At 58.9% G+C, this 56,672-nt stretch carries 57 protein-coding genes (1 of these 57 only partly in view); 21 read left to right on the top strand and 36 right to left on the bottom strand.

Features of this window, described 5'->3' with window-relative positions:
- Positions 1–375 precede the first annotated feature (375 nt).
- From F8N44_RS19620 to F8N44_RS19610, 3 genes are all read left to right on the top strand, one after another.
- On the top strand, positions 376–1,602 hold the full coding sequence (locus tag F8N44_RS19620) for a dTDP-4-dehydrorhamnose 3,5-epimerase family protein (RefSeq protein ID WP_150651456.1): 1,227 nt from the start codon (positions 376–378) through the stop codon (positions 1,600–1,602).
- Between the two features lie 48 nt (positions 1,603–1,650).
- Positions 1,651–1,923 (top strand): hypothetical protein, encoded by a 273-nt coding sequence (locus F8N44_RS19615; RefSeq protein WP_034153121.1) that lies wholly within the window; start codon positions 1,651–1,653, stop codon positions 1,921–1,923.
- A 64-nt stretch (positions 1,924–1,987) separates the two neighbouring features.
- Positions 1,988–3,208, top strand: coding sequence for an MFS transporter (locus F8N44_RS19610; protein WP_150651491.1), 1,221 nt, complete (start codon positions 1,988–1,990; stop codon positions 3,206–3,208).
- Between the two features lie 227 nt (positions 3,209–3,435).
- On the opposite strand, the gene F8N44_RS19605 is transcribed toward F8N44_RS19610, so the two are convergent.
- Complete coding sequence (locus F8N44_RS19605) at positions 3,436–3,798, bottom strand: DUF6124 family protein (protein ID WP_150651455.1); 363 nt, start codon at positions 3,796–3,798, stop codon at positions 3,436–3,438.
- 572 nt (positions 3,799–4,370) lie between these two features.
- On the opposite strand from F8N44_RS19605, the gene F8N44_RS19600 reads away from it, so the two are divergent.
- On the top strand, positions 4,371–5,099 hold the full coding sequence (locus tag F8N44_RS19600) for a class I SAM-dependent methyltransferase (protein ID WP_150651454.1): 729 nt from the start codon (positions 4,371–4,373) through the stop codon (positions 5,097–5,099).
- Positions 5,100–5,335: 236 nt separating this feature from the next.
- Here F8N44_RS19600 and tam read toward each other — a convergent pair whose 3' ends face one another.
- A complete protein-coding gene (gene tam / locus F8N44_RS19595; RefSeq protein WP_150651453.1) occupies positions 5,336–6,106 on the bottom strand; it encodes a trans-aconitate 2-methyltransferase in 771 nt (256 codons plus the stop codon).
- A 165-nt stretch (positions 6,107–6,271) separates the two neighbouring features.
- On the opposite strand from tam, the gene F8N44_RS19590 reads away from it, so the two are divergent.
- Entirely contained in the window at positions 6,272–6,682 is a 411-nt protein-coding gene (locus F8N44_RS19590; protein ID WP_150651452.1) for a low affinity iron permease family protein, read from the top strand.
- An 87-nt stretch (positions 6,683–6,769) separates the two neighbouring features.
- Here the strand turns inward: F8N44_RS19590 and F8N44_RS19585 are convergent, their stop codons facing one another.
- The 11 genes from F8N44_RS19585 to F8N44_RS19535 form a co-directional block, all read right to left on the bottom strand.
- A complete protein-coding gene (locus tag F8N44_RS19585) occupies positions 6,770–7,273 on the bottom strand; it encodes a DUF4142 domain-containing protein (protein ID WP_150651451.1) in 504 nt (167 codons plus the stop codon).
- Between the two features lie 76 nt (positions 7,274–7,349).
- Entirely contained in the window at positions 7,350–7,505 is a 156-nt protein-coding gene (locus tag F8N44_RS19580; protein WP_007911485.1) for a KGG domain-containing protein, read from the bottom strand.
- Positions 7,506–7,665: 160 nt separating this feature from the next.
- Positions 7,666–8,304: a LysE family translocator gene (locus tag F8N44_RS19575; RefSeq protein WP_150651450.1), complete on the bottom strand. Its 639-nt coding sequence runs from the start codon at positions 8,302–8,304 to the stop codon at positions 7,666–7,668.
- Between the two features lie 60 nt (positions 8,305–8,364).
- Entirely contained in the window at positions 8,365–8,781 is a 417-nt protein-coding gene (gene fos / locus F8N44_RS19570; RefSeq protein ID WP_150651449.1) for a fosfomycin resistance glutathione transferase, read from the bottom strand.
- A gap of 4 nt (positions 8,782–8,785) precedes the next feature.
- Positions 8,786–9,514, bottom strand: a complete 729-nt coding sequence (locus F8N44_RS19565; protein ID WP_150651448.1) for a hypothetical protein — start codon at positions 9,512–9,514, stop codon at positions 8,786–8,788.
- Positions 9,515–9,543: 29 nt separating this feature from the next.
- Positions 9,544–10,278, bottom strand: a complete 735-nt coding sequence (locus F8N44_RS19560; protein ID WP_150651447.1) for a hypothetical protein — start codon at positions 10,276–10,278, stop codon at positions 9,544–9,546.
- 351 nt (positions 10,279–10,629) lie between these two features.
- Positions 10,630–11,961: an MFS transporter gene (locus F8N44_RS19555; RefSeq protein ID WP_150651446.1), complete on the bottom strand. Its 1,332-nt coding sequence runs from the start codon at positions 11,959–11,961 to the stop codon at positions 10,630–10,632.
- Positions 11,962–12,147: 186 nt separating this feature from the next.
- On the bottom strand, positions 12,148–13,074 hold the full coding sequence (locus F8N44_RS19550; protein WP_150651445.1) for a hydroxymethylglutaryl-CoA lyase: 927 nt from the start codon (positions 13,072–13,074) through the stop codon (positions 12,148–12,150).
- Entirely contained in the window at positions 13,071–14,264 is a 1,194-nt protein-coding gene (locus tag F8N44_RS19545; protein ID WP_150651444.1) for a CaiB/BaiF CoA transferase family protein, read from the bottom strand. The genes F8N44_RS19550 and F8N44_RS19545 overlap by 4 nt, the downstream gene beginning before the upstream one ends.
- Positions 14,265–14,514: 250 nt before the next feature.
- Entirely contained in the window at positions 14,515–15,426 is a 912-nt protein-coding gene (locus F8N44_RS19540) for a LysR family transcriptional regulator (protein ID WP_150651443.1), read from the bottom strand.
- Positions 15,427–15,509: 83 nt separating this feature from the next.
- On the bottom strand, positions 15,510–16,811 hold the full coding sequence (locus F8N44_RS19535) for a hypothetical protein (protein WP_150651442.1): 1,302 nt from the start codon (positions 16,809–16,811) through the stop codon (positions 15,510–15,512).
- A gap of 220 nt (positions 16,812–17,031) precedes the next feature.
- On the opposite strand from F8N44_RS19535, the gene F8N44_RS19530 reads away from it, so the two are divergent.
- Entirely contained in the window at positions 17,032–17,634 is a 603-nt protein-coding gene (locus F8N44_RS19530; protein ID WP_150651441.1) for a hypothetical protein, read from the top strand.
- A 28-nt stretch (positions 17,635–17,662) separates the two neighbouring features.
- Here F8N44_RS19530 and yiaY read toward each other — a convergent pair whose 3' ends face one another.
- Positions 17,663–18,811: an L-threonine dehydrogenase gene (gene yiaY / locus F8N44_RS19525; protein WP_150651440.1), complete on the bottom strand. Its 1,149-nt coding sequence runs from the start codon at positions 18,809–18,811 to the stop codon at positions 17,663–17,665.
- Between the two features lie 156 nt (positions 18,812–18,967).
- Here yiaY and F8N44_RS19520 point away from each other — a divergent pair, with 156 nt between their 5' ends.
- Positions 18,968–19,987, top strand: a complete 1,020-nt coding sequence (locus F8N44_RS19520; protein ID WP_150651490.1) for a DUF4917 family protein — start codon at positions 18,968–18,970, stop codon at positions 19,985–19,987.
- A gap of 99 nt (positions 19,988–20,086) precedes the next feature.
- Here F8N44_RS19520 and F8N44_RS19515 read toward each other — a convergent pair whose 3' ends face one another.
- The gene (locus F8N44_RS19515) at positions 20,087–20,629 is read right to left on the bottom strand and encodes a helix-turn-helix domain-containing protein (RefSeq protein WP_122600717.1); all 543 of its coding nucleotides are present in this window, start codon (positions 20,627–20,629) and stop codon (positions 20,087–20,089) included.
- Between the two features lie 106 nt (positions 20,630–20,735).
- Between F8N44_RS19515 and F8N44_RS19510 the strand changes: the two genes are divergently transcribed.
- Positions 20,736–21,518 carry an aldolase gene (locus F8N44_RS19510; protein ID WP_141128039.1) on the top strand — a complete coding sequence of 261 codons (783 nt, stop codon included), beginning with the start codon at positions 20,736–20,738 and terminating at the stop codon, positions 21,516–21,518.
- A gap of 22 nt (positions 21,519–21,540) precedes the next feature.
- Entirely contained in the window at positions 21,541–22,422 is an 882-nt protein-coding gene (locus tag F8N44_RS19505) for a dihydrodipicolinate synthase family protein (RefSeq protein WP_150651439.1), read from the top strand.
- Between the two features lie 143 nt (positions 22,423–22,565).
- Here F8N44_RS19505 and F8N44_RS19495 read toward each other — a convergent pair whose 3' ends face one another.
- From F8N44_RS19495 to F8N44_RS19485, 3 genes are all read right to left on the bottom strand, one after another.
- Positions 22,566–22,910: a YegP family protein gene (locus tag F8N44_RS19495; protein ID WP_150651437.1), complete on the bottom strand. Its 345-nt coding sequence runs from the start codon at positions 22,908–22,910 to the stop codon at positions 22,566–22,568.
- Between the two features lie 183 nt (positions 22,911–23,093).
- Positions 23,094–23,399, bottom strand: a complete 306-nt coding sequence (locus F8N44_RS19490; protein WP_150651436.1) for a ribbon-helix-helix domain-containing protein — start codon at positions 23,397–23,399, stop codon at positions 23,094–23,096.
- 13 nt (positions 23,400–23,412) lie between these two features.
- Entirely contained in the window at positions 23,413–23,994 is a 582-nt protein-coding gene (locus F8N44_RS19485) for a DJ-1/PfpI family protein (RefSeq protein ID WP_134178082.1), read from the bottom strand.
- Positions 23,995–24,271: 277 nt separating this feature from the next.
- Between F8N44_RS19485 and F8N44_RS19480 the strand changes: the two genes are divergently transcribed.
- Entirely contained in the window at positions 24,272–25,162 is an 891-nt protein-coding gene (locus tag F8N44_RS19480) for a DMT family transporter (protein WP_150651435.1), read from the top strand.
- Between the two features lie 124 nt (positions 25,163–25,286).
- Here the strand turns inward: F8N44_RS19480 and F8N44_RS19475 are convergent, their stop codons facing one another.
- The 4 genes from F8N44_RS19475 to F8N44_RS19460 all read right to left on the bottom strand — a co-directional run bounded on the left by F8N44_RS19475 (position 25,287) and on the right by F8N44_RS19460 (position 28,871).
- Positions 25,287–26,504, bottom strand: a complete 1,218-nt coding sequence (locus F8N44_RS19475; RefSeq protein ID WP_150651434.1) for a class I SAM-dependent methyltransferase — start codon at positions 26,502–26,504, stop codon at positions 25,287–25,289.
- 338 nt (positions 26,505–26,842) lie between these two features.
- Entirely contained in the window at positions 26,843–27,460 is a 618-nt protein-coding gene (locus F8N44_RS19470) for a TPM domain-containing protein (protein WP_150651433.1), read from the bottom strand.
- 33 nt (positions 27,461–27,493) lie between these two features.
- Positions 27,494–28,249, bottom strand: coding sequence for a TPM domain-containing protein (locus tag F8N44_RS19465; protein WP_150651432.1), 756 nt, complete (start codon positions 28,247–28,249; stop codon positions 27,494–27,496).
- A 13-nt stretch (positions 28,250–28,262) separates the two neighbouring features.
- Entirely contained in the window at positions 28,263–28,871 is a 609-nt protein-coding gene (locus F8N44_RS19460; protein WP_095119162.1) for a LemA family protein, read from the bottom strand.
- 261 nt (positions 28,872–29,132) lie between these two features.
- Here F8N44_RS19460 and bglX point away from each other — a divergent pair, with 261 nt between their 5' ends.
- A complete protein-coding gene (gene bglX / locus F8N44_RS19455; protein ID WP_150651431.1) occupies positions 29,133–31,424 on the top strand; it encodes a beta-glucosidase BglX in 2,292 nt (763 codons plus the stop codon).
- A gap of 140 nt (positions 31,425–31,564) precedes the next feature.
- Here bglX and F8N44_RS19450 read toward each other — a convergent pair whose 3' ends face one another.
- From F8N44_RS19450 to F8N44_RS19430, 5 genes are all read right to left on the bottom strand, one after another.
- Positions 31,565–32,722 (bottom strand): phospholipase D-like domain-containing protein, encoded by a 1,158-nt coding sequence (locus tag F8N44_RS19450; RefSeq protein ID WP_150651430.1) that lies wholly within the window; start codon positions 32,720–32,722, stop codon positions 31,565–31,567.
- Between the two features lies 1 nt (position 32,723).
- Positions 32,724–33,314, bottom strand: a complete 591-nt coding sequence (locus tag F8N44_RS19445) for a YceI family protein (protein WP_150651429.1) — start codon at positions 33,312–33,314, stop codon at positions 32,724–32,726.
- Positions 33,315–33,457: 143 nt separating this feature from the next.
- Positions 33,458–33,754, bottom strand: a complete 297-nt coding sequence (locus tag F8N44_RS19440; RefSeq protein ID WP_150651428.1) for an amidase — start codon at positions 33,752–33,754, stop codon at positions 33,458–33,460.
- Entirely contained in the window at positions 33,751–34,824 is a 1,074-nt protein-coding gene (locus F8N44_RS19435; RefSeq protein ID WP_150651427.1) for a serine hydrolase domain-containing protein, read from the bottom strand. The genes F8N44_RS19440 and F8N44_RS19435 overlap by 4 nt, the downstream gene beginning before the upstream one ends.
- A 167-nt stretch (positions 34,825–34,991) precedes the next feature.
- Positions 34,992–35,870, bottom strand: coding sequence for an acyl-CoA dehydrogenase family protein (locus F8N44_RS19430; RefSeq protein ID WP_150651426.1), 879 nt, complete (start codon positions 35,868–35,870; stop codon positions 34,992–34,994).
- Between the two features lie 153 nt (positions 35,871–36,023).
- Here F8N44_RS19430 and olsB point away from each other — a divergent pair, with 153 nt between their 5' ends.
- Both olsB and F8N44_RS19420 read left to right on the top strand, forming a co-directional pair.
- Entirely contained in the window at positions 36,024–36,779 is a 756-nt protein-coding gene (gene olsB / locus F8N44_RS19425; protein ID WP_122608795.1) for an L-ornithine N(alpha)-acyltransferase, read from the top strand.
- Positions 36,779–37,573: a lysophospholipid acyltransferase family protein gene (locus tag F8N44_RS19420; protein ID WP_150651425.1), complete on the top strand. Its 795-nt coding sequence runs from the start codon at positions 36,779–36,781 to the stop codon at positions 37,571–37,573. Before olsB ends, F8N44_RS19420 begins: the two co-directional genes overlap by 1 nt.
- Positions 37,574–37,680: 107 nt before the next feature.
- Here F8N44_RS19420 and F8N44_RS19415 read toward each other — a convergent pair whose 3' ends face one another.
- A complete protein-coding gene (locus F8N44_RS19415) occupies positions 37,681–38,265 on the bottom strand; it encodes an ACP phosphodiesterase (RefSeq protein ID WP_150651424.1) in 585 nt (194 codons plus the stop codon).
- A 169-nt stretch (positions 38,266–38,434) separates the two neighbouring features.
- Here F8N44_RS19415 and F8N44_RS19410 point away from each other — a divergent pair, with 169 nt between their 5' ends.
- The 3 genes from F8N44_RS19410 to F8N44_RS19400 are packed head-to-tail and all read left to right on the top strand — an operon-like array spanning position 38,435 to position 41,016.
- A complete protein-coding gene (locus F8N44_RS19410; RefSeq protein WP_007917068.1) occupies positions 38,435–38,737 on the top strand; it encodes an ArsR/SmtB family transcription factor in 303 nt (100 codons plus the stop codon).
- A 34-nt stretch (positions 38,738–38,771) separates the two neighbouring features.
- On the top strand, positions 38,772–39,938 hold the full coding sequence (locus tag F8N44_RS19405; RefSeq protein WP_034153084.1) for an MFS transporter: 1,167 nt from the start codon (positions 38,772–38,774) through the stop codon (positions 39,936–39,938).
- Positions 39,939–39,966: 28 nt separating this feature from the next.
- Positions 39,967–41,016, top strand: coding sequence for an alkene reductase (locus F8N44_RS19400; RefSeq protein WP_150651423.1), 1,050 nt, complete (start codon positions 39,967–39,969; stop codon positions 41,014–41,016).
- A 394-nt stretch (positions 41,017–41,410) separates the two neighbouring features.
- Here F8N44_RS19400 and emhR read toward each other — a convergent pair whose 3' ends face one another.
- Positions 41,411–42,043, bottom strand: a complete 633-nt coding sequence (emhR, locus tag F8N44_RS19395) for an efflux system transcriptional repressor EmhR (RefSeq protein WP_150651422.1) — start codon at positions 42,041–42,043, stop codon at positions 41,411–41,413.
- Between the two features lie 266 nt (positions 42,044–42,309).
- On the opposite strand from emhR, the gene F8N44_RS19390 reads away from it, so the two are divergent.
- The 5 genes from F8N44_RS19390 to F8N44_RS19370 all read left to right on the top strand — a co-directional run bounded on the left by F8N44_RS19390 (position 42,310) and on the right by F8N44_RS19370 (position 50,855).
- Complete coding sequence (locus F8N44_RS19390) at positions 42,310–43,467, top strand: efflux RND transporter periplasmic adaptor subunit (protein WP_150651421.1); 1,158 nt, start codon at positions 42,310–42,312, stop codon at positions 43,465–43,467.
- A gap of 3 nt (positions 43,468–43,470) precedes the next feature.
- Positions 43,471–46,620: an efflux RND transporter permease subunit EmhB gene (gene emhB / locus F8N44_RS19385; protein ID WP_150651420.1), complete on the top strand. Its 3,150-nt coding sequence runs from the start codon at positions 43,471–43,473 to the stop codon at positions 46,618–46,620.
- A complete protein-coding gene (gene emhC, locus F8N44_RS19380; protein ID WP_150651419.1) occupies positions 46,617–48,077 on the top strand; it encodes an efflux RND transporter outer membrane subunit EmhC in 1,461 nt (486 codons plus the stop codon). Before emhB ends, emhC begins: the two co-directional genes overlap by 4 nt.
- A 421-nt stretch (positions 48,078–48,498) precedes the next feature.
- Positions 48,499–49,758, top strand: coding sequence for an OprD family porin (locus F8N44_RS19375; RefSeq protein WP_150651418.1), 1,260 nt, complete (start codon positions 48,499–48,501; stop codon positions 49,756–49,758).
- Positions 49,759–50,051: 293 nt separating this feature from the next.
- The gene (locus tag F8N44_RS19370; protein ID WP_150651417.1) at positions 50,052–50,855 is read left to right on the top strand and encodes a methyltransferase domain-containing protein; all 804 of its coding nucleotides are present in this window, start codon (positions 50,052–50,054) and stop codon (positions 50,853–50,855) included.
- A 122-nt stretch (positions 50,856–50,977) separates the two neighbouring features.
- Here F8N44_RS19370 and pcaC read toward each other — a convergent pair whose 3' ends face one another.
- The 7 genes from pcaC to pcaF all read right to left on the bottom strand — a co-directional run.
- On the bottom strand, positions 50,978–51,370 hold the full coding sequence (pcaC, locus tag F8N44_RS19365; RefSeq protein ID WP_007917093.1) for a 4-carboxymuconolactone decarboxylase: 393 nt from the start codon (positions 51,368–51,370) through the stop codon (positions 50,978–50,980).
- A 13-nt stretch (positions 51,371–51,383) separates the two neighbouring features.
- On the bottom strand, positions 51,384–52,172 hold the full coding sequence (gene pcaD / locus F8N44_RS19360; RefSeq protein ID WP_150651416.1) for a 3-oxoadipate enol-lactonase: 789 nt from the start codon (positions 52,170–52,172) through the stop codon (positions 51,384–51,386).
- 12 nt (positions 52,173–52,184) lie between these two features.
- Positions 52,185–53,549 carry a 3-carboxy-cis,cis-muconate cycloisomerase gene (locus tag F8N44_RS19355; RefSeq protein WP_150651415.1) on the bottom strand — a complete coding sequence of 455 codons (1,365 nt, stop codon included), beginning with the start codon at positions 53,547–53,549 and terminating at the stop codon, positions 52,185–52,187.
- Positions 53,550–53,595: 46 nt separating this feature from the next.
- Positions 53,596–54,891 carry an MFS family transporter gene (locus tag F8N44_RS19350; protein ID WP_007917096.1) on the bottom strand — a complete coding sequence of 432 codons (1,296 nt, stop codon included), beginning with the start codon at positions 54,889–54,891 and terminating at the stop codon, positions 53,596–53,598.
- A gap of 196 nt (positions 54,892–55,087) precedes the next feature.
- A complete protein-coding gene (gene pcaG / locus F8N44_RS19345) occupies positions 55,088–55,654 on the bottom strand; it encodes a protocatechuate 3,4-dioxygenase subunit alpha (protein ID WP_034153074.1) in 567 nt (188 codons plus the stop codon).
- Position 55,655: 1 nt separating this feature from the next.
- A complete protein-coding gene (gene pcaH, locus F8N44_RS19340; RefSeq protein ID WP_008080089.1) occupies positions 55,656–56,360 on the bottom strand; it encodes a protocatechuate 3,4-dioxygenase subunit beta in 705 nt (234 codons plus the stop codon).
- 36 nt (positions 56,361–56,396) lie between these two features.
- On the bottom strand, positions 56,397–56,672 hold the 3' end of the coding sequence (gene pcaF / locus F8N44_RS19335; protein WP_191630924.1) for a 3-oxoadipyl-CoA thiolase. The gene runs 930 nt beyond the window's last position; the window shows 276 of its 1,206 coding nt (coding positions 931–1,206); its start codon lies beyond the right edge, outside the window; it ends in the stop codon at positions 56,397–56,399.

Here is a 56,672-nt window from a genome sequence, read left to right as displayed (position 1 = left end):
CAGCGCACCATTAGAGAGCACTGACAAGCATATAACTTTACGGCTTCGATCTCACAGCGCAACGGATAAAGAAATAGTCATCCAGTTCAGCCATATTCGCCTGAACGCATAGGGGACCGTATGTCCGCACTATTTTTGCATCCATGCACAAAAAGAGCGCAAATAAAAAATTGTCAAATTTTTCCTGTTTTTTTATTGACATCAGTTTTTTGATTGCCCTACCTTTGTTTTAACAGCAATGCAATTCAACGGCGCCGTGAGTGCCAGAGCAACGCTGATGTTTTTGTTTCATATGCCAAGGACAATCAGGTCACCCATTGATGGCTGACCTAGGCAATTTGCTTTCTCTAAAAGCAAGCATTGAAAGAGGGATCTATGTTCAAAAACATTGAAGACACTGACTACACATCTGAATTTTCAATCAGCGGGCTAAAGTTCGAGGCCAATCAATCGCTGAGTATTCCCTGCGGGGCCAGCTTGTTTAATCACAAACTGATTTCAAGTGCAGGCCCCATGATTTCCGACTTCGTTACGCATGAAGCCAACTTTAATTACTCGACCTATGGCATACATGTCGGACAAGACGATCGATTGACATTCATGGGTGGTGACAGGCGCAGAATTGAAGGTTATTTTGTTGATTGCAGGGAAGATAGCCCAACATTGCATCAAATAGTTCGACTCCGTTTCAACACTAGCCTCAAACGGCATCTTGTCATTCCACGTGGTGTAGCACATACGTTCGATAATCTGGAACGTGTAGTGACAAGGGATGAGCCCGTCTGGTATTCAGACACAAACAACTCCGCTTGGAGTATTGATAATGACTTGGTGTCAGTATCAAGAGACACTCGCCTGGAAGACTTCCCTGTCGTCAGACCCAACAAGTTACGTCTTCCAAACGAAGCTCATACGTTCCTTTCAAAAATGTCTCAATCTTTGCTGGAAAACCCTAAGGCTTACCTTGCAAGATTTGCTGTAAGCATTGCGGGCACTGAGACCTATGTGATGCTCGAACCCAAACAATGGTCAGATGACGAAGGCTATTTAGCTGAACTGGTTTCTAATGTAACCAGCCCTGGCGTTACTGCCAAAAGAAATCGATATGCACTGACGGGGCAGCAATCGTTCACACTTGTACCCAATACCGATTCATGCGTGGCAGATGTACTGATACTGGAAGAGAACGCATCCAGCATTGCACGCCGCTACTGGCATGCACGAACCAGAAAAATCTACACCTTTCTGAATAACGAAGGGTCAGTGATTGAGATAGATTGTATTGACCTGCGCAAGACCTCACCGACCTATGGTAAAGAATATACCTCACAGGTTATTTGTGATCCGCGAATCAGCCTTTGGATTGAACAGGGTATCGCTTACTTTTTCCGCTGTGCGAAAGATATGATTATTCGTTGTGAGCATGAAGTTTTTGTAGACATCAACGAACCTCGAGATGATTTGCCCATGTTTGGACAGGACATGATTCCTTTGCCAAACAACGAGGCCTACCCGGACGTTAGCTTGCCCGTTCTCAAATGCCCCGGTGAAGTGGTTTATAAGATGGCGCAGTTTGAACAGCAACAATTTAATAGAATTTAATTTTGGGTGCGCACGCAATTGCTTTTCAATGCATGAAGGAGATTCAATATGGAAGAAGTTCTCGTAGCAAAAGCAGTTTCCTGGAAAACCGAACTGACCTCAATGATGAGCTCAGCAACCTCTGAGACAGATAAACAGGCCTTGGCTGCATTTCAAAGCGCATTAATGCCTTACCTGGATACCCCCGACTCGCTGCGAACCCTATTAGGAAAAATCCAAATGGCGTCAACGCTTGAAACTCTCACCGCGAGAGCTGAATTTTCAAGTTTGGCGGAGTTTCAATCCACTTTACCAGACACCGTAAAAGTGATCGCCGCGTAACAAAAATATTTACGTGACCGGATAAACAGTCGTGCGCACCTACCTAAACCCCAGCAACTCAAAAATGTATATCTTCGCTTCGGTGGGCGTATTTATTGCGCTCTCCGAAGCAGTTTACGATCTGGTATTCGCGAATCTCGCCTATTCGATAACAGGCACTACCTCAGCTGCTACAACCACCTATGCGGTTGGGTATATTGCAGAACTATTGGTAACACTACTGGGTGCAGGATTCATTGACCGCTTCAACAAGTGGAAATTATTCATCGTCACTCAGACTATCAACATCATTGTATTTGCAGCAGCAACAATCATTTTGTCTTTCCATACCAACACTGTCGCTTGGGTATGGACCTTCGCATTTCTGGTAGATCTGATACACCAGTATTCCAGGCTGATAATGTTTGCCCTGGTGCCTTTTTTATTCGAGCGCGAAGAGATACCCCGCATCAATGGTTTTTTGGCGACAATGAATGGCGTTGCACGGTCTGTTGGGCCGGCAATCGGTGCAATTGCTATTCTACAGATCGGCCTGTCTAGATCACTTACAGTATCGGTCGCGTTCATGTTGGTCGCCCTGCTGTTGGCATTAAGCTTAGTCTCTAAATACCAATCTCGACCGCTAGAAGGCGCTGAACCCGAGCATTCATCCTTCAAGCAGCGCTTTCAAGAAAGTATTACCGGCGCGTCCCGTACTACAGTAGCGCTACTCCGGGCACGGCAATGGCGCGCGTTTCTTGGATCCTACTCGGCGTGCGTGTTAGTTATAAGTGTCCTGGCGCTTCTGTGGATTCCGCTCCTACGCGACTTCCACGAATTTACGCCTGATCAGACTGGCTATCTTTACAGCATTGGCGCAGCAGGGGCAGTCTTGGGAGGCTTTACCACAAAAAGATATGGCGGGGGAAATTTCCTCCAGATGATTATATTTATCGCGCATTTCGTGATGCTAGCCGGGGTAATAACAACACTACTCATCAGAGGCAACGCAATTCTGGTAGGGGCTGGTATGTTCGCTTTTCAATTTGGAGCAACGATGTATTTTCGTACCACCGCCAGCGCTATACAGCTGTCAGTCCCTAAAAACATTATCGGAAGTTGGTATGGGGCTATTGATTTCACAAGCCGTTTTACCGGTTTGACGGGAATATTACTTGCTGGCTGGGCGTACGATCAGATCGGGGTTTACTGGGTTTACTCAGGCTTGCTTCTGCTACTTATAGTCAGCGCCTTGAACTGGACTCCCAGTCGAAAATTTATCGGGTTATTAAACTCGACTGCCTAACCTGGATGCGGGGATTCGTAAATATCGAATCATTCCTGCGATCGATTAAAAGCCGAAGCTTTGCTTCATCTGGTTCGATGGCACCCATGCCCAATTGATGGCTGCGAGCGCCTTAAGAAATTTTGCGCCCGTTAATTAACTGGTAGAAAAACGCCTGTAAATTGGGCAACAAAAAAACCGGTCTTCGACCGGTTTTTTGTGACCGCCAATTATGAGAGAACTCGTGATTAGCCCGCCGGCACCACGTTATCCAGCGCCTTATTCACCGCCAACTCACTCAACATGACAATCTGCGCAATGCCAAGCGCGGTCTTGCGGTGCGAGGTGTCGAGTTGTGCGGCGAAGTTGTTGAGCAGGGTGGTGGCCGAGCCGAGGGTTTCGCTGGCGTTGGCCAACAGGGATTCGGTGTCGTATTTCGGGTTGGCGAGGTACATCGGTTCGGGTTCGTGGGTGGAACCCATGATTCTGGCCGTGGGGCTGAGATAGTGGTCGAGGGCGCGTTCGGCGGCTTCGTGGAATTTCTTTGAGTTGGGTGATTCGTAGGGGGATGCCGGATCGGTTTCCGGCGGATTTGGCGTTACTTTGAACATTGGACTGAGACCTTTTAGTAAGGCCGCAACCGATCTCGCTACTAAACGGATGGGTGGCAGCTGTGCGCAAGTTAGTAGACCGGACCCCAATCCAAATCCGGCGCACCCGAGGGCGCCATGCGCACAGCCACCATCAGGTGCAAGCATTTGCCTGACTGAGTGGTACTCATGCAGCTATTCAGATTGAGGATGCCGGGCTACTAAACCCGATCACTGGAAATCAGTGACGCGAACCAAGTTACCGACCGCCCCTAAAGCGCACAAGCCGGCGGATTCTGGCGTAGCGGTAGGCAACGGCGCAAGGATTTGTAGGCTTCAGGACGTAACACTGCACGTCTTTAAACACTTCACTCGCAAGACGTTTACGTGGCGATAAAACATAGCGATTTCCCCGACATTACAGATCCACAACACTCCACCGGTTTTCACCTCCCGCCCGACCGACTAGCATTTCCCCATCGACCACCACCCTCCCCCTGCGCGGCCATCGACGAATACGCGCCATCACTTTCGAGGGATTTCAATCGCGGCCACTTCGCCGCTGACGATCGAACTCAATAGAGCACCTCACCATGACGCAAAACATTTACGACGATCCCGAGTTTTTCCAGGGCTACAGCCAGATGAACCGCTCCATCGGCGGCCTCGACGCGGCGCCGGAGTGGCCGGCGCTCAAGGCGCTGTTGCCATCCATGCACGGCCTGAACGTGGTGGATCTGGGCTGCGGTTATGGCTGGTTCAGCCGTTGGGCCATTGAAAATGGCGCGGCCAGTGTCTTGGGGCTGGATGTCTCGGAGAAGATGCTGGAGCGGGCGCGAGTAACCACGACGGCGGCGAACATTCGTTATGAGCGCGCCGATCTGGAACAGCTCGACTTGCCCGCTTGCAGTTTCGATCTGGCTTACAGCTCGTTGGCACTGCATTACATCAAGGATCTGCCGGGGCTGTTTGCGCACCTGTACGCGGCACTGAAACCGGGTTCGCACTTTGTGTTTTCCATTGAGCATCCAATCTTTATGGCGCCGCGTAATCCGGGCTGGTTGGTAGATAGCGAAGGTAACAAGCGTTGGCCGCTGGATAGCTATCAGTTGGAGGGTGAGCGGGTTACGAACTGGTTGGCCGAGGGCGTGATCAAGCAGCATCGTACGGTCGGGACATTGCTCAATTCGCTGATCGATGCGGGGTTCACGATTCGACATGTCAATGAATGGGGGCCGAGCGATGCTGAAGTGGCGGCGCAACCGGCGCTGGCGGAAGAGCGGGAGCGGCCAATGATGATGTTGGTGGCGGTGCAGCGTTGAGCGGGTTTGCAGCTTGATAAGCCCTCACCCTAACCCTCTCCCAGAGGTAGAGGGGACTGACCGAGTTGTTCTCCAGGGTTACGCCGACCTGAAATATCGAGCCGAACTCCGGGTCCGGATACAACACCGGTCGGCTCCCTCTCCCTCGGGAGAGGGCTGGGCGGGCGGCGTTCCGATGAGGGGTCCGTCCGAAAGCGCACCAAAAATCTCCAGCCGAAAAACAGGCCCAATTTATTTCAGCGCGTCGCGACGATCAATAACCGTGGAAATGGCAACAGCACCGAGCCATCCGCCAATGCCGGATAAGCCTTCTCAACCTCCGCCAGATACTGCTCCAGGTACTGCGCCTTTTCCGCCTCGGTCAGCGGACTCAAAAACGGAATCAACCCGCTCCCCTTGAACCACTCCACCACCCCCGCCGCCCCGCCTGACAGCTGATGGTGATAGGTCGTGCGCCACACATCGACCCGCGCACAGTGTGGCCGCAGCATCGAGAAATAATCACTGGCGCTCGCCATGTCGGTACGTTGCCCCGCAGCGCTTGAAAGCTTGCTCGCCCACGGACCCTCCGCGGCGACTTCACGCATCAAGCGGTGTGAGGGTTCATTGAGGTTGTCCGGCATCTGGATCGCCAGGCTGCCACCGGCCGACAACTTGCTGGCCAACGCCGGCAACAACATCGCGTGATCCGGCACCCACTGCAACACGGCATTAGCGAAGATCACATCAAACGGCCCGGCATCGACCCATTTATCAATCTCGGCTACATCGAAGCGCAAATCCGGCAAGCGCTTGCGAGCCGCGTCGATCATGTCTGCCGAGCTATCCAGCCCGCTGACCTTCGCCCCCGGAAAACGCTGCACCAGCAACTCAGTCGAGTTGCCGGGACCACAACCGAGATCGACCACTGTCCGCGCTTCTGGCGTGGGAATCGCCGCCAGCAGATCGCGGGCCGGGCGGGTGCGTTCATCTTCGAAAGTGACGTATTGTTTGGCGGACCAACTCATTGCGTTCTCCTGTCGGGGGCATTCCAGCGGTTCGACACGATACCGCGATCTAGCGCGCCTGCCTGCCCTACCAACGTCCGGTGACGTGGGTGGATTTGTAATTAGAATTTTCCACCAGCCGCAGCTGTCTGAATTTCAAGACTCTTCCCATTAAGGAACACCGCTATGAAATTCGCAAAAATCTCCCAGAAGCTCGCGCTGTGGGCCGGTAGTCCGAAGACCTTCATGGGCGCGTTGATCCTGATCGGGTTGTGGGGGTTGAGCGGGCCGATCTTTGATTACAACGACACTTGGCAACTGATCATCAACACCTCGACCACCATCATCACCTTCCTGATGGTGTTCCTGATTCAGAACACACAGAACCGCGACACCGACATTCTCCACTTGAAGATCGATGAATTGCTGTTGGTGACCAAAGAGGCGCAGAACGCGATGCTTGGGCTGGAGGCGCTTGATTTGGAGCAGTTGGAGGCGTTGCGCAGGCACTACCGTTCGTTGGGCGAGGGTGAGGTTTTTAATCTTGAGGGGTTGGGCGAGAAGAGCAAGTCGAAGCAGGATTTGAATGAGTGCTGAGGGTTTAAATCAAAAGATCGCAGCCTTCGGCAGCTCCTACATAAACAGGTGTAGGAGCTGCCGAAGGCTGCGATCTTTTGATCCTGATTAGCGGCTAGCCTGCAGCGCGCGAGCCTTCTCCAGATGGCTTTGCAGTTTCGGCAATGTCTCGTCGGCAAACGCTTTAATCTCCGGCACGTCGGTGGTCTGCGCTTGCTGCTGAATCTGCTCGATGGCCTCTTCAGTGGCTTTGACTTGACTGGCGGCGTAGGCCTGATCGAAGGAGGCGCCATCGCTCACTGGCGGCATCAACTCTTTGGCCTTGTCGGCCAGCTCCTCACGGGGCGCGACCGGCAGGTCGAGTTTCTTGGCGATCTTCGCCAGGTGCTGGTTCGCCGTGGTGCGGTCATTGATGACGACGATGGTGTAGTCCTTGACCTCTTTCGATTCGGCTTTGCTGTGGGCCAGACGACTGGCTTCGATGTCGGCCATTCCTTTGGCGGAGGCATCGTTGATGAAATCGGCGGGCGACTGGGCAAAAGCACTGCTGGCACACAGGCCCAACAGCGATGCAAAACTCATGGTGCGTATACGGGTGGCCATCCGGCTCATGGTCGCGCCCTCCTTACTTGCGAAATTCAAGCGGGAGCTTACGCCCCCGCCTCTCAATCAAAACTACCTTCACCGACTACTTCGATTTCTGAGCGGGCTTGCGGCCCATGTCTGGTTTTGGCTCTTTGTCGACGGTCGTTGTGGTGGTTTTCCCACCTTTGCGACCTGCTTCAGAGGCCTTGGTTCGATCGTTGGCGAAGTTTCCCGAGTTCGAGTTTCTTGAATTAGGCATGATTCTCTACCTCTTGGTAATGATCGTGGCGAGCAGGTGCCCGCCTAGATTGAGAATTTCCTGGCCGGCAAAGGTTTAGAAAAGTTGCAGTCGCTGCGACGAACGGCGGCCCTTAATCAAACATTTCTAGCCTCTTGATTGCGCATCCCTGCACACACCTTCAAGCCTTGTTCGGCATCAGCCCCGGCAGCGCATGCATCAGCGCGTTGATGGCAAAACCTATAAACATCACGCCGCACAAGCGGGTGATAAGCAACTCATGACGCTGATACAGCATGCGTACCCGCTGCGCGCCAACCACGCCAATCAGAATAGCGTAGGCCAACAAGCCGCCGAGGAAACTCAGGGCAATCAACGCCGGCAGCATCGACCAGTTGAGCAGTTCGGCGCGGCTCGACAACAGCGCGGTGAAGGTCGCGACCGCCACCGGATAGGCCTTGGGATTGGTCAAACCAAACAGAATGCCGTGCCAGAACGGCTTGCGCGCCGCACCTTGCGGTTCGTCGCCGTTGCGACGCTGGGCCCGCACCGCGCGCCAGCCGAGCCAGAACAGGTACAAACCGCTGAGCACACCGAGCACATCAAACGCGGTGCTGCCGATTTCCCGGGCGCCGACAATCGCAATCAGCGCTGTGCTGCACCAGACCACATCACCGAGCAGGTGCCCGCAAAGAAACCCCGCCCCGGCCCGTCGCCCGTGGGCTGCACCGATGCCGAACACCGCCAGCACACCCGGCCCGGGCGTAATGCCATAAATGAAACCCGAGGCCAGCACGGCCATTAGCAACGATGGAGTCATGGAAAACCTGCAAGCGCCAGAACACGTGGCGGCCAGTCTATAACAGACAAATGTGTCTGATCATGACTCGTCGTAAAAACGCATGCCGGCGTACGGTTTTTGCCGACACGCTGCCAGTCGTGATGCGAGATCGCCGACGTGAATTTCCAGCTTGTGGCCGTCTGGATCGAGAAAATAGAACGACGCACCTTCGCTGCGGTTGTCGCGCCACTCCTGCACGTTCACCGCTTTTAGCTTTGCTACGAATGTTGAGAAATCGGCTGCATTGAGACTGAAAGCGTAATGGGTGTAATCGGCGCACGGTTCGCTTGAGCGCGTTGAATCAAGCGACAAACACAACCACAGCCCGGGCAGCGACAGATAGGCACCGGCGTCCCACGTGGCTTCGACGCGCAGCTGCAACACATCGCGATAGAACGCCAGGCTGCGGTGCAAATCGCTGACCGCGAGGGTCAGGTGGTTGAGGCCGGTAAGCATCGGGTCAGTAACCTCTGAGATCTTCGGGGACGATGTATTGCTGGCCGTCGTAGGTCAGGACGACGCGAGTTTTCTTCATGTCGATCGTTTTCGAGATGCACTCCTTACCCGACAGGAAGGATTTGTAAACTGAACCGCTCGAGCTGATGATCAAATCGGCAAAACCATGGTGGCTCGTCGGGCCGATATCTACAGTCCTGCGGATTTGCGTGTCTTCGGTGCCACACTCATCCGTCCCTTCACCAAATTCCTTGCGAATCACTAAGCCTTCCAGCACTGGGCGCAATTTGTTGCCTTCCCGCACATACAACGCCAAATCGGTTTTTGCGTAAGGATTGGCTCTGGAGCCGTGACTGGCGAATTTTGAACGCAAACCGAATGCACGGACATCAGCAGCCAATCGGTAACGGGCCGTATCGATTGTCAGATCGTCGAAACTAATGGCATCGGAATTGTAGGCACCCGGCTTTGCATAGGTAGCGAGGCTCTTGCCGCTTGTCGAACTGACGAGCGCCAGTTCCAGATCGAACACGCCCATCTCATCGTCGCCCGAATCCGAGAGAAATGAAGACTTCGCCGCAATCGACTGATCGTTGAACGCCGGCCACGCTTTGCAGCGCGAAAGGGAGTGGCCATCGAATTTTTTCACTTCGCAAGCGGCCTGGGCTTGAGCGGTGATCGTCAAAAGACCCATCGCGATAAAAGAGCCCAGCACTGTGGAACGCGAAATCATTGTTCTTCCTTGAGTAAAAGACATCGGTCTTAGAGGCCTTTGAAATCTTCAGGCACTACGTAGTTTTTGCCGTCATAGCGAAGTGTCGTCAATACCGGTTTTTGCGTGACGGTATTGGATACACACGCCTCGCCTTCGCCCTCGCCAACAGTCGAGCTACGGATCGTTTTGATAATCAGGTCGGCATAGCCATGGCTGCTGGTCTTGGCCAGAGCCACGGTTCGCGTAGTCTCGTAGCGCTCTCCCGCACAATTGCCATCCCACTCCCCGCCATATTCATAAACCACCAGCCGATCCATGACAGGACGCAATACGTTGCCGTCTTTCACATAGAGCGACAACCAGGTTTGATCCAGAGGATTCACGCGCGAAGAGCCTTTGAACCGTACTCGCACGCCAAAGGCCTGCAATTGCGGCGCGAGCTTATAGCGGGCGGTATCGAATTTCAGTTCGTCCAGCGCGATGGCATCAACAGAGAATGCGGAGGGCTGATAAATGCTCGCTAACGGCTGCAAGTCTGCGCTCGCCACCAAGGACAAACGCAGATCGTAGAGACCCACCGTCCCCTCCGCGCCATAGACCGGATCGGGCGAGAAATTGGCGACCGCGGTGAGCGCCAGCCCGGGATACGCCGGCCAGTCCTTACAGAGGGAAAAATCCACCTCATGCGCCGTTGGCGCCGGTGTGCAATCGGCAAATGCCTGCCCCGCCAGTAACCACCCGCACAATGCCGCACACCCGACCCAGCCAGACTTCACTGTCACTTCCCGCTCCTTGAGCACTTTTTCAGCCGCGCACTATCCCCTGCTGTATCGGCCCTTTCAACCGAATCATCAGTAAACCAAAGTGCATTTCCCGCTTGGTAGCGAGAAGTCGTTGACAGCGTTGCGGGCGTTGGGGCGATGTTGGCGATTGCCGGGGTGGTGTTGATTCGTGTGTTTGAGAAAAATGGGGTGGCTGTTAACTGATGGAACCAATCCGTGATTTATCAGTGTCTGGAAGTCAGTCTTCGCGAGCAAGCTCGCTCCCACAGGTGCCGAATTCCAACTGGAGGAATGCGATCAACTGTGGGAGCGAGCTTGCTCGCGAAGGCGTCATTGCAGACACCACAGATCTCAGAACTTATCGAGCGTGCGCAATTTCTGCGGCAACCCCCACAGCAACAGTGCTGCAGCGATAAACGCAGCCACGCCTATGACATACAGCGCCGGCGTGGTACTCCCGGTCAAATCCTTGATCCGCCCAACCATCACCGGGCTGACGATTCCGCCGAATTGCCCCAGTGTGTTGATCACCGCAATCCCGCCCGCCGCACCAGCGCCTGCCCCGGCCAACAACTTCGGTGGCAAGGTCCAGAAGCTCGGGATCGAGGCGATGATGCCAGCGCCAAGCAAACCAAGTGCAACGATCAGGAACGTGGTGTGGCTGGCGAAAATCCCCGCACTGAAAAAGCCGATCGCCCCGACAATCACCAACCCGGCGACAAACTTGCGCCGCTCACCGGTCGCGTCCGACAAACGCCCGATCACCACCATGCTGATCGCCCCGCAAATGTACGGGATAGCCGTCAGCAGACCGATCATCACCGGGCTCTCGGTGCCGGCGCTGCGGATCAATTGCGGCGCCCAGAAGTTCAAGCCGTAGGACGCCACCTGGATCAGAAAGTAGATCAACCCCAACGTCAGAAAACCGGGAATCTTCAACGCCGCGAGCAACGACCCGCCGCTCTTGTGCGGCTCATGCTGGGCGATGCGGCTGGACAACAATTTTTTCTCGTCGGCAGTCAGCCAGTGCGCATCCTCGATGCGATCCTTGAGCAGCATTAGCACCAGAAAACCAAGGCCGATGCACGGCACACCGCCGAGCAGGAACAGCCAGTGCCAGCCGCGCATTTGCAGCACGCCGTCGAGGTGTTCCAGTACCAGACCGGAGAACGGCGCGCCGACCAGTCCGGCGAATGCCGAAGCGAGAAACAGCATCGAGGTAATGCGGCCACGGAAGTGCTGCGGAAACCACAGCGTCAGGTAATACAGCACGCCCGGGGCAAAACCGGCCTCCATCGCACCGATCACAAAGCGCAGCGCATAGAACTGCCATTCGCTGTTGACGAACACCATCGCTGCCGTCGCCACGCCCCAGGACATCATGATCCGCGCGATCCAGCGCCGTGCGCCGACCTTGTACAGCATCATGTTGCTCGGCACTTCGAACAGCACGTAACCGACGACGAACAGCCCGGCGCCGAGGCCGTACGCGGTGTCGCTCAGGCTCAGATCGGTCTGCAACTGGAACTTGGCGAAGCTGATGTTGATGCGGTCGAAAAAAGCGAACAGGTAGCAGACCATGATCAGCGGCATCAGACGCCAGGCGACTTTGCTGACCAGGGCTTTTTCGGCGTCGTGATCGACGGACGGACGGGCGCCCGCCTCCATTACATTGAGGCTCATAGTTGTTCTCCAGGCGGACTGCCGATGGGCGTCCGATTGTTTTTGTTGTCTGGTTATGACGCTCACTGTGGAGCGTTTTTTTGTGGGAGTGAGCTTGCTCGCGAAGGCGTCGAGTCAGTCGAAATCAAATGTGAATGACATACCGCCTTCGCGAGCAAGCTCGCTCCCACAGGGGGATTTGTATATTCAGATGGGGATCGGGTGCAGGTCGCAGTTGCGTCCGGCCTTGGTCAGTTGGCCGGGGACTTCGTGGCCCAGCAGGTCCGGCAATCCTCGGGAGAGTTTCAGCAGCAGCGTCAAGTCGATGCCAGTGTGAATACCGATCTCATCGCACAGGTTTACCAGGTCTTCAGTGCAGATATTGCCCGACGCGCCCGGCGCAAACGGACAGCCACCGAGACCGCCAAGCGCCGCATCGAATCGCCGCGCGCCCGCCTCGTAAGCCGCCAGCACATTGCACAGACCCAGACCACGGGTGTTGTGGAAATGAAGGGTCAGATCGGCCGGCGAAACCCGCTGCAACACGCGCCGCACCAAGCGATCTACCTGACGCGGATTGGCCATGCCGGTGGTGTCGGCGAGGGTGATACCGGCAATGCCCAGTTCCTGATAAGCGTCGACGATTTGCAGCACGCGATCCTCGTCGATATGACCTTCGAACGGGCAACCGAAAGTCGTGGCGACGCTGCCGTTGAGGCGCACGCCGGAGCCGCTCGCAAACGCCACAATCTCTGCAAACGCCGCCAGCGAATCCTCGCAGCGCATGCGCATGTTGGCCAAGTTGTGCGTCTGGCTAGCGGACATCACCAGATTCAACTCGTCGGCACCCGCCGCCAATGCACGCTGCGCGCCTTTGAGGTTGGGAATCAGCGCGACATAAATCACCCCCGGCTGGCGTTGAATGCCGGTGAAGACTTGCTCGCCATCGCGCAGTGCCGGAATGGCTTTCGGTGAGACGAACGAGCCGGCTTCGATGCGGTTGAAACCGGCCAGCGCCAGTTGATCGATCAGCGCGATCTTGTCAGCGGTTTCCACCCACGTCGGCTCGATCTGCAAGCCGTCGCGGGGCGAGACTTCCTGGACGATCAGGGTTTGCGAATAGTCGGTGATCATTGCACCACCCCCTGGTTTTTCAGGCGTTCGATATCCAGCTCTGTCAGGCCGAGGCCGGCGAGGATGCCGTCGGTGTGCTGGCCGAGTTTCGGCCCCGACCAGTTCACGCCGCCGGGGGTTTCCGAGAGTTTTGGCACGATGCCAGGCATTTTCACTGTTGCGCCGCCGGGCAGTTGCGCATTGAGCAACATGCCCCGCGCCTGATAGTGCGGATCGGCAACGATGTCGGCCACCGAATAGATTCGCCCCGCGGGCACTTCAGCGGCTTCGAGCGCGGCGAGCACATCGTTGATCGGCTGGCTGCTGGTCCAGTGGGTGATGGCGGCGTCGAGCACACCGCTTTTGGCGGCGCGCCCATCGTTATGGGCAAATTCTTCGGCATCAGCCAGGTCTTCGCGGCCAATGGTGTGCATCAGACGCTTGTAAATCGGGTCACTGTTGCCGGCGATCACCACGTAAGCGCCATCAGCCGTGAGGTAAGTATTGGATGGTGCGATACCCGGCAAGGCGCCGCCGCTACGTTCGCGAACATGGCCGAGCATGTCGTATTCCGGCACCAGGCTCTCCATGACGTTGAACACGCTTTCAGCCAGCGATACGTCGACCACTTGCCCGCCGCCCTGCCCGGTCTTGACCCGCAGCAGCGACATCAGCGCGCCGATCACCGCATGTAATGAAGCCAGCGAATCGCCGAGGCTGACACCGACCCGCGCCGGTGGCGAACCGGGGCTGCCGGTGGTGTAACGAATGCCGCCCATGGCCTCGCCGATCGCGCCGAAACCCGGACGATCGCGGTACGGGCCGGTCTGGCCGTAGCCGGAAATACGCACGAGGGTGAGATTGGGGTTCAGCGCGTGGAGTACGTCCCAGCCCAGACCCAGCTTTTCCAGCGCACCGGGGCGCAGGTTTTCGATGATCACGTCAGCATCACTGGCCAGTTGCTTTACCAGTTCGATGCCTTCGGCGGATTTCAGGTTGAGCGCCAGGGATTTCTTGTTGCGTGATTGCAGGTACCACCACAGCGACGTGCCTTCGTGCAGCTTGCGCCATTTGCGCAGCGGGTCGCCCTGACCCATGGCTTCGATCTTGATCACTTCGGCGCCGAACTCGGCGAGCATGCGCGCGGCAAACGGCGCGGCGATCAGGGTGCCGATCTCGATCACTTTGATCGCACTCAAGGGGGCAGTCATCGCGGGGTACCTCTTGTTCTTGGAATATGCGCCAAGGCTAGAGGAACGATGATCGGGCAATCCAGCCGTCTCTCGGCAATGGGCGTTCGCGAAATGCGAACGCTCGGGAGTGATGTGGTGAATTCAAATCAGTCTTCGCGAGCAGGCTCGCTCCCACAGGGTTTCGTGGCGGCTGCAGATTCTGTGTTCAACACACATCCACTGTGGGAGCGAGCTTGCTCGCGAAGAGGCCGGAACATTCACTGGAGATCTACTCGCCCTGCCCCCGCAAATGCTCAAACAACAACCGACTCACCGGCGATAACCCCGCCTCATCGCGCACCACCACAATCAACGCGCGATCCGACCAGTCATCCGTCAACGGCACCGCGTGCAACCCCAGCGCCTGACCAAACAGTTCATAAGCGCGCTGCGGCAAAATGCCGATGCCCATGTTGGCCTGAACCATCCGGCACACCGCATCGAACCCCGGTACATGAATGCGAATGCGCAGCACCTTGCCAGCCTGACGCGCCGCCGCATGGGTGCGCATATTGATCGAGCTGGCGGCGTGCAAACCGACATAATCGCTGTCCAGCGTCTCATCGAACGCCACCGATTCACGCGCGGCCAAGGGATGCTCTGGCAGCATCACCACCACCAGTTTGTCCTCGCGGTACAACACGCTGCGCAGACCTTTGGTGTCGCTGTCGTTGGAGCAGATGCCGAGATCCGCCACGCCATCGAGCACCCCCTGAATCACCCCGGCACTGGGTCGCTCTTCAAGGTCGGTCTTGACCTGCGGGTGCTGCGCGGAGAAGTCGCGCAAGTCTTCGGGAAGAAACTGAATGATCGCCGACAGGTTCGCCAGCATGCGCACATAACCGCGCACGCCGTGGCTGTGTTCACCCAGTTCCAGGCCCATTTTCTCGACGTTGAACAACATCTGCCGGGCATGGTGCAGCAGCGTTTCGCCGGCAGGCGTCAGGGTCATGCCCTTGGCCTGACGCACGAACAGGCTGATCCCGAGCGCCTCTTCCAGCTCCATCAGGCGCTTGCTCGCCGCCGACACCGCGATGGCTTCGCGCGAGGCCGCACGGGTCAACGTGCCTTCTTCATGAACGGCGACGAACAGTTGCAGGGTGATCAGGTCGAGGCGGCGGATCAGGCTCTTTTGCAGCATGGAGGGCTCGCTGACTGGGGTTCGTCCGAGTCGGCAGGATAGCCCGGATTTCAATCACACCGAAAATGTGATGAACCTGCCCGTCAGCTCGCCGCTGTCAACAATCGCACCAGATGAGTCGCTTCATTGCTCTGCCCCAACACCAGCATTGACGAGCCCTGCAGACAGGCGTCCTGCGCAATCCACTCGATAGCGGCCGCGCCTTTTACATCAAATGCCGGATCCACGGCGCCGTCGTCCAAAAAGCCTCCCGTGAGTAACCGTCGTTCGCCGTCCGATGTCTGTCCGACCGTGACGATCCGTTTGCCTGCGATGTCATCCAGCGCAAGCCCTGCTTTCCAGCCTCTGAGATCGAGTACTCCTGTCGCAGCGGTGATAACAGGGTTGTCACCGTTGAACGTTTCATCCATCTGGCCGGCATAGGTGATCGCGCTGATGAAGGCATGCTGGAATTTGTCCCCTGCCGACGCTTCGACCGCCGATCCGATCAACAGCAAGCGCTCTGACGTTTGCACAATGATCTGCGCCACCGAGCTCTCGAGCGGCTTGTTATCCTTTTGAAGGTTCAACAGCAATCTCCCCTCGTTGCCAAACGCTTCTGCGACTTTTCCGGTGTGGTCGAACGCCATGACCAATCCCTGGTTGGTTACTTGTGTTTTGCCATGCACGAGAATCAGTCCATTGCCGAGCTGGACGATTCCCGGCAATGCAATCGCCACCCCTGGCAGTGTCAGGACAATCCAGCCATTGGTCGCGAACAATGAATCGTCCGAGCCATCGAGATGGAACCGCGCCAGCAATCCACTGCCCTTTTGCGAGGTCACGAACAGCAGTCTGTCCGGTTCTGCTGCCTGAGGAGTGGATTTCGCCAGAATCAGACGCCCGCCCGTGGCACCTGTCAGCAGAGGAATACGCGTGGGCACAATCCGATAGCCGCTCTTATCGTCGCCGAACCCGGTATCCGGCGAACCGTCGGGCAGGAAGCGGGCGATGACCTGGTGGTAATCGATGGCCGTGTCTTTGATCACGCCAATCACACCGCACAGATAGATCCGACCGTTTGCATCAACGATTAACTGCCCGCCTTGCGACAGCCGACCACTACCAAAATGGCCGTGAAGATGGCCGGCATTACCAAAGCCCGGATCTGGATTGCCATTGGCATCCAGACGCGTCAGGCCGTAGTACGAAAGCCCTGAGAGCTCAACGGTTGCGCTGACCATGATCTGCCCCGACGGCGTTATCGCCACCCCATGACCAATGGTCTTGCTCGCTTCGGGAAATTTCAGTGTTCGCAGGCCAAAGCGATCATCCAGTTCTCCCGCTGATTGTGCTTTTGCTGTTCTGGGGGCTTTCGATACTGTGGGTGCTGTGGCTTTCGGCATGTTCGTGTGCTCCTTGAGAGATCGAAGTCGACCCCCGTTGTCAGAGCATTCGATCCGAAGCAACCACGCCAGACAACTGACAGAAATGACAGTTTTTTAGAAGAAAATGAAATTACCAATCAAGCAAAAAAAGCTAAAAAACTGGTAGTTTTTACAGGTTCGAAACGAAATTCGTCATGCCAATCTCTCGACTCAAATTCAGCCCGAAACGAGAAAAGCAATGAGCACGCCCGACGAGCAGAATACCCAACCAGCCCCGCCGACCATCACGCTGCCCGAAGAGGGCAGCACTACCGGGCCTGCAACACTGTTGCTCGGCAGCGGTATACCGGGTGCGCTGGTGCAGGTCTGGAACATTGAAAACACACATTCGCTCGGTGATGGACAGGTCAGCGCAAATGGACGATGGGCGTTTAGCATCAGCGGTGCCCAGTTTCCGGGACCACAGGGGATTCGCGCCCACCAGATGTGGGAAGGCATCACGTCAGAATGGAGTGAGGAGCGCAAATATACCGTGCGGTTGCGGCCCGCTATCGACGTCCCGGTGATTATCGAACCGCAAGAGGGGGCCAAGGTAGATGCAGTTCCGGTCTTTTCGGGTAATGTCACACAGGCCACAGGCTTGGTTAACATTTTCGATCTGGACACTGGCCTTGAGATTGCCAGAGCCAATGTGGACAGCACCCGGCAATGGCGTACTCAGGTGACGCAGCCCTTACCTGCCGGACAGTACCGCACGTCCGCCGTTCACAACATTGATGGCAAGAATTCAGACTGGGGCCGCGTTCGAACCTTTACTGTGACCGTGAACAGCAAAACCTGACGTTCAAGACTTTCACCCAGTCTGCTCCTCAAAACGCGTTACGAAAAATCTCCTCGATCTGGCGCTGATCCGCAGCCCGGGGATTGGTCAAACCGCAGGCATCTTTCAGCGCATTGGTCGCGAGCAACGGAATGTCACTGAGCCTGGCGCCGAGTTCGCGCAGGCCACCCGGAATCTCGACATCTTTGGCCAGACAACGAATGGCAGTGATCGCCGCCTGGGCGCCCTCTTCCGCGCTGAAACCACGAATGTCGGCGCCCATGGCGTGAGCGACATCGGTCAGCCGATCGGCACACACCAGCGCATTGAACGTCTGCACGTGGGGCAGCAGCACGGCGTTGCACACGCCATGGGGCAAGTCATAGAAACCGCCCAATTGATGCGCCATCGCATGCACATAGCCGAGCGAGGCATTGTTGAAGGCCATGCCGGCGAGAAACTGCGCGTAAGCCATGTTTTCCCGCGCGGCGAGGTCGCTGCCGTCGCGCACGGCCAGGCGCAGATTGTTGCTGATCAGGGTCATGGCTTTCAAAGCGCAGGCATCGGTGATCGGGTTGGCAGCGGTCGAGACGTAGGCTTCGATGGCGTGGGTCAGCGCGTCCATGCCGGTGGCGGCAGTCAGGCTTTTCGGCATGGCGACCATCAGCTCCGGGTCGTTGACCGACAGCAGCGGCGTAACGTTGCGGTCGACGATGGCCATTTTCACGTGGCGCGATTCGTCGGTGATGATGCAGAAGCGCGTCATCTCGCTGGCGGTGCCGGCGGTGGTGTTAATCGCGATCAGTGGCAGTTGCGGCTTGCTCGATTGATCGACCCCTTCGTAATCAGCGATCTGTCCGCCGTTGGTCGCACACAGGGCGATGCCTTTGGCGCAATCGTGAGGCGAACCGCCGCCCAGCGACACGACGAAATCGCAGCGACTTTCCTTGAGCAGCCCCAGCCCCGACTCGACATTGGCAATGCTCGGGTTGGGTTTGGCGCCGTCGAAAATCACCGAATCGATGTCCTGCATCGCCAGTTTCTCGGCGACCATCGTCGCCACGCCAGCCTTGGCCAGCCCCGCGTCAGTGACGATCAGCGCCTTGCGAAAACCATAGTTGCGAATGGCGACCATGGCTTCGTCGAGGCAGCCGCTGCCCATGATGTTTACCGCCGGAATGAAAAAGGTACTGGTCATGCGCACGTCTCCTGACAAGGGGCCGAATCGACTGCTCCGGTTCGGCGGATAGACACAGCATCGACCGATCGGTCACGAGCGATGTTGATCTGGCTCAATGCCCGCTCGTGATAAAGTCGCCGCCCATCAGCCCCTATGTTTGAGACTTCCTACGCAATGACCGATTTTCTCGATGTCGACGCCAGCCTCGAAGACTGGAACACCCTGCGCGCCGCGACCGACTTCAACGGTTTGCTGGTGGGCAATGGTGCCAGTCGTGCGGTGTGGGACGATTTCGGCTATGACTCGCTGTTCGAAAATGCCCGCACTGTGGAAGAGAAACCGCTGAGCCCCTCGGAACTGGCAGTGTTCGACGCGATGCAGACGCGCAGTTTCGAGCAGGTACTTGGCGCGCTGAAAACCACCAGCCGGGTCAACAAGGCCCTGGCCGTCAGCTCGGCGGCGCCACGCAATCGCTACTACGCGATCAAGGAAGCGCTGATCAACACCGTGCACGCGGTGCACATTCCTTGGCGACTGGTGAAAGCTTCAACTTTGGCGACGCTGAATGAAGAACTGGCGCGCTATCGCACGGTGTTCACCACCAATTACGACCTGCTCAACTACTGGGCGCTGCAACACAACGGCGCGGCCATCGACGACCTGTTCAACGGCCCGAATGCCAGTTTCGATCTGAGCGAAACTGCCACCGCCAAACCGCGTTTGCTGTACCTGCACGGCGGTCTGCACCTGGTGCGCAATCAGGACGGCACCGCGCGCAAACTGACCTCAACCGAGGGCACGTTGCTCGGCAGCTTCGCCATCAACAACACGATCAAGACACTGGATGACGTGCCGCTGTTCGTCACCGAAGGACCGAGTGCAGACAAGCTCAAGACCATTCGCAGTTCGGATTATCTGTCGTTCTGTTATGAGCAATTGCTCGGGCATGGCGACGGCTTGTGCATCTTTGGCCATGCGTTGGGCGAGCAGGATGCGCACATTGTTCGGGCGCTGCGGTTGGCGAAACCTGCAACGGTGGCGATCTCGATTTATCCGCGCAGTGCGGCGTTTGTTCAGCATCAGAAGCGACATTACGCGCAGGTGTTTGAGGGCACGGGGGTTGAGTTGCGGTTTTTTGATGCGAAGACGCACGCGCTTGGCAGCCCGAAGTTGTCGGTGCCGGTCGAGATTTGATGTAAACCGGTCTGACGCCTTCGCGAGCAAGCTCGCTCCCACACTTGAACACGGTCTACTGTGGGAGCGAGCTTGCTCGCGAAGCTTTTAGCAGACACCTCATTCTTCGCTGCTGTGCACCACCACCAGCAACTGCGCCTGCACCTCCCCCACCGACCTGATCCGGTGCGGTTTCTGCGCATTGAAGTGCAGCGCATCGCCGCGTTCCAGCAGCACCTTCTCGTTCATGAAATCCACTTCAACCTGCCCTTCGTGGACGAACAGAAACTCCTCGCCCAGATGCTCCTTGAAGGTCTTGTCGCTGAACTCTTTTGGCGGGTAGATGATGAACGGCAGCAGGTTACGCTCACTGACCTGATGGGCCAGCACGGCGTACCCGGGGCTCTGATCATTGGCGGCGAGTGACTGGCGCTCGTGGCTGCGCACCAGGCTGTAGCTGTCGAGGCTGACGTTGTCTTCGGAGAACAATTCCTCGACTTTCACATTCAGCGCTTTCGCCAGTTTCAACGCGGCAGCAATCGACGGCGTGTTCAGCCCGCGCTCGACTTTCGACAGATAACTCTTGGTCATGCCGGATTTTTCGGCCAGTGCCTCAAGGGTTACGCCAAGTTTTTTTCTCAATAGTTTCAAACGGATAGACATGCGCAGCGGTTATTCCAGCAAGGAAGCGACGATTTGTGCTTGCCAATGACACTTTGTGTCATATAGCCTCTTTCGTGTCATTTGCAATCACCCAAAGGACACAGACATGGCCAAGACATTAGCACTACCCAAAGACCAACTGGTCAAGCAAGCGCTGACCCAGATGCAAAAAACCCTGGCGGATAATACGTGGACAGACCGGCAAAAGCTGGCCCTGACCTGTCGGATTCTTTTCGAGAACGGCCACGACTCAGGCCTTGCTGGCCAAATCACCGCCCGTGGCCCGCAACCCGGCACCTATTACACTCAGCAACTGGGCCTGGGTTTCGACGAAATCACCGCGAGCAATCTGCTGCTGGTCAACGAGGATCTGGAAGTCCTCGAAGGTCACGGCATGGCCAACCCGGCCAACCGTTTTCACAGCTGGGTGTACCGCGCCCGGCCGGATGTGAACTGCATCATCCACACCCACCCGACCCACGTCGCGGCGCTGTCGATGCTGGAGGTGCCGCTGCAGATTTCCCACATGGACCTGTGCCCGCTGTACGACGACTGCGCGTTTCTCGAAGGTTGGCCCGGGGTACCGGTGGGCAACGAAGAAGGCGAGTTGATTGCCGGCGCGCTGGGCGACAAACGCGCGATTCTGCTTTCGCACCACGGTCAATTGTCGACCGGCACAACCATTGAAGAAGCGTGTGTCATCGCCCAATTGATCGAGCGTGCGGCCAAACTGCAACTGCTGGCGATGGCGGCCGGTACGATCAAACCGATCATTCCTGAGCTGGGCCGTGAGGCGCACGACTGGATCGCGAAGCCCAAGCGCCACGCCGCGGCCTTCAACTACTACGCCCGGCAGAACCTGCGCCAACACGCCGATTGCCTGAACTGAAACCTGTTACGGAGAGATTCCCATGTCCACCATTCACGGCATCATCGGCTACACCATCACCCCGTTCGGCGCCAACGGCGAAGGGCTGGACCTGCCAGCGCTCGGTCAATCGATCGATCGCCTGATCGACAGCGGCGTCCACGCCATCGCGCCGTTGGGCAGCACCGGCGAAGGCGCTTACCTGAGCGATGCGGAGTGGGATCAGGTCGCCGAGTTCAGCATCAAGCATGTGGACAAACGCGTGCCGGCCATCGTCAGCGTGTCCGACCTGACCACCGCCAAAGCCGTACGCCGCGCGCGTTTCGCTGAAGCCCATGGCGCCGATGTGGTGATGGTGCTGCCGGCTTCGTACTGGAAACTCACCGAGGCGGAAATCCTCGCGCACTACCGTGCCATCGGCGAGAGCATCGGCGTGCCGATCATGCTCTACAACAACCCGGCCACCAGCGGCACCGACATGTCGGTTGATTTGATCCTGCGCATCGTCAATGGCGTGGAAAACGTGACCATGGTCAAGGAGAGCACCGGCGATATTCAGCGCATGCACAAGCTGCAATTGCTCGGTGAAGGTCAGGTGCCGTTCTACAACGGCTGCAATCCGCTGGCGCTGGAGGCGTTTGCCGCCGGGGCGAAAGGCTGGTGCACGGCGGCGCCGAACCTGATCCCGCAGTTGAATCTGGACTTGTATGCAGCGTCGTTGGCGGGGGATCTGGACCGTGCTCGGGAACTGTTCTATCGCCAGTTGCCGCTACTGGATTTCATCCTCAAGGGCGGCTTGCCGGCGACGATCAAAGCCGGATTGCGTCAGACCGGTCTGGAGGTGGGCGATCCGCGCTTGCCGGTTTTCCCGTTGAGTGAAGCGGGCCAAACCCAGCTGCAAGCAATCCTCAAGACCCTGCGCTGATCTCACTGACACAAAGCAAATTTAATGTGGGAGCGAGCCTGCTCGCGAAGACGGTGTATCAGTCGATGATGATGTTGACTGATACACCGCTTTCGCGAGCAGGCTCGCTCCCACAGGGGATTTTGGTGGATTTGAACGTGAGGTCAGAGAACCGGCAAGGTCTTGTCCTTGATCACTTTGCTCGGACCGTTCGCTTTCACACTGGCAATGCCCTTGTCGCACGCCGAATCCGATGAATACGCCTCACTGCTGCCGATGACCTGATGATTGGCGGCTTTCAAATTGAAGTACGGATGGCCGTCCTTCGTCGATTTCTTCTCGTAGCGTTCATCCAGCGGGCTGTTGGCCTGCACCGAAGCGATGCCACCGTCGGCCGCTGCGCGAGTGGTGTACAGCTCGCTGGTCAGAATCGTTTCGGCATTCGCCGCTTTCAGCACGAACCTGAACTGGCCGTTGCTGCTTTTACTGATTTCGTACCATCCGGACATGCTCGTTGCTCCTTGGCGATTGAGAGATTTCGCGCTTCAGAGTAAAGACCAGTCCTGATTATCTGTCGCCTGTACCGGCCCCTTCGCGAGCAGGCTCGCTCCCACATTTGAGCGCATACCAGTTGGAGAACGCGGTCGAAAGTGGGAGCGAGCCTGCTCGCGAATGAGGCAACTCGGTGCCGGCTATTTCACCACCGCCCGCACCACCGACAACTGCGGCGCACTCACCCGCCGCTGACTCAGATAGCGCATACAGCTCACCCGCAAGAACGAGGCAAAATTCACCACCTCCCCGCGATAATCCATCACCTCTTCATACAGCTTGGCGATCAACTGGTTGGTGGTCATGCCGTCGACCTCGGCGATTTCGCTGAGGACGTCCCAGAACTGATTCTCCAGACGCAACGTCGTCACCACGCCGCAGATGCGCAGCGAGCGCGAGCGTGACTCGTAAAGAATCGGGTCGGCCTTGACGTAGAGCTCGCACATGGGCGAATCCTCGTTACAGGGTGATTTTGGTGCCGAGCAAACCGAGGAAACCGGCCAGCCAGTTCGGATGCGCCGGCCAGGCAGGCGCCGTGGCCAGATTGCCTTGAACGTGGCCGTCCGTCACCGGGATGTCGATGTACGTACCGCCCGCCAGTCGCACTTCCGGCGCGCAGGCCGGATAGGCGCTGCATTCGCGGCCTTCCAGAACGCCCGCCGCCGCCAGCAATTGTGCGCCGTGGCAAACGGCGGCAATCGGTTTTCCGGCCTTGTCGAAGGCACGCACCAGGTCGAGGACTTTTTCGTTCAGGCGCAGGTATTCCGGGGCACGGCCACCGGGGATCAGCAGCGCGTCGTAATCGGCCTCGCTGACCTTGGCAAAGTCGAAGTTGAGGGCGAACAGGTGACCGGGCTTTTCGCTGTAAGTCTGGTCGCCTTCGAAATCATGGATCGCGGTGCGCACGGTCTGGCCAGCAGCCTTGTCCGGGCACACACCGTGGACGGTGTGACCGACCATTTGCAGAGCCTGGAACGGCACCATCACTTCATAGTCTTCGACGTAATCGCCGACCAGCATCAGGATCTTTTTCGCGGCCATGGGGAGGACTCCTCTGGAATTTACCTGTGAGTGTTCAAGGTAGACCTATTCGAGAATGACGGGTAACAACCGGCTACTACCTGAGGCCGTGTCATCGTTCTTCGCGAGCAGGCTCGCTCCCACAGGGAGAATGCATTCCAAAGGTGGGAGCGAGCCTGCTCGCGAAGAGGCCCTCAACTGTACGGATAAGTCTGTGCCTAGCTGTAACAGCCCGAACTGCAAGGTTTATGGCTTTATGAAGGTCATTCCCAACCACCTTCAATTCCGGTCCCCCATCATGTCCTCGCGCGAAAACACCGGCATGGCCCTCGGCCTGCTCGGCGTGGTGATTTTCAGCCTCACCCTGCCCTTCACCCGCATCGTGGTGCAGGAACTGCATCCACTGCTCAACGGTTTGGGCCGCGCATTGTTCGCAGCGATTCCGGCAGCGTTGCTGTTGTTGTGGCGCCGCGAGAAGTGGCCGACGTGGCAACAGGTCAAAGGCCTGAGTCTGGTGATCGCCGGGGTGATTCTGGGTTTCCCGGTGTTGTCGGCGTGGGCCATGCAAACCTTGCCGGCCTCCCACGGTGCGCTGGTCAACGGACTGCAACCGTTGTGCGTGGCGCTGTATGCCGCGTGGTTGTCCCATGAACGTCCGTCGAAAGCCTTCTGGGCTTGCGCGGCGCTGGGCAGTGCGTTGGTGCTCGGTTATGCGTTGTACACCGGGGCCGGCAGTATTCAGGCGGGTGATCTGCTGATGCTCGGCGCGATTGCCGTGGGTGGTCTGGGCTATGCCGAGGGCGGCCGGTTGGCCAAGGAGATGGGCGGCTGGCAGGTGATCTGCTGGGCGCTGGTGCTGTCGACGCCGCTGTTGATCGGGCCGGTGCTGTATCTGGCGCTGCAACATCAAGGCGCGGTGTCGGCGAAAACCTGGTGGGCGTTTGGGTATGTCGCGTTGTTTTCGCAGTTTCTCGGGTTCTTTGCGTGGTACGCGGGGCTGGCCATGGGCGGGATTTCCCGGGTCAGTCAGGTCCAGTTGCTGCAGATTTTCTTCACCATTGCGTTTTCGGCGTTGTTCTTTGGTGAACATGTCGAACCGATTACGTGGGTGTTTGCCTGCGGAGTCATCGCCACTGTCATGCTCGGCCGCAAGACTGCGGTGCGCCCTGCCCAACCTGCTACAGCTTGAACACATAACCTTGTAGGAGCTGCCGAAGGCTGCGATCTTTTGATCTTGCTTTTTAAGATCAAAAGATCGTCCGATCGCGGCCCGAGCCTTCGGCAGCTCCTACAGTGGTTGTATTCAGATCTTGTCAGGCCAGGTAGCCGTCAGCGCGCAGCAGGGTTTCCAGGCAGTGCTCGCTGATGTTGTAGAAGTTTTTCAACTCCTGAATCTTCACCAACAACTGAGCCGGATCAACCGGCTCGGCGCGTTTCACCGCGAGAATCATCTTGTTCTTGTTGGTGTGTTCCAGCGAAATGAACTCGAAGACCTTGGTCTCATACCCGCAGGCCTCAAGGAACAGCGCACGCAAACTATCGGTGACCATTTCTGCCTGCTGCCCCAGATGCAAACCATATTGCAGCATCGGCTTGAGCAGCGCCGGGCTCTGGATCTGCAAGCGAATCTGTTTGTGGCAGCACGGCGAGCACATGATGATCGACGCACCCGAACGAATGCCGGTGTGGATCGCGTAGTCGGTGGCGATGTCGCAGGCATGCAGGGCGATCATCACGTCCAGTTCGCTCGGCGCCACGCTGCGCACGTCACCGCACTTGAACACCAGGCCCGGATGATCAAGCTTCGCCGCCGCAGCGTTGCACAGGTTGACCATCTCTTCGCGCAGCTCGACGCCAGTGACCTCGCCCTCGGCGTTCAAGGTGTTGCGCAGGTAATCGTGAATGGCGAACGTAAGGTAACCCTTGCCCGAACCGAAATCCGCCACACGCACCGGTTTGTCCAGCGCCAGCGGCGACGAGGTCAGCGCATGGCTGAACACTTCGATGAACTTGTTGATCTGCTTCCACTTGCGCGACATCGCCGGGATCAGCTCATGTTGCGCGTTGGTCACGCCCAAGTCCTTGAGGAACGGCCGGCTCAGTTCGAGATAACGGTTTTTCTCACGGTTGTGTTCGGCGGACGGTGCTTCGCGCAATTGCTGAGGTTTGCTCTTGAACAGCGAAGATTTGCCCTTTTTGCTGTATTCGAGCTGGGCTTCGTCAGTTACCGCGAGTAAATGCGCATTCTTGAACGAGGCCGGCAACAGCGCGGCAATCGCCGCCACGCCTTCAACCAAGGGCAGGTTTTTGGTGATGTCACGGGTTTTGTAGCGATAGACAAAAGACAGATTCGCCTGCGCCTTGACCGTCACCGCTTTGATGATGACCCGCTGCAGATCCGCCTCTTCGCCGACGTACTTGGCCAGCACCAGTTTGATGAAGCCGTTTTGTTCGAGGCTGGTTTGCAGCAGCTCGATAAACTGGGCGTGGTGATCGGGCGCGGGCTTGGTGGCGGGAGCAGTAACGGACATGAAAAAGCGGCCTCGGACGGGCGAAATCGGGAATGGCGGGTATTTTAGGGGGGATGGGGGTTGGGGACACGCTCTTATTTACCCAACGGTTGTCAGAAGCACCCTCACCCTAGCCCTCTCCCAGAGGTAGAGGGGACTGACCGAGGTGTTTTCACGAGTTACACCGACCTGAAATACCGAGCCGAACTCAGGTATTAGAAGCATCAAATAAAGCGATCAGCTGTTAATCCATGATCGACTCGTTGTCTCAGGTCGATGTCGAGCGCCAGACACCTCGGTCGGCCCCCTCTCCCTCTGGGCGGTCCGACGTTTCGGGAGGGCTGGGGTGAGGGTTTGTCTTACCCCAGCACAATCAACCGATTCGGCAACTCATTCCTCTCCTGCGTCACCGGCACATGCACTTTCAGCAACTCCCCACACGCCTCGATACACGTCACAAACCCCTCCAGCGTGCGCCCCTGCCGCACCTGCTCGGTAAACGCCGCGACAATCGCATCCCAGGATTTATTATCCAGCCGCTTGGAAATCCCCTCATCCACCAGAATCTCCACATACCGCTCCGCCTCACACACAAAAATCAGCATCCCCGTGCTACCCACCGTGTGATGCAGGTTCTGCTCGAGAAACTGTCGGCGCGCCAGGTTTGACGCACGCCAATGCCGCACGCGGCGCGGGATCAGATGGGTAGTGATTTTCGGCAAACGAAACAGCAGGCACAGCACGATGAACGCGCCCCACTGCACCAGCAGCAGACTGCGCAGGGTCAGCCACCCGGTCAGGTAGTGCACAACGCCCGGCACCACCAGTGCCAAAAGGCTCGCCCACAACAGCGGGATGTACGCGTAGTCATCGGCGCGGGCGGCCAGTACCGTCACCAGTTCGGCGTCGGTATCGCGCTCGACCCGGGCGATCGCCTCGGCGACTTTGCGTTGTTCGTGTTCAGTCAGTAATGCCATGTTGAAAAGTGCCTGCTCATTATTCTTCTGATCTCACCAGCCGCCGGACGAACCGCCGCCGCCGAAACTGCCCCCGCCGCCGCTGAAGCCCCCGCCTCCACCACCGCCGCCAAAGCCGCCGCCACCGCCAAAGCCGCCCCCTCCTCCGGAGCCGCCACGGCCAGCGGGCAGGATACCGAGCACCTGGCAGACAAACACCGTCAGGATGAACAACATCACCAAAAACACGAACAATGCCGGATGCCGCGAGATGAAATCGTCGGACGGATCACCGCTGGATTCATACACCGTCGATGGCTCGTCGAGCGGATTTCCGCCCAGCACCACCAGCATCGCCGCGACGCCATCGCTGATGCCTTTGCTGAAGTTGCCGGTCTTGAAGGCAGGGGTTATGACTTGATGGATGATCACTGAAGTCTGCGCGTCAGTCAGTCGGTCTTCCAGGCCATAACCGACTTCGATGCGCAGTTTGCGCTCGTCACGGGCGACGATCAGCAGCGCGCCGTTGTTCTTGTCCTTCTGGCCGATGGCCCAGTGCCGGCCGAGCTGAACGCCGAAATCTTCGATGGTGGTGCCTTGCAGATCCGGCACCGTGACCACGACCAATTGCTCGCCGGTCGCCTGCTCGTGGGCCTGCAACTGCTGGCCCAGTTGCGCGCGCACCGACGGGTCGATCATCTGCGCTTCGTCCACCACCCGGCCGCTCAGCGCCGGGAACGTCAACTCGGCCTGGGCGCTGACGGCGAACAGCCACAGCATCAGCACCAGGCCCATTTTCAACACGCGCATGGACAACCTCGAATCAGAATTTCACTTCCGGGGCCTTTTCCGCGCCGGGCGTGGTGGCTTCGAAGGTTTCGCGGATCGGCAGATCGCTGTACATCACGCTGTGCCAGAGACGACCGGGAAAGGTGCGGATTTCGGTGTTGTATTTCTGCACCGCCAGAATGAAATCGCGACGCGCCACGGCGATGCGGTTTTCCGTGCCCTCGAGTTGCGATTGCAGGGCGAGGAAGTTCTGGTTGGCCTTCAGATCCGGGTAACGCTCGGAGACCACCATCAAGCGGCTCAACGCGCCGGTCAGTTGATCCTGCGCCTGCTGGAACTGCTTGAGCTTTTCGGGGTTATCGAGGGTGCTGGCGTCGACCTGGATCGAGGTCGCCTTGGCCCGCGCCTCGATCACTGCGGTCAGCGTTTCCTGCTCGTGAGCCGCATAACCTTTCACCGTTTCCACCAGATTGGGGATCAGGTCAGCGCGGCGCTGGTACTGGTTCTGCACCTGTCCCCACGCGGCTTTGGCCTGTTCGTCGAGGGTCGGGATATTGTTGATGCCGCACGCGGTCAACAGCGTGGCCAGCACCAGCAGTGTGGCGACCTGCAAACGCGAGCGATTGGTTGGGCTTACATTCATCGCAGTGATGCTCCTTGGCACATTTCATTATAAAAACCGAGCGCGAAACATTCTTGGCGGGCTCTTGGGGCATAATCGGCCGCGTCGCTGGATTACGACGGGCCAATGGGCTAAAAAGTGCCCTGCGCGTTCACGCTGCCGAGTGTCGGCTGTCGTTTTTGGCTCGGTGTTTTCGAGCCTGCACCCGAACAACAATAGTCGCTCCCTAAATTTTGGCTGGCCGGCGTTACCTCGCCGCTTGGGCCCTTGAGAAAACTATTCATGAAGAAGCTGTGTTTGCTGGGTCTGTTCGTCAGCCTGGCCAGTCATCAAGTATTGGCCGCCACGACCCCGGTACCCCTGGAAAACAAGGACGCATTCATCAGCAATCTGATGAAGCAAATGACCCTCGATGAAAAGATCGGCCAGCTGCGCCTGATCAGCATCGGCCCGGAAATGCCCCGCGAGCTGATCCGCAAAGAGATCGCTGCCGGCAACATCGGTGGCACGTTCAACTCGATCACCCGCCCGGAAAACCGTCCGATGCAGGACGCTGCCATGCGCAGTCGCCTGAAGATTCCGATGTTTTTCGCGTACGACGTGATCCACGGCCACCGTACGATTTTCCCGATTCCGCTGGCCTTGGCCTCGAGCTGGGACATGGACGCCATCGGCCAGTCCGGCCGCGTTGCCGCCAAAGAAGCCGCTGCCGACAGCCTCGACATCACCTTCGCGCCGATGGTCGATATTTCCCGCGACCCGCGCTGGGGCCGCAGCTCCGAAGGTTTCGGTGAAGACACCTACCTGACCTCGCGCATTGCCGGCGTCATGGTTCGTGCCTATCAGGGTGCCACCCCGAGCGCCGCCGACAGCATCATGGCCAGCGTCAAGCACTTCGCCCTGTACGGCGCGGTCGAGGGCGGCCGCGACTACAACACCGTCGACATGAGTCCGGTGAAGATGTACCAGGATTACCTGCCACCGTACCGCGCCGCGATTGATGCCGGCGCTGGCGGTGTGATGGTCGCGTTGAACTCGATCAACGGCATTCCGGCCACGGCCAACACCTGGCTGATGAATGATCTGTTGCGCAAAGACTGGGGCTTCAAAGGCCTGGCGGTCAGTGACCACGGCGCGATCTTCGAACTGATCAAGCACGGTGTCGCCCGCGACGGACGTGAAGCGGCGAAGCTGGCGATCAAGGCCGGCATCGACATGAGCATGAACGACACCCTCTACGGCAAAGAACTGCCGGGGCTGCTCAAGGCCGGCGAAATCGAACAGAAAGACATCGACAACGCCGTGCGTGAAGTGCTCGCCGCCAAGTACGACATGGGTCTGTTCAAGGACCCGTACCTGCGTATCGGCAAGGCTGAAGATGATCCGGCCGACACCTACGCCGAAAGCCGTCTGCACCGTGCCGAGGCCCGCGAAGTCGCGCGTCGCAGCCTGGTGTTGCTGAAGAACCAGAACGAAACCCTGCCGCTGAAGAAAGACGCAAAAGTCGCGCTGGTCGGCCCGCTGGCCAAAGCGCCGATCGACATGATGGGCAGTTGGGCTGCCGCCGGGCGCCCTGCGCAATCGGTGACGCTGTTCGATGGCATGAGTTCGGTGATCGGCAATAAGTCGAACCTGATCTACGCCCGTGGCGCCAACATCACCAGCGACAAGAAGGTGCTGGATTACCTGAACTTCCTCAACTTCGATGCGCCGGAAGTGGTCGACGATCCGCGCCCGGCCAACGTGCTGATCGACGAAGCAGTGAAAGCTGCCAAGGACGCTGACGTGATCGTGGCAGCGGTGGGCGAATCCCGTGGCATGTCCCACGAGTCCTCCAGCCGCACCGACCTGAACATCCCGGAAAACCAGCGCGAGCTGATCCGTGCGCTGAAAGCCACCGGCAAACCGTTGGTATTGGTGTTGATGAATGGCCGTCCGCTGACCATTCTCGAAGAGAACCAGTCGGCTGACGCGATTCTGGAAACCTGGTTCAGCGGCACCGAGGGCGGCAATGCCATTGCTGATGTGCTGTTCGGCGATTACAACCCGTCGGGCAAACTGCCGGTGACTTTCCCGCGCTCCGTGGGCCAGATCCCGACTTACTACAACCACCTGAGCATTGGCCGGCCGTTCACCCCGGGCAAACCGGGCAACTACACCTCGCAGTATTTCGATGACACCACCGGGCCGCTGTTCCCGTTCGGTTATGGCCTGAGCTACACCAACTTCGCCCTGAGCGACATGGCGCTGTCGTCGACCACCCTCAACGCCACTGGCAAGCTCGACGCCAGCGTCATGCTGAAAAACACCGGCAAGCGTGACGGCGAAACCGTGGTGCAGTTGTACATCCAGGACGTCACTGGCTCGATGATCCGCCCGGTGAAGGAACTGAAGAACTTCCAGAAAATCATGCTCAAGGCCGGCGAACAGAAAGTCGTGCACTTCACCATCACCGAGGATGACCTGAAGTTCTACAACGCCCAGCTCAAGTACGCGGCAGAGCCTGGCAAGTTCAACGTGCAGATCGGCCTGGATTCGCAGGATGTGACGCAGCAGAGCTTTGAACTGCTATAACCGCAAGCACACCGCAAAACCCTGTGGGAGCGAGCTTGCTCGCGAAAGCGGTCATTCAGTTAAACAAATACTGACTGACACACCGCCTTCGCGAGCAAGCTCGCTCCCACATTGGATTCAGGGTGTATTCAAAATCGGTTTTACCCGCGGCGGTCGAGGATGTTGACGACCACCCGATCCACCCACCCCCACACCCGCTGCTTCACCCGCCGCCACAACGGCCGGCGCTGCCACTCCTCCAGACTCACCTGCTGACTCAGCCCGAAGTCTTTCACAAAACTCGCCTCTACCGCTGCCGTCAACGACGGATCCAGCGCCTCCAGATTCGCCTCCAGATTGAAGCGCAGGTTCCAGTGATCGAAGTTGCACGAACCGATGCTCACCCAGTCGTCCACCAAGACCATTTTCAAATGCAGAAAACAAGGCTGATATTCGAAGATCTGCACCCCGGCCTTGAGCAGTCGCGGGTAATAACGATGCCCGGCGTAACGCACTGACGGGTGATCGGTGCGCGGCCCGGTCAGCAGCAAACGCACATCGACACCACGCGCCGCAGCCTTGCGCAGGGAGCGGCGGATTTTCCACGTTGGCAGGAAGTACGGCGTGGCCATCCAGATGCGTTTTTGCCCACTGTTCAACGCGCGGAACAGCGATTGCAGAATGTCGCGATGCTGGCGGGCGTCGGCATACGCCACGCGGCCCATGCCCTCGCCCTTGTCCGGCACCCGTGGCAAACGCGGCAGACCAAAATGCGCGGCCGGGCGCCAAGCGCGGCGATATCGGTTGGCAATCCACTGGCGGTCAAACAGCAATTGCCAGTCGATCACCAACGGGCCGCGGATCTCGACCATCACTTCGTGCCATTCGCTGCTGTCATGGCCCGGCGTCCAGAACTCATCGGTGACACCGGTGCCACCGACCACCGCCAGACATTGATCGACCAGCAGCAATTTGCGGTGATCCCGATAGAAGTTGCCGACCCAGCGCCGCCAGTTCAGCCGATTGTAGAAACGCAGTTCAACCCCGGCCTGGATCAGGCGCTGACGCAGATTGAGGGTGAAGGCGAGACTGCCGTAGTCATCGAACAGACATCGCACACGCACGCCTCGCTCAGCCGCCAGGACCAACGCCTGGACGATGGTTTCGGCACAAGCGCCGGCCTCGACCAGATACAGTTCAAGTTCGATCTGCTCTTGAGCGCCAGCAATCTGCTCGAGCATGCGCGGAAAGAATTGCGGGCCGTCGATCAACAGCTCGAACCGGTTGCCATCACGCCATGGAAACACCGCGCCGCGCATGTCAGCGCGCCGTGAAGATCAGCACCGCACCCACCGGCACCGACAGACTGATGGCCGACAGATCGGCGAGTTTGCGCAGGCTTTCCAGCCCTGGCAGCAGATCGAAATCCTCGGCGTTGATCACCAGCGGCTCCAGCGTCACCACCTGAAAGCGGCGATCATCAAGGCGCGTTGCCAAGAGTTCGGCCGGGTATTCATGTTGCTTGCCGTGGAGGTTGACGGTCAGCGGCAGGCGCAATTCCAGCTGCGCGCCGGGGGCCAGATCGTTGATCGGGCGCAGATCGATCTGGGTGGTGATGGTCGCCTCGGGGAATTGCTCGATCTGGAACAGCTCCTTGCGCATGCGCTCGTCGCGCAGGGGGATGCCGCTGTTGATCGAGTCCAGCTCGACTTCGACTTCGGCGCGACCGTTAGGGTCGACCTTGCCGTGCAGCACCAGAAAGCGCTGCACTTCGGAAACATTGGCGTTTTTCGTGCTGACGAACGACAGCCGCGACGACTCGCCGTCCAGATACCAATTGGCCTGCGCCGGCAGCGCAACGGCAGAGAGCAACAGGCTGGACAGGGTTGCACACAGGGAGCGGTTGAACATTGAACACTCATGGGGCCGATAAACCTGCACGAACCTTAACCGCCCCCAAAGTTATTGCAACATCAAGATCAAAAGATCGCAGCCTTCGGCAGCTCCTACAGGGTGGACCCGGTCATGTAGGAGCTGCCGAAGGCTGCGATCTTTTAAGGCTGTAAACGACAACCTTGGCGTTCGCTCAACCATTGGGCGCGATTGCTGCGGCCCATGCCGCTGACGGTGATGGTTTTGCTGGCAGGGTCATCGGTGAACTGGCTGGTCGGCAGCCATTGTTTGACATAGCCACGGCAATACTCGGCATCGTTGTTCATCACGTACCGGCACGAACAATATTCCTTGGCGGTGTAGGCGCTGATGATGTCCGGGAAGGCCCACAGATTTTCGCGCTCGTAGCCGATCCAGCCGAGCAGCAAAACGAGCAGCAACAGCAACAAGCGCTTCATGGCCGCACCGCCTTCAGTACGCGTTTTAGCAACTCGTTATGGCGGTAGCTGCCGTCGCGATCATCGGCATAACGCACGATCACCAGTTTCTCGCTGGGAATCACGTACAGCGCCTGGCCCCAATGGCCGAGGGCGGCGAAGGTATCGGGTGGTGCATCGGGCCACGGTGAGGCGGCGCCATCGGCCGGGCGATTGAGCCACCACTGGCCGCCGGGCACCGCTTCGTCCTGATGAGCCTTGTAACCGGCGAAGGGTTCAAGGTTGAACGCGATCCAATCTTTGGGCAGCAATTGGCGATCATTCCAGCGCCCGTCGCGGGCCATCAACAGACCGACGCGCGCCAGATCCCGAGCTGTCAGGTAAGCGTAAGACGACGCGACAAACGTGCCGCTGGCATCGGTTTCCCACACGGCGTGATGGATGCCCAAAGGCTCGAACAATGCCGTCCACGGATAGTTCGGATAGCGCTGCGGGCCGACGATATTTTTCAACGCGGCCGCGAGCAGGTTGCTGTCGCCGCTGGAATAGCGGAAGGCCTGCCCGGGAGCGGCGTAGCTGTCGTGGTTAGCGGTGAACGCAGCCATATCGTGATGACCACGGGTGTAAAGCATCGCCACCACCGAGGACTTCAGCGGGGCATATTCGTAGTCTTCCTGCCAATCGATACCGGAGGCCCAGTGCAGCAGATCGGCGATTTTGATCGCCGGGTGTTTTTCCAGCGGCGGGTAAAACTGCACGGCCGGGTCTTCTAGTTTGAACAGGCCTTCGCCGTACGCCACACCGAGCACGGTGGCCATCAGGCTTTTGCTGATCGACCAGGTCAGGTGCGGGGTTTGCTCGGTGGTCGGGCCGGCGTAGCGTTCGTAGATGATCTGGCCGTCATGGATGATCAGCAGCGCGTCGGTGCGGATGCCTTTGCGGGTGGTGTCATCGCGGGGTGGGAAGGCGTAATTATCCAGCGCTCCTGTATCGGTGATCGTCATGCCGATTGGCCATTGTTCGCCGGGCCATTGTTCGGCCTGAACGGTGAAGCAGGTCAGCAGCAGAAACAGCGACAGGCCTTTGCACATGAGGAGGGCTCTTGGGGAGAACCTGCTGAGATTAGTCGGGGTTGATGACAGATGTGTGGTGATGATGAGATCGCTTTCGCGAGCAAGCTCGCTCCCACAGTTGACCGAGTTCCTTTAGTTGGAATGCCATCAAACTGTGGGAGCGAGCTTGCTCGCGAAGAGGCCAGTCAAGCCTGCGCCAAAGCCTTGGCCAACCGCTTGGCCCGAGCGCCGGAGGCCAACTGCATCACGCCCTGATCCCGCTGCCACATCTGAACCCATTCTGTCGGCCCGTCAGCCAAGGCCTGACTCACCTCCCCCTCCAACGCCTCAAACTGCGCAAACAACCCACCCAGCAACACATGCCCGGCCGGATTGTTCGGCGGCTGCCGGCTCGCCTCCGCACACCCGGCCAACAGCGCCAGCAAACGTAATTGCAACGCTTGCGGCCAATCGCTGTCCTGCCCGACGCCATACAGCCATGCGGTCATCGCGCTCAGCACATAGACATCTTCCAGCGTGCGAAACGGTTTGACGTAAGCATCCCATCCATCACCGGCGAGCAACTCGCACAACGCCCCATCAAGCTGCAACCGGCCATGACTGATGTCTGGCATCAACGGCAACGCCGGCAATTTCTCAACGGTTACGCCGGGCTCGCCGGGATACACCACGGCCAGACTCAGGCGCGGCGTTTCGCCGGGTTCTTCACTGCGCGCAGCGATCAACAGCCAGTCCGCCGCATCGCCCGCCGTGACGAAGTCCTTGCGCCCGCTCAGGCGTAAATCGGTGAGCCGCGTCTGCATGTCAGCTGGACGCAGACTGCGCTGTTCGGTCGCACACAACGCGCCAAGGCTCAGCGGCGCACTCGGCCACAACATGCGCAATGCCGCTTGGTAACCGACCAGAAACGCCAGCCCCGGCGTCGCCATCCGCCGCCCGCCCGCGACCGCCAACTCGAACGGCGTGACGTTGCCCAGTTGCTGCAACAACGTCGCAAAACCCTCGGCCAGGTCAGCAACGGCGGGCAATCGGTCACGGCGGTGCAGCAGATCTGGCCAGGGCATAAGAGGCTCCTTGTGGGCTGTCATATAAGCATCACCAAACTTTCATGGCGATGACACCGGGGCTACATAGCCTGACTTTGCACAACACGGCTGCATAAAGAAAGTCGATCGGCTGCAACCCACGACGGGTTAAAGGCCCGTACGGAGATTCACATGACTCAGATCGCCCGCATCAGCGACACCGGCAATGAACGCCGCCTGCAAGCCGAACGCCTGATCGGCGCCGAGGCCCTGCAGCAAGCCCAGGCCTTGCGCTTCAACGTCTTCAGCGGCGAGTTCAACGCCAAACTGAAAGGCGCAGAACGGGGTCTGGACATGGATGATTATGATGTTCACTGCAGCCACATCGGCGTACGTGATCTGAACACCGGGCGTTTAGTGGCGACCACCCGCTTGCTCGATCACACCGCCGCCAGCAGCCTCGGCAAGTTCTACAGCGAAGAAGAGTTCAGCCTGCACGGCCTCGCGCATCTGCAGGGCCCGATTCTGGAAATCGGCCGCACCTGCGTCGACCCGGCGTACCGCAACGGCGGCACCATCGCGGTGTTGTGGGGCGAGTTGGCCGAAGTATTGAATCAGGGCGGCTACAGCTATCTGATGGGTTGCGCGAGCATTCCGATGCAGGACGGCGGCATTCAGGCCCACGCGATCATGCAGCGCCTGCGCGAACGTTATCTGTGCACCGAACACCTGCGTGCCGAGCCGAAAAATCCGCTGCCGACGCTGGATATTCCATCGAACGTGATCGCGGAAATGCCACCGCTGCTCAAGGCCTATATGCGCCTGGGCGCGAAGATCTGCGGTGAGCCGTGCTGGGACGAAGACTTCCAGGTCGCCGACGTGTTTATCCTGCTCAAGCGCGACGAACTCTGCCCGCGCTACGCCAAGCACTTCAAGGCGGCTGTGTGATGAGCCGGTTGCGGGTGTACGCGCGGATCGCGCGGGTGCTGCTGGTGGTGTCGCTGGGCTTGACCATGGCCAGCGTCTTCGGCGTATTCGAACGAATTGGTTTGGCGCATTCGATGGAGCGGCGTCAGCGCTGGTCGCGCTTCTTCATGGCGCGCCTGAGCAATGCCCTGCCCTTTCGCGTGACGGTTCACGGTGAACTGCCGAAACAGCCGATGCTGTGGGTCAGCAATCACGTTTCATGGACGGACATTCCGTTGCTGGGCATGCTCACGCCGCTGTCGTTTCTGTCCAAGGCCGAAGTGCGTACCTGGCCGGTGGCCGGTTGGCTCGCGGCCAAGGCTGGCAGCCTGTTCATCCGTCGCGGTTCGGGCGACAGCCAGTTGATCCGCAAGCAGATGACCCGTCACCTGCAAACCGATCACGCCTTGCTGATGTTCCCGGAAGGCACCACCACCGATGGCCGTTCTTTGCGCACTTTTCACGGTCGCTTACTGGCGGCGGCGATTGATTCCGAGGTGATGCTGCAACCGGTGGCGATCCGTTACCTGCGCGATGGCGAGATCGATGCGCTGGCGCCGTTCATTGGCGAAGATGATCTGCTCTCGCACCTGATGCGCCTGTTCAGCAACGATTGCGGCGATGTCGAAGTGCACCTGCTCAAGCCAATGGCCTGTCAGGGTCGTGAGCGTGCAGCGCTGGCGTTTGAAGCGCAGCAGGCGGTGCAGAAGGCGTTGTTTGGTGAGGTGGCGAAACCGGCTGAACCGCGTCGCGCCGGCGAACTGATTGCTGCCTGAAAACACACCTCTCCCCTTTGGGAGCGAGCTTGCTCGCGAAAGCGGTATGTCAGCCAATATAAATGCTGAATGACACGCCGCCTTCGCGAGCAGGCTCGCTCCCACCTTTAGATCTTCAGTGATTCGGGGTTTTGTGCGAAGTCCTGGAGTTGGGGGTAGAACATGCGGAAGTCTTCGCTGAGCGGCTCATACAACCGCCGCAATTCCTGCATCGCCCCCGCCAGTTCCTCCGGCCGGCTCAACCGCCGCGAGATCCCGCGCAACACCTGCTCCAGCACTTCAAATTCCTGATACGAACCCAGCCAGTCATTGGCGACCATGTGCGGGGCGATCCTCGCCAATCGTTCGGGCAATTGCGGTTCGCGGGTCAGCACCCGATACACATCAGCCGTAAATACTTCCAGCGGCTGATCGGCGTACATGCGCCAGTCCCGCGCCAGGCAATGATCGAAAAACACATCGAGGACGATCCCGGCATAACGCCGGCGGGTATCGGAAAAGCGCCCCAAAGCAATGTCCACCAGCGGATGGCGATCAGTGAACACGTCAATCCGGCGATGCAGCTGAATGGCCGCTTCCACCTCCGGCGCAAACTGCCCTTGCAGCCGGCCTTTGACGAAATCGCCATACAGACTGCCGAGCAATTGCCCGGGGCGCTGGCCACCGAGGTGTAAATGTGCGAGATAGTTCATGGGCGCAGCTTAGCACTGCGGCCGATAAGCCACACACCCATGTATCGTTATAACGCGATATACCAATTTATGCTGACGTCAGAACAAAATCATATTGGTGTATCGCGATCCAACGATTTATATTTCGCCACATCGCGATATAGCGTTGTACACATTGTGAGCACCTGCCATGAACCTCGACCTCGACGAAATAATAAAAGCCCTGGCGCACCCAGTACGGCGAGACATCCTCAACTGGCTGAAAGACCCGAAGAACGAATTCCCGGAACAGTTGCACAACCACGAGTACGGCATTTGCGCCGGGCAGATCGATCAACGCTGCGGCTTGTCGCAGTCGACCGTTTCGGCACACCTCGCAACGTTACAACGCGCCGGTCTGATCAGCAGCCAGAAGGCCGGTCAATGGCACTTTTTCAAACGTAACGAGGACGTGATCCAGGCGTTCCTCAGCACCCTCAGTAAAGAGCTCTGACCCTTAACGTCAGCCAGCCGACAAGGAAACCTGCATGCCCCTCTCGCTCCTCATCCTCGCCTTGAGCGCCTTCGCTATCGGCACCACCGAGTTCGTCATCATGGGCTTGCTGCCCGATGTAGCGGCCGACCTCGGTGTGTCGATCCCCGGCGCCGGCTGGCTAGTGACCGGTTACGCCCTCGGCGTGGCGATCGGTGCGCCGTTCATGGCAATGGCCACCGCCAAACTGCCGCGCAAAGCAGCACTGGTGGCGTTGATGGGCATTTTTATTGTTGGCAACTTGCTGTGTGCCATTGCCAGTGACTACAACGTGCTGATGTTTGCCCGCGTGATCACCGCGCTGTGCCACGGCGCGTTCTTCGGTATCGGCTCGGTGGTGGCGGCCAATCTGGTGCCGGCCAACAAGCGTGCGTCGGCGGTGGCCCTGATGTTCACAGGTCTGACCCTGGCCAACGTCCTTGGTGTACCGCTGGGCACTGCGCTGGGTCAGCAATACGGCTGGCGCTCGACCTTCTGGGCCGTCACCGTTATCGGAGTGATTGCGCTGATCGGCCTGATCCGCTTCCTGCCGGCCAAACGTGACGAAGAAAAACTCGATATGCGCGCTGAACTCGCCGCCCTTAAAGGTGCCGGGATCTGGTTGTCGCTGAGCATGACCGCGTTGTTCGCCGCTTCCGTCTTCACACTGTTCACCTACGTCGCGCCGCTGCTTGGCGAAGTCACCGGCGTGTCGCCCCGTGGCGTGACCTGGACGCTGATGCTGATCGGCCTGGGCCTGACCGTCGGCAACATCATCGGCGGCAAACTCGCCGACAAGGGCATGGCCGCCACGCTGATCGGCGTATTCATCGCCATGGCCGTGGTCTCCACCGTGCTGACCTGGACCAGCGTCGCGCTGATCCCCACCGAAATCACCCTGTTCCTCTGGGCCACCGCGTGTTTCGCCGCCGTACCGGCGCTGCAAGTCAACGTGGTGACCTTCGGCAAAGCCGCACCAAACCTGGTTTCGACCCTGAACATCGGCGCCTTCAACGTCGGTAACGCGCTCGGCGCCTGGGTTGGCGGCAGCGTCATCGCCCACGGCTACGGCCTGACCAGCGTACCGCTCGCAGCCGCCGCCCTGGCCGTGCTCGCCCTGCTGGTGACGCTGATTACTTTCCGTCAGAACGGCAATGCCGATCTGGCCCCGGCAACTAACTGATTACTTTCCACTTACGAGGGTTGTAGACATGGCAACTATTTTCGATCCGATCAAACTTGGCGACATCGAGCTGGCCAACCGCATCATCATGGCCCCCCTGACCCGCTGCCGCGCCGACGAAGGTCGCGTGCCCAACGCGTTGATGGCTGAGTACTACGTACAGCGTGCTTCCGCAGGCCTGATCCTCAGCGAAGCCACGTCGGTGACGCCAATGGGCGTTGGCTACCCGGACACCCCGGGCATCTGGTCCAACGATCAAGTGCGCGGCTGGGCCAACGTGACCAAAGCGATTCACGGCGCTGGCGGCAAGATCTTCCTGCAACTGTGGCATGTCGGCCGGGTTTCCCACCCGTCCTACCTCAACGGTGAAGCACCGGTGGCACCGAGCGCGATCCAGCCGAAAGGCCACGTCAGCCTGGTACGCCCACTGGCCGACTACCCGACTCCGCGTGCACTGGAAACCGCTGAAATCGCCGACATCGTCGACGCCTACCGCACCGGCGCCGAAAACGCCAAAGCGGCCGGTTTCGACGGCGTGGAAATCCACGGCGCCAACGGTTACCTGCTCGACCAGTTTTTGCAAAGCAGCACCAACCAGCGCACCGACAATTACGGTGGCTCGCTGGAAAACCGTGCACGCCTGTTGCTGGAAGTGACTGATGCAGCGATCGAAGTCTGGGGCGCCGGCCGTGTCGGTGTGCACCTTGCACCGCGCGCTGACTCCCACGACATGGGCGACGACAACCTGGCAGAAACCTTCACCTACGTCGCTCGTGAGCTGGGCAAACGCGGCATCGCGTTCATCTGCTCCCGTGAGAAAGAAGGCGCCGACAGCCTCGGTCCACAACTGAAAGAAGCTTTCGGTGGCCCGTACATCGCCAACGAAAAATTCACCAAGGACAGCGCCAATGAATGGCTGGCCAGCGGCAAGGCTGACGCTGTGGCGTTCGGCGTGCCGTTCATTGCCAACCCGGATCTGCCAGCTCGTTTGAAGGCTGATGCGCCGTTGAATGATGCGCGTCCGGAGCTGTTCTACGCTAAAGGCCCGGTGGGTTATATCGACTATCCAACGCTGTAATACGCAACACGCAGAAACGCGAAAGCCCCCGACTTGTGAGAGTTGGGGGCTTTTTTTGTGTTCGCCGGGAGATTGATTGCGCGGCTGAGTACGTAGCCCCTCATCGGAACGCCGCCCGCCCAGCCCTCTCCCAAGGGAGAGGGAGCCGATCGGGGAATGTTTGAAACCAGAGTTCGACTGGGTTTTTCAGGTCGGTGTAACTTGCAAGAACACCTCGGTCAGTCCCCTCTCCCTCTGGGAGAGGGTTAGGGTGAGGGCAAGCGGCCAACACTCATTCACACAGAAGACACAAATTCCCTACAAAATGCGTAGCTCGCTACGTATAAACTCCCCGCCGCAAACGTATATAAAGGCAGGCCAATTGACATAAGCTGTGCCAATTACGCATTTTGTTTCATTTGCGCAGGCTGGGGCTCAGGCGCAGCATATCCAACCCTGTATCGACCCAACGCTCGGCCTCGGCATGCAGCTCAAAGCTGTCCGGCGCCAGCAGCCATCCATACAGAAGGCCATCGATATAGCTGTGAATGCTGATGGCCGCACGGGCAGTGTCGAGATCTTCCGGCAACTGGCCGCGATTCACCGCATTACGCAACGTCAGAGCGATGCGCTCATTGCAATCGAGACTGACGTCCCGGCGCTGCTGGCGCAAATCGCACATTTCATCGGTGAACTCGCACTTATGAAACAGAATTTCGTTGATACGCCGGGTTTTCGGGTCCAGCGCAACTTGATGAAACAAATGAATCAGCAGTTGGCGCATGCAGCCCAGCGGGTCGAGCTCGTCTTCACTTTCGCTGGCTCTGGCCAGTTCATCCAGCGGCTCACGCAACGAATCGAGCATCGCCTGCACCAGATCGGCCTTGTTGCTGAAATGCCAGTAAATGGCACCGCGCGTGACACCCGCCAGTGTTGCGATATCGGCCAGTGTCGTACGAGCGACGCCCCTTTCATAAAAGGCTTTCTCCGCCGCTTCCAGGATCTGGCTACGGGTTTCTTGAGCTTCCTCTTTGGTACGACGGACCATGACAGTAAAACCTCAAACAGGATGTTTCAGGGATGGCTGAATATCCGCTGAATAAAGAAGGGGTGATCTCTCGCGGATCAGCTCCCCGGCCTACAATTTCAAACCCTGCGACGACTTTTGTAACAGCTTGGATACGCGGCGCAGGTATTTACAAACAACCATGAACGTAAGTATATTACTTAGCAAGCTACTTATCCACTCGGTACGCATTTTTTACCCTTTCACACTTCTTGTGCGCTTTTTGCGCGCCTGACCCGAGGATCTTCATGCAATTCAAGCCAGCTGTTACCGCTCTGGTCACTGCCGTCGCCCTGGCATCGCTGCTCAGCGGATGTAAAAAGGAAGAAGCGGCCCCGGCCGCTCCACCGCCTCAGGTCGGCGTCGTCACCCTGCAACCACAAGCCTTTACCCTCACCTCGGAACTGCCGGGCCGCACCAGTGCGTTCCGCATCGCTGAAGTTCGACCGCAGGTCAACGGCATCATTCTCAAGCGTCTGTTCAAGGAAGGCGGCGATGTCAAAGCCGGCCAGCAGCTGTACCAGATCGATCCGGCGGTCTATGAAGCGACCCTGAAAAGCGCCGAAGCCAACCTGCGTTCGACCAAGTCGATCTCCGACCGCTACAAGCAACTGGTCGACGAGCAGGCCGTGAGCCGTCAGGAATACGACACCGCAGTGGCCAACCGCATGGAATCGGAAGCGTCGTTGCAGACCGCGCAGATCAACGTGCGTTACACCAAGGTTTACGCGCCGATCTCCGGTCGCATTGGCCGCTCTTCGGTCACCGAAGGTGCACTGGTCAGCAATGGCCAGGCCGACGCGATGGCGACGATCCAGCAACTGGACCCGATCTACGTCGACGTCACCCAGTCCTCGGTTGAACTGCTGGAGCTGCGCCGTGAGCTGGAAAGCGGTCGCCTGCAGAAGTCCGGCGATACCGCCGCAGCGGTCAAACTGACCCTGGAAGACGGCAGCCAGTACAAGCTTGACGGTAAGCTGGAATTCTCCGAAGTCACGGTTGACCCGACTACCGGTTCCGTGACCTTGCGCGCCGTGTTCCCGAACCCGGATCACACCCTGCTGCCAGGCATGTTCGTTCGCGCCCAGTTGCAGGCCGGGGTCAACGCCGCCGCCATTCTGGCGCCGCAGCAGGGCGTGACCCGCGACCTCAAAGGCACCCCGACCGCACTGGTCGTCGGCGCCGACAACAAGGTCGAGCTGCGTCAGCTCAAGGCCAGCCGCACCGTCGGCAGCCAGTGGCTGATCGAAGACGGCCTGAAGGCCGGCGATCGCTTGATCACCGAAGGCCTGCAGTACGTGCGTCCAGGTGTTCAGGTCAACCCGACCGAAGCCACTAACGTAGGCAACAAGAACCCGGCCCCCGCTCAGGCAGCTGACAAAGCCGCCGGCGGCAAAGGGGAGTAATCCATGTCAAAATTCTTCATCGACCGTCCGATTTTCGCCTGGGTAATTGCCCTGGTGATCATGCTGGTCGGGGCACTTTCGATCCTGAAATTGCCGATCAACCAGTACCCGAGCATTGCGCCGCCGGCCATTGCGATCTCCGTGACCTACCCGGGCGCTTCGGCGCAAACCGTGCAGGACACCGTCGTCCAGGTGATCGAGCAGCAGCTCAACGGTATCGACAACCTGCGTTATGTGTCCTCGGAAAGTAACTCCGACGGCAGCATGACCATCACCGCGACCTTCGAGCAAGGCACTAACTCCGACACCGCGCAGGTGCAGGTTCAGAACAAGCTGAACCTCGCTACCCCGCTGTTGCCGCAGGAAGTGCAGCAACAAGGTATCCGCGTGACCAAGGCAGTGAAAAACTTCCTCTTGGTGATCGGCGTGGTGTCGCGTGACGGCAGCATGACCAAGGACGACCTGTCCAACTACATCGTGTCGAACATGCAGGACCCGATCTCGCGGACCGCCGGTGTCGGTGACTTCCAGGTCTTCGGTGCCCAGTACGCGATGCGCATCTGGCTCGACCCGGCCAAGTTGAACAAGTACAACCTGACCCCGTCTGATGTCAGCTCCGCCATCTCGGCGCAGAACGTCCAGGTGTCGTCCGGTCAGCTCGGCGGTTTGCCGGCGCTGCCAGGTCAGCAACTGAACGCGACGATCATCGGCAAGACCCGTCTGCAGACCGCTGAGCAGTTCAAGGCAATTCTGCTGAAGGTCAATCAGGACGGCTCGCAAGTGCGCGTCGGTGATGTCGCCGATGTCGGTCTGGGTGGTGAGAACTCGACCATTTCCGCACAGTTCAACGGTAAACCGTCCTCCGGTCTGGCGGTAAAACTGGCCAACGGCGCCAACGCCCTCGACACCGCCAAAGCCCTGCGCAAGACGATTGACGAACTCAAGCCGTTCTTCCCGCAAGGCATGGAAGTGGTGTTCCCGTACGACACCACCCCGGTGGTGACCGAGTCGATCAAGGGTGTGGTTGAAACCCTGGTCGAAGCGATCGTGCTGGTGTTCCTGGTGATGTTCCTGTTCCTGCAGAACTTCCGCGCTACCGTCATCACCACGATGACTGTGCCGGTGGTATTGCTCGGTACGTTCGGCATCCTCGCGGCCTTCGGTTTCAGCATCAACACCCTGACCATGTTCGGCATGGTGCTGGCCATCGGTTTGCTGGTGGACGACGCCATCGTCGTGGTGGAAAACGTCGAGCGGGTGATGAGCGAAGAAGGCTTGTCACCGAAGGAAGCGACCAAGAAGTCCATGGGCCAGATCCAGGGTGCTCTGGTCGGTATCGCGCTGGTGCTGTCGGCGGTATTGCTGCCGATGGCGTTCTTCAGCGGTTCCACCGGTGTGATCTACAAGCAGTTCTCGATCACCATCGTCTCGGCCATGGCCCTGTCGGTACTGGTCGCGCTGATCTTCACCCCGGCGCTGTGCGCAACCATGCTCAAGGCGATTCCGAAAGGCGAGCACGGCACACCGAAAAAAGGCTTCTTCGGCTGGTTCAACCGTAACTTCGACCGTGGCGTTCGCAGCTACGAGCGCGGCGTTGGCAACATGCTGTCGCGCAAAGCCCCGTATCTGCTGGCGTATCTGCTGATCGTTGTTGGCATGATCTGGCTGTTCACCCGTATTCCGACCGCGTTCCTGCCGGAAGAAGACCAGGGCGTACTGTTCGCCCAGGTGCAAACCCCGGCCGGTTCCAGTGCCGAACGTACCCAAGTCGTGATCGACGAAATGCGTTCCTACCTGCTGGAGAAAGAATCCGGTGCGGTGTCCTCGGTGTTCACCGTTAACGGCTTCAACTTCGCCGGTCGCGGTCAGAGCTCGGGTCTGGCGTTCATCATGCTCAAACCGTGGGACGAGCGTGACGCGAGCAACAGCGTATTCGCCCTCGCCCAGCGTGCGCAGCAACACTTCTTCAGCTTCCGCGACGCGATGGTGTTTGCTTTCGCCCCGCCTGCGGTACTGGAATTGGGTAACGCCACCGGTTTCGACGTGTTCCTGCAGGACCGTGCCGGTATCGGTCACGAAAAACTGATGGAGGCGCGCAACCAGTTCCTCGGTCTGGCAGCGCAGAGCAAGGTGCTCTATCAGGTGCGTCCGAACGGCCTGAACGATGAGCCGCAATACCACCTGGAAATCGACGATCAGAAGGCCCAGGCCCTCGGCGTGAGCATTGCCGACATCAACAGCACGCTGTCGATCTCCTTCGGTAGTAGTTACGTCAACGACTTCATCGACCGTGGTCGGGTGAAGAAGGTGTACGTGCAAGGTCAGGCCGGTGCTCGCATGAGCCCTGAAGACTTGAAGAAGTGGTACGTGCGCAACAGCGCCGGGACCATGGTGCCGTTCTCCGCGTTCGCCAAGGGCGAGTGGATCTACGGATCGCCGAAACTGGCGCGTTACAACGGTGTAGAAGCGATGGAGATCCTTGGTTCTCCGGCGCCGGGTTACTCCACCGGTGATGCGATGGCCGAAGTCGAAGCGATTGCCAAGAAGCTGCCGGCGGGTGTCGGTATCTCCTGGACCGGTCTGTCCTATGAGGAACGTCTGTCGGGTTCGCAAGCGCCAGCGCTGTACGCTCTGTCGCTGCTGATGGTGTTCCTGTGTCTGGCTGCGCTGTACGAGAGCTGGTCGATTCCGATCGCGGTTATGCTCGTGGTGCCGCTGGGGATCATCGGTGCGCTGCTGGCCACCAGCCTGCGCGGGCTGTCCAACGACGTGTACTTCCAGGTGGGGCTGTTGACGACCATCGGTCTGGCGGCTAAAAACGCCATTCTGATCGTTGAATTCGCCAAGGAACTGCATGAACAGGGGCGCAGCCTGCGTGACGCGGCGATTGAAGCCTGCCGCATGCGTCTGCGACCGATCATCATGACCTCGCTGGCCTTCGTCCTCGGTGTTGTACCGTTGGCGATCTCCACGGGCGCCGGTTCAGGCAGTCAACATGCGATCGGTACGGGCGTGATTGGCGGTATGCTCACGGCCACGATCCTGGCGATCTTCTGGGTCCCACTGTTCTTCGTTACGGTTTCGTCCATCGGCCAGCGTAAGATCGCTGACGAGGATGAAGCTACTGAAACTCCTAAAGAGGCTGGCCAATGAGCAAGTCGCTACTCTCCATCGCAGTCGCCGCCTTCGTGCTGAGCGGTTGCTCGCTGATACCTGACTATCAGCAGCCTGAGGCTCCGGTCGCAGCTCAGTACCCACAGGGGCCGGCGTATTCGCCGGCCCAGGCTCCGGCGCAGGCCGCTGCCGAGCAAGGCTGGAAGCAGTTTTTCCATGACCCGGCGCTGCAACAGCTGATCCAGGTGTCCTTGGAAAACAACCGCGACCTGCGTGTCGCGGCGCTGAACATCGATGCTTACGCGGCTCAATACCGCATCCAGCGGGCTGATCTGTTCCCGGCGGTTTCGGCCAATGCCAGCGGCAGCCGTCAGCGGGTTCCGGCCCGTGCCTCGCAGACCGGTGAAGCGGGCATCACCAGCTCCTACTCCGCCACTGTCGGCATCAGTGCCTACGAACTCGACCTGTTCGGTCGGGTGCGCAGCCTGAGCGAACAAGCGCTGCAACAATACTTCGCTACCGAAGAGGCGCGTCGCAGCACCCAGATCAGTCTGGTCGCCAGCGTGGCCAACGCTTACCTGACCTGGCAAGCGGACAAGGAACTGCTCAAGCTGACGCAAGACACCCTCGGTGCCTTTGAAGAAAGCTACAAGCTGACCAGCCGCAGCAACGAAGTCGGTGTGGCTTCGGCGCTGGATCTGGCGCAGTCGCGCACTTCCGTGGAAAACGCCCGGGCACAACTGGCGCGTTACACCCGCCAGGTCGCACAGGACGAAAACAGCCTGACGCTGCTGCTCGGCACGGGTATCCCGGCCAATCTGCAAGCAGCCAAGCCGCTGGCGGATGACCTGCTCAGCGATGTACCGGCCGGTCTGCCTTCGGACCTGCTGCAACGTCGTCCGGATATCCTGCAAGCGGAATACAACCTGAAAGCGGCCAACGCCAACATCGGCGCGGCCCGTGCAGCGTTCTTCCCGAGCATCAGCCTGACCGCCAACGCGGGTAGCCTGAGCCCGGATCTTTCCGGTCTGTTCAAGGGTGGTTCGGGGACGTGGCTGTTCCAGCCGCAGATCAACCTGCCGATCTTCAACGCCGGCAGCCTGCGCGCCAGCCTCGACGCCGCCAAGATCCAGAAGGACATTGGCGTGGCGAACTACGAGAAGTCCATTCAAACGGCCTTCCAGGAAGTCGCCGACGGCCTCGCCGCACGCCAGACCTACACCGAACAGCTGCAAGCGCAACGTGACTTCGTTCAGGCCAACCAGGATTACTACCGTCTGGCCGAGCGTCGTTATCGCATCGGCGTCGACAGCAACCTGACCTTCCTCGATGCCCAGCGTCAGCTGTTCAGCGCGCAACAAGCGCTGATCACCGACCGCCTCGCGCAGCTGACCAGTGCGGTCAACCTGTACAAGGCCCTGGGGGGTGGCTGGAATGCGCAAACTGCGCAGAACGAACCGCTGAAAGAAGAAGCACCGAAGATGAAGTTGTTCTGATCATCATCAGGTGAACACAAGGAGCCCACCGATTGGTGGGCTTTTTGTTGCCTGTTTGAAAGTTGTGTTGTCTGGGCCGCCCCCCCTTCGCGAGCAAGCTCGCTCCCACAGGGGATCGCACTCCAAATTGTGGGAGCGAGCCTGCTCGCGAAGAGGCCCGCACATTCAACCAAAAACCCGGCTTAATCTTGCGTTCGATAATCGCCCAAAACCCGCTTTACCCAATTGAATCCGAACATCCGCCCCCCGCACCATTCGCTCCACAAAACCAATAACAACAGGTTCGACACCATGCTCCCGCGCCCTGCCCCGTCCGGCTGATTGCCGTCGTTTCACCTCTGAATACTTTCCAAGTCTGCACCCCGAAAAACCGGTGGCAGCGCACCCGTTCGCCTTAAAAAAACAAGAGAGACCCGAGCCCATGACAACCTCCCCTGCGCCCTACGCACTTCCGGGCCTGATCGCCCTCGCTCTGGCTGGTGCAGCCCTGCCCGCTGCAGCTGAAGAAGCGGGTTTCATCGAAGGGGCCAAGGTCAACCTGAACCTGCGCAACTTCTACATAAACCGCAACTTCACCAACCCGACCAAAGCTCAGGGCAAGGCCGAAGAGTGGACGCAGAGCTTTATCCTCGACGCCAAATCCGGTTTCACCCAAGGCACCGTCGGCTTCGGCATGGACGTGCTCGGCCTGTATTCGGTAAAGCTTGATGGCGGTAAAGGCACCGGCGGCACGGCGTTGCTGCCGCTGGATCACGACGGTCGTCCGGCGGACAACTTCGGGCGCACCAACGTCGCCTTCAAAGCCAAGCTTTCGCAGACCGAAGTGAAGGTCGGCGAGTGGATGCCGGTGCTGCCGATCCTGCGTTCGGACGACGGCCGCTCGCTGCCACAAACCTTCCGTGGCGGCCAGATCACCTCGAAGGAAATCGACGGCCTGACCCTCTACGGTGGGCAGTTCCGCGCCAACAGCCCGCGTGACGACAGCAGCATGAGCGACATGTCGATGACCGGCAAAGCGGCATTCACTTCTGATCGCTTCAACTTTCAGGGCGGTGAATACGTTTTCAACGAAAAACGCACACAGATCGGCTTGTGGAACGCCGAACTCAAGGACATCTACAGCCAGCAATACGTCAACCTGATCCACAGCCAGCCGCTGGGCGACTGGACGCTGGGCGCCAACCTCGGTTTCTTCTATGGCAAGGACGACGGCAGCGCCCGCGCCGGCGATCTCGACAACAAGACCTGGTCCGGTCTGCTCTCGGCCCGTTACGGCGGCAACACCTTCTACGTCGGTCTGCAGAAACTCACCGGCGACAGCGCCTGGATGCGGGTCAACGGCACCAGCGGCGGCACGCTGGCCAACGACAGCTACAACGCCAGTTATGACAATGCGCAGGAACGCTCCTGGCAACTGCGCCATGACTACAACTTCGTGGCATTGGGCATCCCCGGCCTGACCCTGATGAACCGCTACATCAGCGGCGACAACGTACACACCGGGACGATCACCGATGGCAAGGAATGGGGTCGCGAATCGGAGCTGGGCTACACGGTACAGAGCGGCGCCCTCAAGAATCTGAACGTCCGGTGGCGCAACTCGACCATGCGCCGGGATTTCAGCAACAACGAGTTCGACGAGAATCGCTTGATCGTCAGCTACCCGATCAGCCTGTTGTAAAACACTGATGTTCCCCTGTGGGAGCGAGCCTGCTCGCGAAAGCGGTGTGTCAGATAAGCATATGCCGACTGACACACCGCTTTCGCGAGCAGGCTCGCTCCCACATTTGATCTCCTACAGGCAGTTATCGCCATTGGTCAGGAGAAGTGGCACTTTGCCGGTCGGCAGGTAAAGTGACAAAACCTGAAGGACTCAGGTGCTTCACCTTTCCGCTTCCGTCGTCGTAGTCGGTCCTCAAGCTGGGAGCCAGGTTGTCATCGGAAGACACCAACGATCACCGGAGGACCTCCTCAATGATCTCTCGTCTCGCAACACCCGACTGGGACGCCAAGGCGTACCAGCAGTTTTCCCGTCTCAGGCAACGACCGGTCAATGAATTGCTCGACCGTGTCGACTTGCAAAACCCGCAACGTATTTACGACCTTGGCTGCGGCACCGGCATTGCCACGCAGTTGTTGGCCGAACGCTGGCCGCGCGCGCAGTTGCAGGGCGTCGACAGCTCCGCGCAGATGCTCGATGAAGCACGCTGTCTGCCGATCCGGGCGCAGTGGAAGTGTTGTGATCTGCTCGACTGGCGGCCGGAGCAGCCAGCGGATCTGCTGCTCGCTGCCGCCGTACTGCACTTTATCGGGGGCCATGAAACGCTGCTGCCGCACCTGCTCGGTTACCTGAATCCCGGCGGTTGTCTGGCAGCGCACATGCCGGACTGGCGCGATGCACTGTGGTATCGGCTGATGCTCGACACCCTCGAAAACGGCGGCCCCGGTGGCACGCCGATGGGCACACCTGAGCTGCGCCAGCGCATGGCCGCACGGCCGTTGTTGGCGCTGGAGGATTACTACCGCTTGCTCGCGCCGCTGACCTCATCTCTGGATATCTGGGAGACCGAGCAGTTGCAGGTGGTTGACGGCAAATCGCCAATTTATGACTGGGTGAAGGTCTCGGCGCTGCGGCCGGTGATGCAGGCGCTCAGTCCAGAGGAACAGACGCGGTTTATCTATCACTACCTGATGCGGGTGCATGAGCATTATCCGCAGGAGGGGGATGGGCGTACGCTGTTTGCGTTCAAGCGGATATTTATTGTGGCCAGGGTTTGAGTGAGTTGTGCTGATTGATGCGCAACGGCGTCTGCCCCCTTCGCGAGCAGGCTCGCTCCCACATTGGAATGCATTTCCCTGTGGGAGCGAGCCTGCTCGCGAAGGCATCAGTGGCAACAACCTCACTCGCGGGATTCAACTCCTAGCTCATCCCAAACCGATTCAGCCAGATGAAACGTCGCATTCGCCGCCGGAATCCCGCAGTAGATCGCACTCTGCATGATCACTTCCTTGATCTCACCCCGGCTCACGCCGTTATTGGCCGCCGCACGCAGGTGAAGTTTCAGCTCGCCTTCACGGTTCATGCCGATCAACATCGCAATGGTGATCAGGCTACGAGTGTGCCGAGGCAAACCCGGACGCGTCCAGATATCGCCCCAGGCATGCCGGGTGATCATTTCCTGAAACTCCGAGTTGAACTCGGTCAGCGTGGTCAGGCTGCGATCGACATGGGCATCGCCCAGCACCGCGCGGCGTACCTGCATGCCTTCGTCGTAACGTTGTTTCTCGTCCACGAAAATCCCCTTATCAGGCGTTTAGAAACGCCAACACGCGATCACTGAAATCTGCACCGGCCTGCACGTTGGACAGATGCGCCGCATAGAACTCGGCGTACTCCGCACCACGCACATGCTCTTGAATGAAGTGCCCCCCGGACGGCGGCGTCACCGCGTCTTCGGTGCCAGCAATCACCAGCAACGGCACGTTGATCGAAGCCAGTTGTTCACGGAAATCGGCATCACGCACCGCTGCACAATTGGCCGCATAACCTTCAGGCGAAGTGGCTGCGAGCATGTCGGTAATCTGCTTGGCCGCCGCCGGATGTGCTGCGGAAAAGTCCGGAGTAAACCAACGGGCAATCGACGCATCACGCAGGGCAACCATCGCTGCTGCGCCATCGCGCAGCACGGTTTCGATGCGCGGATTCCACACCGACGGATCACCGATTTTTGCCGCGGTGTTGCAGACGATCAGCTTGTTCAAACGGTGACCGGCATTGATGCCAAGCCACTGGCCGATCAGGCCGCCCATCGACAGTCCGCAGAAATGCGCGCGCTCGATGTGCAGCGCATCCAGCAAACCGAGTACGTCATAACCCAGTTGCTCGATGCTGTAAGGCCCCGGCGTCACCAGCGATTGGCCGTGACCACGGGTGTCGAAACGCAGCACGCGAAAGTGCTCGGTGAACGCTGACATCTGCACGTCCCACATGTGCAGATCAGTGCCCAATGAATTGGACAACACCAGCACCGGCGCATCGACCGGACCCTCGATTTGATAGTGCAGTTCGCCATCAGCGAGTTGAACGAAAGCCACAGCCCTCTCCTTTCAGACAGACAATGCGTTGTGTTCAGCCACCGCACGCTCGACCCAGGTTTTCGCCTGACCGAGATAATGGGCGGGGTTCAAAAGATGATCGAGTTCAGCGTTGCTCAGCTCAGCAGTGACTTGCGGTTCATCACCTAGCACTGCGCGTAAATGGCGCTGCTCGGCCACGGCGCGTTTGCAACATTGTTCGAGCAGGTGATGCGCGGTGTCGCGGCCGACACGCTGGGCGAGGACGATGCTCACGGCTTCGGCCAGCACCAGCCCCTGGGTCAATTCCAGGTTGCGAGCCATGCGCGCCGCGTCCACTTCCAAGCCCTCGGCGAGTAAACGCGCCTGTTGCAGCGAGCCCGAAACGAGGCAGCAAATCTCCGGCAGGGTTTCCCATTCGGCATGCCACAAACCGAGGCTGCGCTCGTGCTCCTGCGGCATGGCGCTGAACAGCGTCGAGACCAGACCCGGCACGCGCGTCGCTGCGCCGATCAACACCGCTGCACCCACCGGATTGCGCTTGTGCGGCATGGTCGACGAACCGCCCTTGCCCGGCGCCGACGGCTCAAAAACCTCAGCCGCTTCGGTCTGCATCAACAGGCTGATGTCACGGCCGAATTTGCCGAGGCTGCCGGCGATCAAACCGAGCACAGCGCCGAACTCGACCACACGATCACGCTGGGTGTGCCACGGTTGTTCGGGCAAGGTCAGTTGCAGTTCTTCGGCAAGGGCTTCAGCGATTGGCAGGGCTTGTTCACCTAGCGCTGCAAGCGTTCCCGATGCACCGCCAAATTGCAGCACCAATAAACGCGGCTTGAGTTCACGCAGACGCTGGCGACTGCGAGTAACGGCGCCCAACCATCCGGCGATTTTCATGCCCAGGGTCACCGGCGTCGCGTGTTGCAGCCAGGTGCGCCCGGCCAGTGGCGTGGACGCATGGCGTTGCGCTTGAGCGGCGAGCGAATCGGCCAGTTGCGCCAGATCGCTTTCGATCAGTTCCAGCGCCTGACGCAATTGCAGCACCAGCCCCGAGTCCATTACGTCCTGACTGGTCGCGCCCAAATGCACATAACGCTCGGCTTCGGCATCGGTCGCGGCAATCTGCTTGCCCAATGCCTTGACCAACGGAATCGCCGAATTGCCGGCCGTGGCAATCGCCTCGCCCAGCGCCGCAAAGTCATACAACCCCGCGTTACACGCCGCAGCAATCGGTGCGACAGCCGCAGAAGGAATCAGACCGACCCGCGCCTCGGCCCGGGCCAGCGCCGCTTCGAAGTCGAGCATGGCCTGCACGCGGCCCTGATCGCAGAACACTTCACGCATGTCGCGGGCAGTGAAGTAGGCATCGAACAATTGATTGCCCGGTCGCTGAGTCATAAACAGTCCTTGCCGGCGCGGGCCGAGGCGACCCGCGCGCATCGGGTTAGAGATCGTGGTGCAAGTACGCCGCCTGCTTCGGCAAACGCAAACTGAACAGGAAGGCGATCGCCATCATGGCCGTAACGTACCAGTAGAAGGAGTTTTCCATGCCGATGTTCTTCAGGCTCAGCGCGACGAATTCCGCCGAGCCGCCGAAGATCGCATTCGCCACCGCATAGGCCAGACCAACGCCAAGGGCGCGGACTTCCGGCGGGAACATTTCGGCTTTTACCAGGCCGCTGATCGAGGTGTAGAAACTGACAATCGCCAGCGCCACGGTGATCAACACAAACGCGAGAAACGGACTGCTGACACTTTTCAGGCTCAGCAGAATCGGCACGGTGAACAGCGTACCGAGCGCGCCGAACCAGAGCATCGAGTTACGTCGGCCGATCTTGTCGGCGAGCATGCCGAACAGCGGCTGCATGCACATATAAAGGAAGAGCGCGCCGGTCATGATGTAGCTGGCGGTCTTGGCATGCATGCCCGCAGTGTTGACCAAATATTTCTGCATGTACGTGGTGAAGGTGTAGAAAATCAGCGAGCCACCGGCGGTGTAACCGAGCACGGTGATGAACGCAGCTTTGTGATCGCGGAACAGCGCGGCGATGCTACCGGCGTCCTTGTGTTCACGGGTTTCCTTGTTGGTGGTTTCCTTCAAGCTACGACGCAGGAACAGCGAAATCAACGCCGCCACCGCACCGACCACAAACGGAATCCGCCAGCCGTAGGCACGCAGGTCTTCTTCGGTGAGGAACTGCTGCAGAACCACCACCAGCGACACCGCCAGCAGTTGCCCGCCGATCAGGGTCACATACTGGAACGAGGCGAAAAATCCGCGCTGGCCCTTGAGGGCGACTTCGCTCATGTAGGTCGCGGTGGTGCCGTACTCGCCGCCGACCGACAGGCCTTGCAGCAAGCGTGCGAACAACAGCAGGACTGGTGCCCAGACGCCGATGTCTTTATAGGTCGGCAAGCAAGCGATCAGCAACGAGCCGAAGCACATCATCAGAATCGAGATGAGCATCGAGTTCTTGCGCCCGTGTTTGTCAGCCACGCGACCGAAAATCCAGCCGCCAATCGGGCGCATCAGGAAGCCGGCAGCGAACACGCCGGCGGTGTTGACCAGTTGCACCGTGGGGTTGTCGGAGGGGAAAAACGCCGGGGCGAAATAGATCGCGCAGAAGGCGTAGACGTAGAAGTCGAACCATTCGACGAGGTTGCCGGACGAGGCGCCGACAATGGCAAAGATGCGCTTGCTGCGCTCTTCACCAGTGTAATGGGAGGTAGTGGTTGTCATTGTTTTTCACTCGATAGGGACAGTGAGAGTCTAGACATACTTTGCAACAGTCCCGTTCCACAGTTCCATCTGCAACACAGTTCTCCCCTGTGGGAGCGAGCCTGCTCGCGAAGAGGGAGTGTCAGTCGACATTTATGTTGGCTGACCCACCGCTTTCGCGAGCAGGCTCGCTCCCACAGGGGATGGTGGTGATCTATTAGTAATCGAAGAACACGGTTTCGGCATCAGTACCCTGCAGAATCACATTCCACTGGTAAACACCCGATTCATCCTTCTTCGCCAGCAACGTACTGCGACGCTCAGCCGGCACGCACTCAAGCAGCGGATCATCAACGTTCGCCGGCTCGCCTTCAAAGTAGATTCGCGTCAGCAAGTGCTTGACCAAGCCACGGGCAAACACCAGCACCACCAGATGCGGCGCCTGGGTCGAACCCTTCAGCCCTTCAACCGTGCCCGGCTTGATCGTGGTGAAACGGAAGCGCCCTTCAGCATCCACCGGCACCCGGCCAAAGCCTTCGAAATTCGGATCGAGCGGTTTGTCCTGCTCGTCTTCCGGGTGGTCGTATTTGCCGGCGGCATTCGCCTGCCAGACTTCGAGCATGGCGTCGTTGACGACATCGCCATTGCCATCCACCACTTGCCCGGTGATCGCCACACGCTCGCCGAGGGTTTGCTCGACAGTGAGGTTTTCGCGGTTCAGCCAGGTCAGGCCGATGTGGTAATACGGCCCGACGGTGTGGGACGTGGTCGCAGTCAGCGTCATCTTATTTCTCCATCGGCGTGGCTTCACGCCCGCGCAGCACGATGTCCCAGCGATAACCGAGGGCGTAGGACGGAATGGTTTTTTCCAGATCGAAACTGGCGATCAGGCGTTCCTTGGCCGAAGTGTCCGGCACGCAGTTGTAGATCGGGTCGTAGGCCAGCAGCGGATCGCCCGGGAAATACATTTGCGTGACCAAGCGGGTGAGGATGCTCGGCCCGAACAGCGAAAAGTGGATGTGCGCCGGACGCCAGGCGTTGTGGTGGTTGCCCCACGGATAGGCGCCGGGCTTGATGGTCTGAAACTGATACCAGCCGTCGGCGTCGGTGACGGTGCGGCCAGTGCCGGTGAAGTTCGGGTCCAGCGGCGCGTCGTGCAGGTCACGCTTGTGGTTGTAGCGGCCGGCAGCATTGGCCTGCCAGATCTCCACCAGAATTCCCGGCACCGGCAGACCATTTTCGTCGAGCACGCGGCCGTGAATGATGATGCGTTCGCCCTGCGGCTCGCCTTCATGCTGGGCGGTCAGGTCGTTATCGGTGTCGCCCACACGCTCGGCGCCGATGGTCGGCCCGGTGATTTCCGACAGCGAGTGCGGCAGAAACACCAACGGCTTCGACGGCGAACGCAGGTTGGTGGATTGATACGTCGGGTGCAGGTACTCAGGTTGAGTGCCTTCCTGCGGACGACGGTAACCAGGCTTGTCAGACATGTCGCTTTCCTCTGTTCTTTTTCGTCACGGCTTGCGTCAGACGCGTTCGATGGCCAGGGCCAGACCTTGGCCGACACCGACGCACATGGTCGCCAGACCTTTCTTGCCACCGGTTTTTTCCAGCTGATGCAGGGCAGTCAGCACCAGACGCGCACCGCTCATGCCCAGCGGGTGACCCAAGGCAATGGCGCCACCGTTCGGGTTGACCTGCGCGGCGTCATCCGCCAGACCCAGTTCACGCAGCACCGCCAAACCTTGGCTGGCAAACGCTTCGTTGAGCTCAATCACGTCGAAATCGCTGACCGCTACGCC

It is taken from the genome of Pseudomonas fluorescens (genome assembly GCF_902497745.1).
Classification (GTDB): Bacteria; Pseudomonadota; Gammaproteobacteria; order Pseudomonadales; family Pseudomonadaceae; genus Aquipseudomonas; species Aquipseudomonas fluorescens_BM.
This window is presented reverse-complemented; position numbering and strand designations above follow the sequence as displayed.

Coding starts and splice junctions, on each gene's coding strand:
- F8N44_RS19400 (WP_150651423.1), top strand. CDS start 39,967: ATGGCAACTATTTTCGATCCGATCAAACTTGGCGACATCGAGCTGGCC.
- F8N44_RS19460 (WP_095119162.1), bottom strand. CDS start 28,871: ATGAATGTAAGCCCAACCAATCGCTCGCGTTTGCAGGTCGCCACACTG.
- F8N44_RS19590 (WP_150651452.1), top strand. CDS start 6,272: ATGAAATTCGCAAAAATCTCCCAGAAGCTCGCGCTGTGGGCCGGTAGT.
- yiaY (WP_150651440.1), bottom strand. CDS start 18,811: ATGACCAGTACCTTTTTCATTCCGGCGGTAAACATCATGGGCAGCGGC.
- F8N44_RS19610 (WP_150651491.1), top strand. CDS start 1,988: ATGTATATCTTCGCTTCGGTGGGCGTATTTATTGCGCTCTCCGAAGCA.
- F8N44_RS19515 (WP_122600717.1), bottom strand. CDS start 20,629: ATGTCTATCCGTTTGAAACTATTGAGAAAAAAACTTGGCGTAACCCTT.
- F8N44_RS19420 (WP_150651425.1), top strand. CDS start 36,779: ATGAGCCGGTTGCGGGTGTACGCGCGGATCGCGCGGGTGCTGCTGGTG.
- F8N44_RS19450 (WP_150651430.1), bottom strand. CDS start 32,722: ATGCGCGGCGCGGTGTTTCCATGGCGTGATGGCAACCGGTTCGAGCTG.
- F8N44_RS19475 (WP_150651434.1), bottom strand. CDS start 26,504: ATGTCCGTTACTGCTCCCGCCACCAAGCCCGCGCCCGATCACCACGCC.
- F8N44_RS19430 (WP_150651426.1), bottom strand. CDS start 35,870: ATGCCCTGGCCAGATCTGCTGCACCGCCGTGACCGATTGCCCGCCGTT.
- F8N44_RS19355 (WP_150651415.1), bottom strand. CDS start 53,549: ATGACTCAGCGACCGGGCAATCAATTGTTCGATGCCTACTTCACTGCC.
- F8N44_RS19435 (WP_150651427.1), bottom strand. CDS start 34,824: ATGTGCAAAGGCCTGTCGCTGTTTCTGCTGCTGACCTGCTTCACCGTT.
- F8N44_RS19405 (WP_034153084.1), top strand. CDS start 38,772: ATGCCCCTCTCGCTCCTCATCCTCGCCTTGAGCGCCTTCGCTATCGGC.
- F8N44_RS19565 (WP_150651448.1), bottom strand. CDS start 9,514: ATGATTTCGCGTTCCACAGTGCTGGGCTCTTTTATCGCGATGGGTCTT.
- tam (WP_150651453.1), bottom strand. CDS start 6,106: ATGAGTTGGTCCGCCAAACAATACGTCACTTTCGAAGATGAACGCACC.
- emhC (WP_150651419.1), top strand. CDS start 46,617: ATGAGCAAGTCGCTACTCTCCATCGCAGTCGCCGCCTTCGTGCTGAGC.
- F8N44_RS19445 (WP_150651429.1), bottom strand. CDS start 33,314: ATGTTCAACCGCTCCCTGTGTGCAACCCTGTCCAGCCTGTTGCTCTCT.
- F8N44_RS19370 (WP_150651417.1), top strand. CDS start 50,052: ATGATCTCTCGTCTCGCAACACCCGACTGGGACGCCAAGGCGTACCAG.
- F8N44_RS19540 (WP_150651443.1), bottom strand. CDS start 15,426: ATGCTGCAAAAGAGCCTGATCCGCCGCCTCGACCTGATCACCCTGCAA.
- F8N44_RS19575 (WP_150651450.1), bottom strand. CDS start 8,304: ATGACTCCATCGTTGCTAATGGCCGTGCTGGCCTCGGGTTTCATTTAT.
- F8N44_RS19580 (WP_007911485.1), bottom strand. CDS start 7,505: ATGCCTAATTCAAGAAACTCGAACTCGGGAAACTTCGCCAACGATCGA.
- fos (WP_150651449.1), bottom strand. CDS start 8,781: ATGCTTACCGGCCTCAACCACCTGACCCTCGCGGTCAGCGATTTGCAC.
- F8N44_RS19410 (WP_007917068.1), top strand. CDS start 38,435: ATGAACCTCGACCTCGACGAAATAATAAAAGCCCTGGCGCACCCAGTA.
- F8N44_RS19375 (WP_150651418.1), top strand. CDS start 48,499: ATGACAACCTCCCCTGCGCCCTACGCACTTCCGGGCCTGATCGCCCTC.
- F8N44_RS19505 (WP_150651439.1), top strand. CDS start 21,541: ATGTCCACCATTCACGGCATCATCGGCTACACCATCACCCCGTTCGGC.
- F8N44_RS19350 (WP_007917096.1), bottom strand. CDS start 54,891: ATGACAACCACTACCTCCCATTACACTGGTGAAGAGCGCAGCAAGCGC.
- emhB (WP_150651420.1), top strand. CDS start 43,471: ATGTCAAAATTCTTCATCGACCGTCCGATTTTCGCCTGGGTAATTGCC.
- F8N44_RS19520 (WP_150651490.1), top strand. CDS start 18,968: ATGACCGATTTTCTCGATGTCGACGCCAGCCTCGAAGACTGGAACACC.
- bglX (WP_150651431.1), top strand. CDS start 29,133: ATGAAGAAGCTGTGTTTGCTGGGTCTGTTCGTCAGCCTGGCCAGTCAT.
- F8N44_RS19470 (WP_150651433.1), bottom strand. CDS start 27,460: ATGGCATTACTGACTGAACACGAACAACGCAAAGTCGCCGAGGCGATC.
- F8N44_RS19615 (WP_034153121.1), top strand. CDS start 1,651: ATGGAAGAAGTTCTCGTAGCAAAAGCAGTTTCCTGGAAAACCGAACTG.
- olsB (WP_122608795.1), top strand. CDS start 36,024: ATGACTCAGATCGCCCGCATCAGCGACACCGGCAATGAACGCCGCCTG.
- emhR (WP_150651422.1), bottom strand. CDS start 42,043: ATGGTCCGTCGTACCAAAGAGGAAGCTCAAGAAACCCGTAGCCAGATC.
- F8N44_RS19415 (WP_150651424.1), bottom strand. CDS start 38,265: ATGAACTATCTCGCACATTTACACCTCGGTGGCCAGCGCCCCGGGCAA.
- pcaH (WP_008080089.1), bottom strand. CDS start 56,360: ATGTCTGACAAGCCTGGTTACCGTCGTCCGCAGGAAGGCACTCAACCT.
- F8N44_RS19600 (WP_150651454.1), top strand. CDS start 4,371: ATGACGCAAAACATTTACGACGATCCCGAGTTTTTCCAGGGCTACAGC.
- F8N44_RS19465 (WP_150651432.1), bottom strand. CDS start 28,249: ATGCGCGTGTTGAAAATGGGCCTGGTGCTGATGCTGTGGCTGTTCGCC.
- F8N44_RS19620 (WP_150651456.1), top strand. CDS start 376: ATGTTCAAAAACATTGAAGACACTGACTACACATCTGAATTTTCAATC.
- F8N44_RS19530 (WP_150651441.1), top strand. CDS start 17,032: ATGAGCACGCCCGACGAGCAGAATACCCAACCAGCCCCGCCGACCATC.
- F8N44_RS19495 (WP_150651437.1), bottom strand. CDS start 22,910: ATGTCCGGATGGTACGAAATCAGTAAAAGCAGCAACGGCCAGTTCAGG.
- F8N44_RS19550 (WP_150651445.1), bottom strand. CDS start 13,074: ATGATCACCGACTATTCGCAAACCCTGATCGTCCAGGAAGTCTCGCCC.
- F8N44_RS19440 (WP_150651428.1), bottom strand. CDS start 33,754: ATGAAGCGCTTGTTGCTGTTGCTGCTCGTTTTGCTGCTCGGCTGGATC.
- F8N44_RS19480 (WP_150651435.1), top strand. CDS start 24,272: ATGTCCTCGCGCGAAAACACCGGCATGGCCCTCGGCCTGCTCGGCGTG.
- F8N44_RS19535 (WP_150651442.1), bottom strand. CDS start 16,811: ATGCCGAAAGCCACAGCACCCACAGTATCGAAAGCCCCCAGAACAGCA.
- F8N44_RS19585 (WP_150651451.1), bottom strand. CDS start 7,273: ATGAGCCGGATGGCCACCCGTATACGCACCATGAGTTTTGCATCGCTG.
- pcaG (WP_034153074.1), bottom strand. CDS start 55,654: ATGACGCTGACTGCGACCACGTCCCACACCGTCGGGCCGTATTACCAC.
- F8N44_RS19605 (WP_150651455.1), bottom strand. CDS start 3,798: ATGTTCAAAGTAACGCCAAATCCGCCGGAAACCGATCCGGCATCCCCC.
- F8N44_RS19510 (WP_141128039.1), top strand. CDS start 20,736: ATGGCCAAGACATTAGCACTACCCAAAGACCAACTGGTCAAGCAAGCG.
- F8N44_RS19485 (WP_134178082.1), bottom strand. CDS start 23,994: ATGGCCGCGAAAAAGATCCTGATGCTGGTCGGCGATTACGTCGAAGAC.
- F8N44_RS19390 (WP_150651421.1), top strand. CDS start 42,310: ATGCAATTCAAGCCAGCTGTTACCGCTCTGGTCACTGCCGTCGCCCTG.
- F8N44_RS19555 (WP_150651446.1), bottom strand. CDS start 11,961: ATGAGCCTCAATGTAATGGAGGCGGGCGCCCGTCCGTCCGTCGATCAC.
- F8N44_RS19545 (WP_150651444.1), bottom strand. CDS start 14,264: ATGACTGCCCCCTTGAGTGCGATCAAAGTGATCGAGATCGGCACCCTG.
- F8N44_RS19490 (WP_150651436.1), bottom strand. CDS start 23,399: ATGTGCGAGCTCTACGTCAAGGCCGACCCGATTCTTTACGAGTCACGC.